Source organism: Candidatus Glassbacteria bacterium (genome assembly GCA_019456185.1).
Lineage (GTDB): Bacteria > Gemmatimonadota > Glassbacteria > GWA2-58-10 > GWA2-58-10 > JAJRTS01.
The window spans coordinates 1-47,060 of record VRUH01000029.1 but is presented as its reverse complement, the minus strand read 5'-3'; the positions used below and the strand labels follow the sequence as shown (position 1 = coordinate 47,060).

The window sequence follows — 47,060 nt, the reverse complement described above, 5'->3', positions numbered from 1 at the left end:
TTCGAAAAACTTAAATTACTGAAACCCAATCAACCTCAATTAGCTCTGTCCCTCAAATTTTAACCGGACAGTACTGATCGGGAATATCTAATTCAGAGGATAAAATGAAATCATTTCAACCAGCTTATCTTCCGTTAAAAGATCTTAACTGGTTACCTTTGATCAAGTTAATCGGCAAGGCAAATGCCGAAATTGCCAGATATGATGGTATTATTCAAGGGATTGTAAATACAGATATTTTGTTATCGCCATTACAAACCCAGGAGGCCGTTCTTTCATCAAAAATTGAAGGCACGCAGGCGACATTTGAGGAAGTTTTGGAATACGAAGCTGACCCTGAAAGAGTTCAGGATAAGAAGGAAGATATCAATGAGGTATTAAATTACAGGGTTGCAATGCAGGATGCAGTTAGGAGCTTAAGGACAAAGCCATTATCGTTGAATTTAATAAAAAGGATACATTCTGCGTTACTGCAGAATGTAAGGGGACATTATAAAGCACGTGGGAAATTAAGAACGATACAAAATTGGATTGGAAATCCTGGGTGTAAAATTGAAGATGCCAGTTACGTTCCACCGGAGCCACAAGCAGTTTTACCACTGATGGATAATTTAGAAAAATACATTCATCAGGATGAGATGGATGCATTGGTTCAACTGGCTATTTTACATGCTCAATTCGAATTGATACATCCTTTCCTGGATGGCAACGGGAGGGCAGGAAGAATTTTGATACCTTTGTTTTTATTTCAAAAGAGTATATTAAGCACACCAATGTTTTATTTAAGTTATTATTTGGAAGCAAATAGAAAAGAATATTATTTCCGGCTGCAAAATATTTCTCGTGAACGAGACTGGGAGGGGTGGATTGCTTTTTTCCTTGGAGCGATTATAGAACAGGCCCATGAAAACAAAAATAAAGCCATGCAGATTGTAGGACTGTACAATGATATGAAAGATCGTATATCACAAGCTACACGGTCTCAGTTTGCCATACAGACGTTAGATGCATTATTTGAAAGGCCTATCTTCCAGACCACTGGATTTGCAATCAGATCGCAAATCCAGAAACAGAGCGCCCTGCGTATATTGAATGCTTTGAAAAAAGAAAAAATTCTTGTTACCGTGAGGGAAAGCCGTGGCAGGCAAGCTGAGATACTGATGTTTAAAGATTTAATCGAGTTGGTTCAAATGTAGCTAGAAATTTTGTGATTCATGAGTGTTGCACAATTCTAGTTGTGTATCATCTATGTGGCAATGTGTTACACAAGCTAGTTTGTTTATCACAGATGTTACACTAGCAGCACACCACAGGTGGCTAGCTCCTACCCCCACCCACGTTCCCGTGCCTCATCAAGTATCGCTTTGGTGGCGCTGAGGCCCACCCGCGTAACGCCCAGCTCCAGAACTTTGAGCAACTGGTCCAGCGTGCGCACGCCCCCGGCGGCCTTGAGCCGGACTCCCGGCGCGCTGTGCTTGCGCATCAACTTCAGGTCGTGTTCCGTGGCCCCGCGGTAGGAGTAGGAGCCGTCGGGCTGCCTGGCAAACCCGTAGCCGGTGGAGGTTTTGACAAACGCAGCTCCAACACGGCTGCAAATCTCGCAGAGCCTGATCTTGAACGAGTCACGGGTCAGATAATCGTTCTCGAAAATCAGCTTGAGCAGCGCGCCGTTGGCAGCGGCCGCCTCGTTGAGCGCCCCGATCTCATCGGCCACGTACTCCCAGTCCCCGCCCAGTACCTTGCCGATATTGACCACCGCATCCAGCTCGGTCGCACCGTCGTCGATCGCCACGGTCGCCTCGTGGACCTTGACCGAAATCCGGCTGTTGCCGTGGGGAAAGCCCACCACCGCGCCGGGGGCCACCCCCGAGCCGGCCAGGATCCCGGCGGCCATCGCCACCGCATAGGGCTTGATACTCACCGCGGCCAGGCGGTTGTCGCGGGCGAACTCGCAGCCCTCGCGCAGCTCCCTGTCGGTCAGGGTGGGGTGCAGCAGCGAGTGGTCTATCGCTTTTGCTAAATCGCTCAGTTTGTTTGCCATTATTTTTCCCTCCCTGTTCAGTCCACTCGGAAACTGGCCCGGACTTCCTCGCTCTCGGTGTAGCCGATCCTGATCGCCCTGGCGCGGATAATGGCGGACGAGGTCAGCCGGAGGGGGCCGGAGTAAAGGTTCCAGTGCACGTCCTCGCCCTCCTCGCTGGTCCAGGCAATCGAGGCGCCGTCGGTGGGGCTGGCCATGCCGACCAGCACGGCCCGGCGAAGACTGCCTCCGTCGGGAACGATCCTCGGCGGCCGGGTAACCGGCTGGACACGCCCGGGCCAGAAGCGCTCAATCAACTGGTCCTCGGTGATAAAGCCGACATCATCGATCTCCTCGATCCACTCGTCCATCGCAGCCTGCATCCTGGCGAGCACCCCGGCGCAGGCCGGGTCGTAGGCCAGGTTGTCGATCTCGTGGGGGTCCTTGTCGCAGTCGTAGAGCTCGTGGACGGGCTTAGTGTCGGCGAAAAACAGTTTCTGCGGACCCACCAGTTTGCCCTCGGCCGCCAGCCGCCGCCACTCCTGCATAGTGGGCATCAAGTCCATGTACTCGATCCGCTGGGCGTAGGGTTTCTCCGGGTGGTAGTTGCGGATATACTTGAAGCGCTTGTCGCGCACGGCGCGGATCATGTCGTAGGTCTCGTCCATCCGGTCACGGAAAGCGAACACGTAATCGCGTGGGCCGGCTTTCTGTCCGCCCAGGAACGCCTGTCCCTGCATATGCGCCGGGATTTCGACCCCGGCCATGCTCAGCGCGGTGGGGCCGAAATCGATCGAGCAGACCAGCTCATCACTTTCGGTGCCGGGCTCGACCATGCCGGGCCAGCGGACTATCAGGGGAATCTGGATCCCGGAATCGTAGACCCAGCGCTTACCGCGGGGCAGGCCGCGGCCGTGGTCGCTCCAGAAGATGACTATCGTGCTGCCGGCCAGACCGTCGCGCTCCAGACGGTCCAGGACCTCGCCCACCTGGCTGTCCATGGTTTCGATATTGTCCAGGTAACGGGCCATGTCACGGCGGACCAGCGGCGTGTCCGGGTAATAGGGGGGCAGTTCGACCGTAGCCGGGTCTTTGACCGGGTCCTTTTCCAACGGGACGCGGATCTGGCTTTCGTGGGTAATCGTGAAGTTGATGACGCTGAAAAACGGCTGGCCCTCGGCTCTCCCGGCCCAGTCATCGTGACGGTTGCCCTGGCGGTCCCAGGCGGTGAGAGGCGGGGCGAACTGGTAGTCGGTTTTGGAGTTGTTGGTGCAGAAATAGCCGGCGGCGCGAAGATACTCGGTGAAGCAGTGGACGTAGGGCGGCGGCACACACTGGTATTCCTTGACACTGGTGCGCATGTGGCTGCTGCCGATACTGTTGGGGTACATGGCCGTGATTATCCCGGAGCGGTTGGGGGCACAGACAGGCGCAACCGTATAAGCATTGGTGTATTTCAGGCCCTGGGCGGCCAGCCGGTCGATAATGGGGGTGCGGATATTTTCGTAACCGTAGCAGCCGAGTTCGCGGCTCATATCCTCGCAGCTGATCCAGAGGATATTAGGCCGGTCCCTGCCGCCAGCGGCCGCGCGGATGATATCTGGCAGAGCGATCGCGGCCAGCGCCGCTGTCGAGAGGCCCATGAATTCTCTGCGTTTGATCTTGCCGGACACAGTGTCCCCCTGGTGATGATGGGCAGGAAAAGTAACTTTTATGGTCTGGAAGAAGCCCGCGGGCGGGCTTTGCTAAAGTTAGGGCAAACCTTCGTAAGATTCAACGCAAAATGGTAACGCAGCCGAATTCTTGCTGTGGCGTGAAATTCGGCTTATGATTTACTAAACGATTGTGTGATTGGATAGATACGACCGGGAGGAAAGTTATGCGGCGAAGAGAATTTGCGGCGTTAGCCGGCGCGGGAGTAGCGGCTCTGGCGGCAAGCCATGCAAGCGCTGAAATGAAGCAGTCCGGTTTGCGTGCCGGCCGCGCCAGAGTGGATATTACGCCCGAGGCCGGATGCTGGCTTTCGGGGTGGGCGTCACGGACCAAGCCCGCCGATGGTATGGAGGACCCGCTGTACGCCCGCGCGCTGGTTCTGGAATCCGGAGATATCAAAGTGGCGCTGCTGGCTACAGACCTGATCGGCGTACCGGGGGACGTGGTTGCCAGAGTGAGGGGGAGGGTGCGAGAAAGCTGCGGAATTGCCCCGGACTGCCTGATGATCACCGCGACGCATACCCATTTCGGGCCGGCGGTGCGGGAGTATGAGTTTGACGGGGGCGGGAATCCGGACTACGTAAGAAAACTCGAGGTTGCGCTGGCCGAATGCGTGGAGCGAGCGTCTACGGGCACTCAACCCGCAAGACTGGGCGCGGACAGCGGGTCGCTTCCGGAGCAGATCTACAACCGCCGTCCCCTGGACAGCGACGGCAAGGCGGTAATGACCTGGCGCCTGCCGCCGAACTCCAGCGGACTGATATTCGGTCCGGTGGACCCGGAAGTGGGAGTGGTCAGAGTCGAGGACCTGGACAGCAACCTGCTGGGCTCGGTGGTCAACTACGCCTGCCATCCGGTGGCGGGCGGGAGCTACGATCCGTGGTTCTATCATATTTCGGCGGATTACCCGGGAATCAGCTCAGGGATTGTCGAGTCTGGTGAGGGTGGAGTGTGCCTGTTCACCCTGGGGACGTCGGGCAATATCAATCCCCGCGAGCGGGGCCGCCTGTGCCGCGGGCGTGTGGGACGCGCCCTGGGCGGAGAATCGCTGAGAGTGCTGCAGCGGATCGAGACCAGCGAGAAGGCGGCCCTGGCGGCAACAAGCAGGCAAGTAACCCTATCGCTGAAAAGGGAGCACGATAAGGACGCCAACCACCGTCCCCCGCCAGGCCAGTCCGCCATTACCGTCGAGGTTCAGGGTATCCGTCTTGGAGACTGTATACTTATCGGCCTGCCGGGCGAGGTGCTGGTAGAGCTGGGCCTGGAAATCAAAAGGCGCTCAGGGGTGGACAAATTGTTCGTGGTCAGCCTGGCCAACGATACGATCGGTTATATCTGCCACCGGGAGTCGTACGAGGAAGGGGGTTACGAGCCGGGCCGCGGAAGCCAGTTGGCCCCCGGAACCGGCGAACTGGTAGTCGCGACAGCGCTGGAGGTTGCAGGCGAGCTTCAAGGAGCGTAAAGAGAACAACAATAAGGACTTTCTGATTTATCATAGGCGGGAAAACGGGCGGGGCGGCATATTTATTGCTTTTCCCTCCCTGCCCCAAACTCCCTCCGTCCGCCGGTTTTGCAATAAATATGCCGCCCCGCCTTTCAACCCGGTCATTGAATATAATATTTCAGTTGACAGTCTAACTGATTGTCTGGTAAGATCGGAACGATATCAGGGGTTTGCCGGTAACCCTTGACTTTCAGTCATAAAACCGGCGCGCGTGGAAGGGGCTGATCCTTACCGAGGGTTGGCCCCTTTCTCTTTTGTAAGAGGTAAAGTTGCTCCCTCGGCCTGCCGATAGCAATTGCGTAAGTCACTAAAAAAGAGCACGTTAAGTTTCAGCTTGAAAAAAAGCGGATTTTCTGGTAAAATCGGCTCACTCATCAGAAAGAGAACAATTTCAGGGGGAAAATCAACAGGAGGTACTCCCGTGAAAACAGATAGTTTGAAGCCGTTCCAGTTTGCCCGTTGCCCGCGCTGCCAGGCGGTGGTTAAGTACGAGGCCGGCTCAAAGCATACTTCCTGTATCAAGTGCGGGGTGAAAATCCAACTGAAAGGATAAAGGTTGACGGGAAAGCAGGCAGATTTTCAAGGGCCGTTCCATAGGAGCGGCCTTTTTCTTTGCTGGGAAATATGTTTACGCAGTGTTAAACTTAGCGTTAAATTAACACGTGATCTGGCGTTAACCTCAGCAGGCAGAAAAATACCGATCCAGGCAGGTGCCCTGTTTACAGGTATTATCCGCTCAGGAAACATAGCGGCACGGCCTTTGCTTATTATCGCTGAAAACAAGGGAACCAACTTGTGACGTATTAACCGATCAAGGAGAAACGAGCATGCCGATCTACGAGTACCAGTGCAAGTCGTGCGGGAAGCAGATCGAGGTCCTGCAGTCTTCAACAGAGACAGAGAAGCATAAATGCCCGGGGTGCGGCAAGGGGATGGAGCGGATGATGAGCGCCCACGGAGTCGGCAAGAGCAGCGCTCCGCCGCCCACGTGCGGCGACGGTTCCTGCGCATCGGGCTCCTGTCCGTATAACTGACGGTGAGTTGATTGGTGACCGGCGTCCTGGCCGGTCTGGGATTAGCCGGGGTGGGAGTTAAAGTGCTGATGCCCCGTCTGATGATTGTCACCCGGCCGAGCAGGCTGGGAGCCGCAGGCTATGGCGATCAGGCTGGTGGCGAAATCGGCGCCCGGCACGATCGGCCAGGCCCCGGGGTGTTCTTTGAGGTACCGTCCGCCGTTAAGAGTGGCGAACTCGCTGAATACTTTTGCTCCTTCCGGGCCGGCCTTTTCGATCAGCCCATCATTTATCCCGTAGCTGCCGACAAACACCGCGTTGACTCCATGTTCGGCCAGAGTATGCCCGGCCTGCCAGAAACTGTTCACCCCGGCCGCCGGCCCCCGGATTTCTATTTCGGCGGCGGTCAGGGTGACTGAGTATATAAATAAATACAATATCGAACCGGGAACGCATTTCCCTTTCATTAAGCTGTACCTATATAAAATAATACACTTAATTATCCCGTTCAAATTCCAGCGCTCCGATATCGGGCGCGCCGCTTGAGTAATTGTCGTTGACTCCCCTGATAAGAACTCCGGCATCGATCAGCGGACTGCCCGGCTGAAGGCTGAAATCGCCGTCGTGAGGATCATTCTGCAGCGGATAGTTACCGATCTGATCGTCCAGATAACCTTTCCATGGGATTTGCCCCAGTCCGGGAGTGGAGGAGAACAGCGGGTTGGCGTAGACCCCGTGGGTTTCCTGTCCCGTGCTTGCGGCGAACTGGTCGATAGATCGGTAAAGTTCACCCTCCCACTGGAAAGATCCCTGCCTGCTGCCATCGACAAGCCAGTAAGCGTTATAGTCCAGGAAGTTGCCGTCCGCACCGTTGCGCACAGCCCTGACGTTACCGATAATAGCGTTGTTGGCGAAATGTTTGTTCGTGCACGGCACGCCGCTGTATTGCTCCGCGGTCAGCCCGATCATAGCAATGCCGTTACCGGAATTAAGCCCGTAGCCGGAATTGTGCCAGACATACGCCGGTCCGTAGCTAGTGCAGCCACCCACGTTTAATTTGAACATCATGCTCATGTAGGTGGCTTCGTTACGGGTGACATACACCGGTCCCCTTTCGATCGGAGCCAGACTGACGGCAGTGAGGGCGTTGCGGATCACATTACCGTGGACGCGCATGTTAACCCCGCCCCCGTCGAGTTCGAGAGCATCGTCGCCGAGGTTATATATAACGTTATACATAATGTCGGTGTCGCGGTGGAGACGGAGATCATCGGGCCGTTTCCAGCTAAGTGGCACTATGCCATCAAAAAATCCGTCGATCTCATTGTAGCAGAAACTGTTGCCCCAACCTGCGTAGCTGCACATGATTCCCTGCCGCGGATAGCCGCTGGCCTTGACAGAGGACCAGGGAATTTCGGTCAGGCCCGGTTCCCGTATGGTGCAGCGCCAGACCGCGTTGCCGCTCGTTTCGACATCCTTCAGCAGCACACCCCAGGGCACATTGTGGAGCTCGCAGTCGATCAGCACGTTGCCAGTTGCGCCGCGCTTGAACGCCACCGCCGCCTCGCCGTAATAGGCAATCTCAAAACCCTGGACAATGACGTACCGGCTGCCCTCGAAAAGAATTCCATAACGACCGCCCGCAATCCGGTAAGCGTGCCGCCATGGTTGATCGACCAGGCCGGTGCGGACATACAGCACTCTCGCGGTAGTGTCGCAGTAGAATGCACGTGGTGCGTTCAAGCTGTCATCGACCAGGGCAGCCAGGCTTTTATAGTAGAACATTCGCTTGCCGTCCTGGGCGACATAGCCGTAGCCGAGACCGTCACCCGCAACCGAGGCGACCTCCGGCCAGTCGAACGGAAGCTGCGCAGCGTAAATTTGTCCCTCGTGATGCCGCCAGCCATGGTGGTCCTTTGGGAGTTCAATCGAGCTGTCAAGCACGGGCCGTTCTCCATCAGCGGCCCGGAATACTATCGGAGCATCAGGAGAGCCGGCAATCCCCGCGAACAGGCTGCCTTCACGGTACACTCCCCCCCGGACAACAACAATATCGCCCGGACGGGCGCTGTCGGCGGCAGCGGCAAGAGTGCGGAAAGGTTTCCTCCTGCCGCCACGGTTAGTGTCTCTCCCGTTTGGTGAGACGTAATAAGTCCTGCCGCCCGATGGCTGCAAATTCATGCGAAGCGTGGCGGCTGTTCCTTCAAGTACACCCTTGCTGTCATGGGCCGGGTCGCGGAACTCAACTTTGAGTATAATACTGTCGCCCGGTTCCAAAGGATAGACACTGCTCCAGGCCAGGCCGAGTTTGTGGTTAAACGTAAGGTCAATGCCATTGCGCCACGCTCCATCGGGTGACTTGCGCCAGTAGACTCTTCCCTCAGAATTGCAGTTGGCGTCTCCGCTGAACGGAATCTCGATACCTACCGCGTGCCAGGTGGGAGTCAGCCGAAGTTCGCCGGGCATAATGGCATCCGGATATTTTTCAGTGATAACATCCCGTTGAGATTTGCCCGGGGTATTTGGGGAAGTGTTCTGGCGCTGGCAAGCCTGCGGGATTACTAAAAGTATCAGTATGGTTGTAAGAACTCGCATCTGGACCTCTCCGGCAAAAAAAGAAATCGGTCACAAAGACCGGATTGGGTAGAAAAATTATAGCAGGAGAGAAGACAGGGAAATATCGTTAGTTATTATAGTATAAAAAGTAATATAGTGATCATGCAGGTGGTGTCCATAGATCGGTACTGAGATATTTCAATCCGGAGTCACAAACAAGGATTGCAACCGTCCCACCTCGGCAGGGTCCCTGGAGAAGCTGCACCGCAGCGGCCAGGTTGGCCCCCGAGCTGAAACCGCCGAAAATACCTTCCTCGGCGGCCAGCTTCCTCGCCCAGTGGATAGCAGCCTTATCTTCAACCTGAACGAACCCGTCGGCTTCAATACCCTCGAGCATTCGCAAGTCAGTCATCGCATAACCGCCACCCTGGATTTTGTGCTCGCCGCATTCCACTGGCCTGCCGGCGAGGACTGCAACGCTTTCAGGTTCAACAAGAAAACACATTATCTCCGGATTATGCTCCCGGAGCGCCTTCGCGATCCCGGCAAAGCTGCCACCGGTTCCGGCGAAATCGCAGAACGCCGTCACCATGCCGCCGCTTTGGCGGATAATTTCCGGACCGGTATGAAGATAATGTGCCTTGCGGTTTGCTTCCAGATTGAACTGATCAGCCCGGAAAGCATTGCGCTCGCGAACAATGCGTTGAGTCTCATCCTCAACTTTCTTCAACGACTCGCCGGAGACCTGACCGATCACAGCTCCCTCTGAAAGCTCGACCAGAACAACCTCGGCTCCCAAGGCAGCCATCATTCCCGCACGCTCCTTACTGTTCCCCCGGCTCATTACCGCAACGAACGGGTATCCCTTGACCGCGCAGACAATCGCCAGGCCGGTTCCGGTATTGCCACTGGTCAATTCCACAACTGTCTGGCCGGGTCGCAGGGCTCCGCTTCGTTCGGCATCCTCGACCATCTGCAGGGCTATCCGGTCTTTCTTGCTGAGTCCGGGGCTGAAATACTCGAGCTTGGCCAGAATTCTGCCATCCAGTCCGGACCCGACCCGCGAGAGTTCCACCAGCGGAGTTTCGTGGAAAGCGTCCAGCACAGATTCGCAGGGCTTGCTCTGCTTAAGAGCCATAATAAGGATTTTCTGGTTAAGGGTAGTGGCCGGGCCGGCATGGTTATTGCTAAAACACCACCGGCGGAATTTCTGTCCACGGGAATCTCGCAATAACCATGCCGGCCCGGCCCGCTAGAAGGTCAAAAGTCCTCTTGGTACCTAATCTTTTATACTAAACATGGATTGTAATTTTCCGATCAGTTCAGTGTACCTCTCCGGGATGAAACTTCCGGGGTGATGCACTCCCGGATGCGGGATTATCTCTTTAGGACCGGAGAGGTTGTTGTACATCGCATAAACTGTGGTGGGCGGGCAGGCCTCGTCAAGCAGGCTGACACCGACAACGGTCGGGCAGGTAATCCTGGCTGCGGCCAGGGCTCCATCGAAACAGGCGGCGGTTGTACGTGTCGCGGAGCTGTTGGAACGGCGCAGAAGGTGGGGCCAGCCGGTAGGGCGGCCGTGGAGGATTCCGAACTGGTCGCACATGGCCGGGACATGAAGAACCAGTGCGTCAACCCGCTTGTCAATCGACGTCACCAGCAGGCTCAAGCCTCCGCCCTGGCTGCCCCCGGCGACAGCGATCCGGGTAGTGTCGATATCGTGACGGCTGTGGAGGTAATCGATTGCCCGTACTCCGCTCAGAACTACCCGGCGATAGTAGTAGCGGTACTTGTCATCAACACCGGCTAGCGGTGCGTAACCAAGTTGGCGGCGATCGTGGTAATCCTGGTAGACCTCGTCTGGCAGACCCAGCGGAACGCCGTGAATATTGATTGCGAGTACAATGATGCCGGCCTCGGCATATCCCTGTTGGAACGGGGTGTAGAACTCCCTTACGCCGCCCGGCGCACCGGGGATATAGACCAGCCCGGGGAACGGGCCCTCGCCCGGCGGTACGCTCAGCCAGCCGTAAATTCTAGATCCCTCGATATTAGCCAGGCTGACCTGGTAGCGGCGCACGCCATTGCTGTCCCGCCCGGAGAGATAATTTACCCGGGGATCGGGGTCCACCCGCAGCAGCTCGGCCAGGCCATGGTCCCAGAACCGCGCGAAATCATCGGGAAGGCGGCCGGTGGGACGGATATGCAGCGGATCGAACCCGACCGCCTCGGCGGCTCTCAGCGAATCGGCGCCGGAGCGAAGAGTCAGGTCGAGACGGAGGAATCCGGGTTGAGTCATAGGGCAGGCAAGTTCCACTTCACCGGCTTTGACTGCCCTGCTGCCGCTCTCGTAGACCTCGGCCTTACCGTGGCTGAACGAGTACTCCAGCTCCATTTCTCCGCTACCGCCGATCTCGACCGCAAAGCGCGCCGTGTCGCCCAGGCTGTAAAAATGCGTGCTCGCGGCAGGGCTGACAGCCAGCCGCATGCCGTTTTCGCCGGCAGCCTGCGGTGTTGGAAACGGCGATTGGCCGAGAACGAGCGAAGCGGCCAACAGGAGTGTCTGGAGCATAAAATGCCCTCCGCGGGATAGGAGGAAACTCGAAACAAAGTCCTCCCGGCTATAATAAACTTGTTACCTTCCCTTAACAAGTGGCTGCCCGTTCAGTTCCGGCGGTGGATTTCGACAGCGGTCACCTCGCCGACCGCATCGATTACCCGCTGGAAATGTTTCATCTCCTCGGAGCTTACCTTGCCGACAACTTCCTGCTCGAACCGGTCCACGATTTTACGAACATCCCCGGCCTTGGTCCTGCCGCTGGCGGTCAACTCCACCAGCCAGGAGCGGCGGTCCTCCGCATAGGTGTAACGTTTAAGCAGTTTGGCCTCCTCCAAGCGGTCCAGCATCGAGGTCATTGTCGAGCGTTTGAAGCCGAACACGCGCAAGAGTTCGCCGATCGAGGATGGCTCGTAGCTGAGCAGGTAGGTCAGCAGGTGACCCTCGTTGTTCGAGACTCCGTGCGAGCCGACTTCATGCTCCAGATAGAGGTGGATCTGTCTCGTCGCGCGGTGAATCGGCGAAAGGATCCTCAGCTTTCGAATGGCCACCTTGTGCTCCCCGTTACTTGATCGCGGCTTCTTTGCCCAACACACGGCGGCCCAGCCCTAGCTGGCCGGTGTGGTAGCCCTCATGGTAAAATAACAGGAAAATGTGAGCGGCGACAGTGGGCTCATCGAATTTAACCGGGAAATTCGGCACTTCAAATTCTTTGTCCAACTCCTCTTCGCTAATCCCCTGCAGCCGCTGAATGATTTCATTCCCAGTTTGCTGAAGCCCATCGAGCAACCGGTCCATCGGCACGCAGTCGTCACCGGGCTGAAGCTGTTTTGAGCCGCGCTGGTAGGGAGCGCATTCCTCTTCGCTCAAAAATCCCCGGCCTCCCAAAAGCTTGAGAATGCTGTTGCGGCTGGCCAGGATATGTCCTGCGACCCAGTTGATACAGTTGCCGCCCTCGGCCGGAGGACTGACACTGTCCTCGTGGTTGATTCCCCCCAGGTTGGACATCGTTACGTGCTGGCTGGCGCCAAAACCAGCGACCAATGTCGATTTAGACATCTCATTCTCCTTAGCCGTGTAATGATACGATATCGGAAAGTACGATATCATCATATATTGCAGGCAGCCTGTTTGTCAACAGCAGCAAACGTACTTTTTTTTCTTTGAATACGGTTGCCAAGCGATGACGGGGCTCGTATAATGGATTTCAAAGCTGTCAGCTCTATTAATAATTCAAGCGAGGAGGACCCCATGCGCCTGAAGCGGGCAACCATTTTCTCTCCACTGCTTAGCCTGGCATTTCTTATCACTTCGGCCGGAACAGTGGCCGCCCAGCAGGATTTTCCCTCTGCACGTTTCATCTCCGGACCCACGCGCTCGATTGTGTCGGCGCCCAACGGGATTGTGGCCACCAGCCAGCCGCTGGCGGTGCAGGTGGGACTGGAGATTCTCAAGCGCGGCGGCAACGCGATCGATGCGGCGGTGGCGGCCAACGCGATGATCGGGCTCAGTGAGCCGCAGAGCTGCGGGATCGGCGGCGACCTGTTCGTGATCTACTGGGACAACGCCACGCAGAAACTCTACGGCCTCAATGCCAGCGGACGGTCGCCATACGAAATCAGCATGGAGAAAGTGAGACAGGCCGGGTTCGAGATACTGCCGACCCACCACCCCTACTCATGGTCCGTGCCGGGCTGTGTGGATGGCTGGGCGATGCTCCTGGAGCGGTTCGGCACGATGAGCCTCAAGGAACTGCTTGAACCATCGATCCGTTACGCCGAGCAGGGAGTCCCCCTTCGCGGCTGGGTACACCCGGACACCACCTACACCCGCCACGCGGAGTTCCGGGAGCGGTTCATGCGCGACGGGCAGCCGTACGCCAACGGAGATATGTTCCGCAATCCGGCCCTGGCGGCTACCTACCGGCTGATCGCCGAGGGCGGCCGCGATGCGTTCTACAAGGGTGAGATCGCCCGCCGGATTGTCGAGTTCAGCAGGCGCAAGGGCGGGCTGTTTTCGATGAAAGATTTCGCCGACCACCGCGGCGAATGGGTGGAGCCGGTGAGCACGAACTACCGGGGCTACGATGTCTGGGAGCTGCCGCCCAACGGCCAGGGAATCGCTACGCTGCAAATCCTGAATATCCTCGAGGGCTACGATATCGCCTCGCTCGGCCACAACAGCGCCGACTACATCCACCTGTTTGTCGAAGCCAAAAAACTGGCATTTGCCGACCGCGCCCGGTTCTACACCGACATGGATTTCCACGAGGTGCCGGTGAAGGGGTTGATCAGCGATGAGTACGCGGCCGAGCGCCGCAAGCTGATCGACCCGCGGAAAGCCTCTGTCGACGACCCGTACGGCGAGCCGCCCCGCCACGGCGACACGATCTACATGACTGTCGCCGACAAGGACCACAACATGATCAGTTTCATCCAGAGCGTCTACTGGGGTTTCGGTTCCGGGTATATTCCGGGTGACCTGGGTTTCGCCCTGCAGAACCGGGGTGCGCTGTTCGCCATGGAAGACGACCACCCCAACAGGCTGGAACCGCACAAACGGCCGTTCCACACGATTATCCCCTCCTTCGTCACCAGGGACGGCAAGCCGTGGCTGTCTTTCGGAGTGATGGGCGGCGACATGCAGCCCCAGGGGCAGGTCCAGGTGCTGGTCAACATCATCGATTTCGGCATGGATATCCAGCAGGCGGGTGACGCGCCCCGGGTGCGGCACTCGGGCAGCAGCCAGCCCACCGGGGCCAGAATGGTCAAGGGCGGCCTGCTGGCGGCCGAACTCGGTATCGATCCTGCGGTGGTGCGCGAACTCCAGAGCCGCGGGCATAATATTCATCCCGCCGGCTACCTGAATTTCTTCGGCGGCTACCAGGCGATCATGCTCGATGAGGAGAGCGGGATGTACCACGGCGCCAGCGATCCACGGCGGGCGGGCTGCGCTTTCGGGTATTAAAGTTTGTGTAGTATGGTCGGCCGGAGGAACGGCATTTCGGTTAACGGGTTGTTCGCGGAGGCCGGTCCGGCGGGGTGAGCCCTCGCTTTTGCCGGCAAAAATTTCAGGAAGTGACAGGCTCGAGTTTGAGCTGTTCGATTGAGTGGCAGATCGCTTTGAGGTCGTCGAGAAATGGGCCGAGGTCGGTCTTGACCAGCTTTTCCGCCCGGCTCTGGTAGTATTCCAGCGCTTCGAGCAGGTTGCTCTTGAACTCGGCGAAATAGGATTTCGGCTGGCTGGACAAGTTCAGGGCGAAGCGTTCCAGTTCCTTGCGCAGGTAATCGACATACAGCCGCAGCTCCTGGACGAACATGTGGGGGCGGCCCGGGCTGAAAAGCTGTTCTCCGCGGCCGTAGATGTGGTCCAGCATCTTTTCCAGGGTCGTAACTTTCGAGAAGTAGGCGATATTCGGGCCGCAGCAGATCGCCGGCGTGGCGTCGCTCTCGATCCCGTTCTTGAGCTTGATACTGCCCGAGAGGTCGTGGCAGATACAACTCTTGGACAGGACGTCGTCAAGCATGACCGGTAGTTGTTCGCTGGTGGCGTCGTTACTGTGGATACTCTTCAGTTTGGCTTTCTGATAGGTTCGCGACGCGATGCAGATCGGCAGATCGGTGAACTCGGTGTTGGTAACCGCGTATCCTTTGGGGCAGGCGCTGCCGGGTTTGTCCTCGGCGATCCGCTGCAGACGGGCCGCCTCGCTGTCCGAGGTGCGCAAATTCCAGAACGGGATCCCCAGCGGCGAACTTTTACTCAGGAAAACATCGTCCTCAGTGGCGTCGCAGATTCTCTGCAGGTGCACCGGATCGAGGCTCGTGACTTCCGGTACGAGCAGGAACGGCGTTCCCCATCCGGTTGCGTTCAATTCGTAGTGCTCAAGCATCAGATCGAATTCATCCTTGGTCCCGATCCCGCCCTGGGCGGTAAACTTGACCGGCGGGCAGCTGTCGTAAACCGGCCGTCCGCAACCAGCCAGGGCCTTGTTGTAAACCTTGAACAGGTTTGCCACCATCTCGTTCCTGTGCCGCTTGAACTGTTCCAGGATCGGGCCCATCATGTTGCCATTGGTGGGGAACGCGTGGCCGCCGCAATTCAATCCCGATTCCATCCTGAACTCCGACACCCAGATTCCGCGGCGGGCCAGGAACTTGCCCTGGATTCCAGCGGAGCGGAAATCGCTGACCTTCAGGACGACTTTTTTCCTCAGATTGCCGCCGTTGTCCGGGAAAAAATCGTCAAAACTGGTGAGATAGGTGCAGAGCCGCTGGTTGAGACCGGCTGAAAACACGATAGAGGAATTCAAGTCGCTGTTGGCGAACCCGCGCAGGGCCGCCAGGGCGTCGGCGTATTCCGGCGGCAGCGGCTTATTGCCCCGGTAGTTGGTCCGGTTGACCTTGGTCATGATGTTGGCGTCGATAGCGCCGGGTGCCACTATCTCGCGCAGCCTGTCCTGCAGACCCGTTTTCTTATCCGGGTCCTTCTCGGCCAGCATGCTGTGGTACAGCCGCTTGGAGTCGTTTTCGGGCAGCAGTTCGAAATAACGGGTTATCCGGCTGCCGGAGGTAAACGGCTCGGCTTTCAATTCCGCCACCTGCTTCTGCACCCGGGCGTTGACCATGTTCAGGAACGCGGTAATGCGATTGGCCCGCGGGTCGCTGTCCTCGTCGGTGATCGGCTCGTAGGGTTCGCCGGCCTGGTTGGTAAGATGTTTTCGTATCTGCTCCAGCAGGACGTCGTCCACCAGGGAGATGACCGACGTAATTCCGTACTGCGCCACCCGCATGGGCGTTTCGGTAGAAAAGCCCGTGCCCATCACCGGGATGTAAAATAAATGCATGTCGTTGGACTGAACGGTCATTGTTCGCTGCTTTCTTCCCGGGCCGGTGTCAGATGCAGAAAGCTTTTCCGGCTCCGCGGGTGATACGGAGTGCAGTCGGGACCAAAATAAAACGTCAGGGCGGGGTTTTCTTAATTTCAGGCGATCAAGCGTGAAAAGCCGAAAGCCCCGCGATATCTAACGCATCAGATTAATCATTTTGTCCCGCAGTTGCAAGGGTTATATTAATCCGGCCTGTAACGCGAGAAGCGCCGGTCAGGGCGGGGGATTCCGCGGAATCGATGGTTGGAGAGAAATTTTATGGCTGAACCAGGATTGGACCGCGTTCCCCGGGGACGAGTTGTGTCGATTGACGCGCTGCGCGGGTTCGACATGTTCTGGATTATCGGCGGCGATATTTTCTTCCGCACCCTCGACGACACGTTCGACACTCCGCTGACCGCGTTCCTGCATCGCCAGGTGGAGCACACCGACTGGCACGGGTTCACGTTCTACGACCTGATATTCCCGCTGTTCCTGTTCATTGTCGGGGTGAGCATGACCTACTCGACCGGCAAGCGGCTGCAGCGCGGCGACAACCGTCGAGAACTCTACGGTCACGTTTTCAGGCGCTTCCTGATCCTGCTGGCGATGGGCTATATTTACAACGGCCTGCTCGATTTCCAGTTCGGCCAGCTGCGCCACGCCGGCGTGCTGCTCAGGATCGCCTACTGCTACCTGTTCACCTCGCTGATCATGTTCAACGCCGGCGTCCGGACCCAGGCGGTTATCACTGCCGCGCTGCTGCTGCTCTACTGGGCGCTGATGGCGCTGGTGCCGGTGCCGGGTCACGGGGCCGGGGTGCTGACTCCCGCGGGCAACCTGGCCGGCTATGTCGACCGCCTGCTGCTGCCCGGCAAGTGGAACGACTACGGCGGCGGCGATTACCTGGGCATCCTGAGCTATCTCTCAGCGACCGGCTCGACCATGCTCGGCGTACTGGCCGGCCACTGGCTGCGCTCGGGACGGTCCGACGGCGTGCTGGTGCGGGGCCTCGTGGTCGGCGGAGCGGCGGCGCTGTTTGTTGCGTTGCTTTGGGATTTGGCCTTCCCGATCAACAAACCCCTCTGGACCAGCTCGTACGCGCTCTATGCCGGGGGCTGGAGCTGCGTCCTGCTGGCAGCGTTCTACTGGGTAATCGACATGAAAGGCTATCAGCGCTGGGCGTTCGGCTTCGTGGTGATCGGACTCAACCCGCTGACCATCTACCTGGCCCAGCGGCTGTTCGATTTCGGTGTGATCGCGGACATTTTCGTCCACGGGTTCATCGCCGGGCTGGGGCCGTACCAGCCGCTGTTCTACGTGGCCTGCGTGTTCGCGGTCAAGTGGCTGTTCCTCTATTTCCTCTACCGCAAGAGGATTTTCCTCAAGGCGTGAGACATTGATTACATGAGGAAAGAAAAGAAACGATTATTTTCTATCTAATTCAAGAAATACGGACAAAGGAACTGAATCCTTAAAACCACGCCTTTTTTTGTTAGTTATAAGAAGCTGCGTTACTGCGTGAATTGTAAAACCTACAAGTGGTATTGCTGGTGTTATGGTTCCCGAAACTAGCGGTGAAAATGCAGCAACTGCTGCACCACTACCCAACCATTTAATCAATTCTTGATCAATTTTATCCCATTCAGCTTTTGCATGCTTATATTCATCTTGAATCTCATCTGCAAAATCTCTAGCTAAATTGTGCGATTTTTCGGGATCTGTTGAACCACCAATTTCAGTCCAGATCTTTCTTAATAAATTCCTGAATTGCTCGAGTCTACCTTGCTCCCGTATACGGCAAGCAAATTGGTTATCTACATTATCTAAAAATTTAAACTGCAATTCTTGGAATGATTTTGTTAATGGGCTCCAATGTTTTGAAACTGTATCCTCTGGCGAATGATGAATAGTAGATAATATTTCTTTCCACCTAAAAGGTACATCTGTAAAAAGATACGAGCCGGTCAATTGGGCAACATAAAAGCCCATTTCCAGATTCAGCCCAGTACTCAGAGTGGTTAGTTGTCCATCCTCTGATTCAATTAACACATCGTGCAATGGAGCAAATGGATCGTTTTTTTTCATATTTTCTGCGTACCTTAATGCATCATCAATTTCTGAATCTGTGATTTGTGGATTATATTTACGCAACATTGAAACAAACTGTTTTTTGGGTAAGTTGTACATCATATTTCTAGTATCTATTTCTGCCAATGATAGAAAATAATCCTTATCTTCCTTGGTCAATTTCAGTTTTTCATTGGTCCATCTTTGCATCGCTAAGTCCCACATTTGGGTTCTAAGTGTAGGATTTAAATCACCTGGATCAGGTATCATTAGAACAATATCGTTATCTATCCAATCATATAGCTGCATGAAAAGAGCGACATTTTTAATAGTCTGTAGTTTGTGCTGTGAAGGGGCTGTGATAGGATTGTAATCAGGTTGCATAGCCCAGGGATTTAAGAATGGGTTTACTACAATGATTTCATCCGTATATAAAGAATAACGTTTTATGTTTTGTATTAAAACTCTTGGATCATGTAGTCCGACATAAAGCGCTCTTAAATTGTTAGAAGGATTCGGTAGTAGATCGTTTAAATCTGTATCGGAAGGCCAAAACTTAGCAATGTTACAATAGAATGCTTTTATTTGATCATCACTTATATCGCGTCTAAATTCATCCCATGTTTTACCTTTATTTATTTTAAAAATATCACCAATTGCTTCATAAGTTAGTATAGCCCTTTCTTTTAGTGTCTTTGATACATTATGTCTAGATGCTCTGCGTAATGCATCGTGCAGATAATTATTAAAATTTCCGGTTACATTCGCATCAGCATGCGCGAACGCCGCGGCTGTCAAATTTCCACAGCATTGACTATACAATTTACCACTACCGCAAGCGCATCTCATATAATTGCCCGCTGTCATTTTAAAACCTAAGCATTTAATATATAAACAACTGTGTAGCAACCTCGGTCAATATATTAGCGTTTACTTCAACTCCTTGATCATCAGGTTCTTGAACGCCACCTTGCTGCCCTGGCCCCAGCTCTCGCCGGCGTGGACCTGGATACCCACGTGGCCGCTGTCGGGGAAGGCGGGCTGGTTGTCGTAGTAGAGGTCCTGGTAGTCGTTGATCTTGTCCCCGTTGACCCAGACCCGGATCCGCGGCGGGTTGTTCTCGATCCGCACCAGCACCTTGTTGTACTCGTGGGGGTTCCAGTGGCTCAGGCCCAGCGGGCAGTGCTGGAAATAACCGCCCCCGCCGCCGGGGAACGGACCGTAGACCGCGCCGATCTCGCCGGTGGGACGGTAGTCGATCGTGATCTGGTAGTGACGGCGATCGGGGAGAATGCGCAGGAAAAAGCCGGTGTCCAGCGGCCAGGTGGTGTATACTTCGCCGTACAGTTCGTAGTTTTTGTAGATCCTGTCGGTCACCAGCAGTCCTCCGCCGGCGCTCTCGCCCTGCCCGCCGACAATAGACCCGTCCTCAACCGTCCACATTCCGCCGGCGTTAGGTCTTAACGGCCGCCAGCCGTCGAGAGTTTGCCCATCGAATATGGACACGAAACCGCTGAGGTCGTAGGGCTGGTCCTCGGCGGCGGGCAGAGCAGCCGGGTTGGCCAGCAGGACGACAGCGAAAATCGGGGCGAACAGACGGGCGGTTTTCATCGCGTACCTCCGGTGACAGGTTCAGGCTCGGTATTCAGGGCGGAAGCTCAAGTTTAGAGGGGCGTTGAAAAAAAGACTTCAACACCCTAAAGTGAAATGTATCGCTGCTTTGGCTGTCAAGGGCAAGGCAAGCCGTTTCGGCTCTAACATACTAAATAATCAATTGGTTATCAGCATTGACGTCTGAATAATCTTTGCTAACTCAGTGTGCTTCGAAACGACCCTTGACAGCCTTTTTATCCTGAATTCATTATTTTTCAACACGCGTTTAGAGACCGGGTTATTTCAGTTCGATATGCCGCCGTGCGCCGGGTTTTCCGTCCAGCGTAAGCACTCCCGAGGGCAGCCGGATCTCCACTGTCCCGGCCGAGGCGCCCAGCAGCTTCACCGCGGCCGACGGTGCGCCCTGGTCGGCGATATCGAGCACCTGGACGAACGTATAGGAACCGTCGGCCCGCCGCCCGGCGCCGACCTCGATCCGTCCGGCGCCCAGGCTGGCATTCTCGGCGTCGCGCGGCGGGTATACGGCATCGGCGACAGTGAAAGCCGGGACCGTTTCGATAACCGCGTCGGCCGGGGCCAGTACGTACCCCACCACCCGCGCCCCCCCGTCGGCAACCGTAAAGCTGCGCCCGCCCACAGAGGGTTCGACCGTGTAGTGCCACAGTACCCGCGGCTGCAGTTCCCGGTCGGCCAGGGCCACGTTGTCGATAACCACCAGGAACCGCTCGCGGTCCCAGGCCAGTTCGCGCACCACCCGCCGGGCGCGTCCATCCGGATAAGCGGCGGTGAAATCGGCGGCGAGGTAGGTCAGGTTGTCGTACTCGGCATAGGCGGTCACGTTCCCGTACTCGCGCCGGGCGTCATCGCGGTAATGGCCGATCGTGTGCATGCCCTGGTTGCTGTAGAACCGCTGCGAGCCGGCATCCTCCGGGTCATCCGGGTCGGAAATCAGGATCGTATTGTGGGCGATCGAGTTGTGGAAGTAGTTGCGGTAGTGGTCGCTGGTGGTGCCGCCGGCGTAGCTCCCGCCCTCGATCAGCAGCGGGGCGCGGCGGAACACCTCCATGTGGCCGGCGTCGAAATGGCCGTGGTTGTCGAAATAGTCTCCGCACTTGAAGAAGATAAACGTGTCGTCCTCATCCCAGCCGGTGCGCCAGAAAGCCATCCCCGCGCCACGGGGGCCGAACAGCTCCCGAGGCGGCAGCATCTCGCGGGGCGAACCCTCGCACTCGGCGTCCCAGTAGAGCAGTACCTGGTACTCGTTGCCCATCTCCGTGCCGATCCGGTTGCGGGTGCCGCCGGCGTGACGCTCCAGCAGGTAGTTCAGGTAACCCGCGCCCACCGGCTCGTCGTAGTAGTGGGCCCGCTCGCTGACAACTCGGAAGCTGAACCGCTCGGTGCCGCGGAAGAAATTATCGCCGTAGCGCACCATCAGCCCGTCGGGCTGCTCGCCGTAGATCACGAACAGCGCCTCGCGCCAGGCCCAGTCTCCCTGTTGTTCGCGGATAGTACGCCACAGGTTTTCTCCGGTGGCGGTGTACCAGGCGGCGATAAAGTGCCCCACCAGCCACATCGTGTACTTGCGGCCGTAGGCCATGCTGTTGTGCACCGCGCCGTCCTGGACCTGACGGGCGGGGAACAGGTCGTTGCGGTACTTACCGTAGGCCCAGGAGATGAACTCGTCCGCCTCGGGGTGGTGGCCGGCCAGCGCCAGCCCGGCCACGCCCGCTCCGGTGGGATAGCCGTACATCCTGGTGTGGAAGATATGCGCTCCCTGGCCGTCGTACATCTCGATACAGCGCCGGGCGCCGCGGGCCAGGTTGGCGATCACCGCCTGCTTGTCGTCCTCGCCGAAGGCGGGGTTGTTGTAGAGCCAGTCGAAAGCCATCGCATCCCACATCAGCTCCAGACCCGCATCGGTGGTGTTCCCGTAACCCTTGCGCTCCTTGAGCAGACGGATGCATTCGCGCGCGGCCTCGCTGTCGCCGGTAACAAGCGCCTTGAGCGCCCAGCCTTGGGGACCGCGGCGGGTCAGGTCGTCCATGAAGGGCCTGTAACGGGGATCGGCCGCCCGCTCTTTGAGCGTGGCGGTGGTGATACTGCGCTCCCCCCAGGCGCTGTCGCGGAAAAACAGCCGGGGGTGCGAGTCGAACACCTCCGCGGCTCCCGCTGTCTGCAGGAGAAGGAGAAGCGGGCAAACCAGCAGTAGTGCTCTACGGTACGGCATGGCTGGGACTCCTTTGGCTGGTAGTGGGCAACGGCCGGGGAGACAAGCGCCGGCAACCGGCCCTTGTATGCGAATCTTACAGCCTGCGTTCCCGCCAGTCAAGAGAGCGGCTGAGCGGAATCGCTTGACTTTTCGCTTCTGAGCGCTTTAACTGGGCGGCGGAAGCTGTTACGAACCGGGAGTGCTGAATGACGGACAACGGAGCCGGAAAGCAACTGCAGCGTATCGGGTGGGTGGCCGCCGCCAGCCTGGTTGTATCCAATATGGTCGGCTCGGGCATTTTCACCACCAGCGGGTTCCTGCTACAAAACCTGCGTTCGCCGTGGCTGCTGCTGGTAATCTGGGCGGTTGGCGGGGCGCTGGCCGTGGCCGGCACCCTGTGCTACGCCGAACTCGGGGCCAGCCTGCCCCAAGTGGGCGGCGATTATATCTACCTGCGCAAAGCCTACGGGCCGCTGTGGGCGTTTTTCACCGGCTGGATGGCTTTTTTCGCGGGAATCGGCGCGCCGATCGGGCTGGCCGCGCTGACCTGCATGGAATACCTCTCGACTTTCGTGCCGGTCCTGACTGTCCAGGGCCACGAGCCGCTGATCGGCATCTGGGGCCTGACCATTACGGTATCGGCCGGGCAGGTCGCGGCCGCGGGCCTGATCTGGCTGCTGACCGGGGTGCACTGGCTGGGAATCCGGACGGGGGGCAGGTGGCAGAGCGCGATCACCATGCTCAATGTCGGCTTGATCGCCGGATTTATCCTGGCCGCGCTGATCGCCGGGGGAGGGGACTGGAGCAATCTCAACCGGCTCGTTCCGCCGGAAAGCTCGGCGTCCGGCTCGACAGGGGCGATGTTCGCGATAAGCCTGATCTGGGTGATGTTCGCTTATTCGGGGTTCAACGCGGCGGCCTACGTGGCGGGTGAAATCGACAACCCGTCGCGCAACCTCCCGCGCGGCCTGATTACCGGAGTGGTTACGGTAACCGTGATGTACCTGGGGCTGAACCTGGTCTATATCCTGGCGGCGGAGCCGGGCGAGCTGGCGGGCAAGCTCGACGTGGCCCGGGTCGCGGCGGCCGGTTTGTTCGGCAGGAGGGCGGAGATGCTGGTCAGCGTGGTGATAGTTACCTGCGCGATCGCGGCCACCAGCGCGATGATCTGCGTGGGACCGCGGATCTACAGCCAGATGGCCCGTGACGGAGTTTTTTTCGCCGCCGCCGCCCGGATCCACCCGCAACGCGGCACTCCGGGAGGGGCACTGCTGCTGCAGGCGATCTGGGCCAGCACCCTGATTTTTTTCGGTAGTTTCGACCAGTTACTGACCTTTACCGGTTTCCTGCTCAGCCTGTTCAGCGCGCTGAGCGTGGCCTCGGTGATTGTCCTGCGCCGTCGTTTCCCCGATCTTCCCCGGCCCTACAAGGCCTGGGGTTATCCGGTAACCCCGCTGCTCTACGTGGCGGTGTCGCTGTGGATGATGGTCTGGTCGTTATTTTCCAGGCCCGGCGAGAGCCTGATCGGCCTGGGGATCGTGGGCGCGGGGCTGCCGGTTTACTATTTCTGGCGCCGGCGCTCCGGCGCAGCGCCGTCCACCGGCGAACCTACCGATACAGCGCCCCCTTGATAAACTCAGCCAGGTCTTTCTTGAGCATCTCCAGCGACGGCATGTGGACGTACATCATATGGCCCGCCTCGTAGTAGCCCATGCTCACGTTGTCCCGCAGCGATTTATCCAGGCCCAGATGGCTGAACGTATACTCGGTGGCGTAATACGGGGTGGCCAGGTCGTAGTAACCGTTGGCCGCGAACACTTTGAGGTACGGGTTGCGGGTCATCGCCAGGCGCAGGGTCTCGCCGAAATTGAGGTACCTGTTCTCCCAGTCGCCGTAGTTCCATGGGTAGACGCGGCCGGTGAGGATTTCGTATGGCAGGTCGCTTTCATATTTGAGTTCGGTGCGGACGTAGTGGTTGAGCGTGGCGGTGAACGGACCCTGGGCCGCGGCGTAGCTGGCGTCGTAGTCCGGGTGCGAGCCGGTCATCCGCCGGTCGATACCGGTGAAGCGGCTGTCGAAGCGCCCGACTGTCAGGCCGCGCTCGCGCAGCAGCTCCTTGCCGAACTCCCGCATCGAAACCCGCAGCTCCGAGCGTTCGATAAACTGCTCGCTCAGTCCGGTGTAGCGGGCAAGCTGCCGCACGATTTCCGAGCGTTCGTCCTCCGGCAGCTTATTTCCCCTGAGCAGGGCCACGCTGTAGCGGCCCTCGGTGAACGTCTCGACTTCATCGAGCAGTTCGCTCAGCGAACTCCAGCGGGACTTGTCGAGGGCGTCGTGGTACCAGGCGGTAGCGGCGTAACTGGGCAGGAACAGGACATAGGGCAGGTCGTTGCCCAGGGTGAACCGCAGGGTCTGGAAATCCAGGACTGCGCTGACCAGGATTATCCCGTTGAGGTACATGCCGAGTTCACCCTGAAGGTGTTCGCTGAGGCCCGCCGCCCGGGTGGTGCCGTAGCTCTCGCCGATCAGGAATTTGGGCGAGGCCCAGCGGTTGTTGCGGGTGGTGTAGCGACGGATAAACTCGCCCACCGAGCGGATATCCTCGCGCACGCCGTGGAACTCCGACTTGTCAGTCTCGGGGGCCGGGCGGCTGAACCCGGTGCTGACCGGATCGATAAACACCAGGTCGCAGCGGTCGAGCAGCGAGTACTGGTTGTCCACCAGGGCGAACGGCGGGGCCGGCAGTGAACCGTCCTCCTCCAGCGCCACCCGGCGGGGTCCGAGCACGCCCAGGTGCAGCCAGACCGAGCTGGACCCCGGTCCTCCGTTGAAACAGAACGCCAGTGGACGGCGCGCCGGGTCCTGGACGCCATCGCGCGTGTAGGAGATATAAAAGACACTCGCCTTGGGGTCGCCGAACTCCTCGCTCAGCAGCATCGTGCCGGCCGTGGCGGTGTAGCTGACAGCTTTGCCGCCGATTGTCACCCGTCCGCTGGTGACAGAGCTGGTTTCCTCCAGTTTCGATTCGTCATTATTTGTCTCGCCTTTTTCATCCTGCGCCAGTCCGGCGGTGGTAACGGCCATGATAGTCAGCAACGCGGCCAGAGCGGGACGGTAGATGAAGATATGCATTTCGCGTTCTCCTTGAATGAGGCTGAAAATTATTATCACGCTGTTCAATGCTAATTCACTGGAGGCCCGCTGGCAAGCGCTCAGACTGTTCGGGCAGAAAAAACCGCCCGGGAAGTATCCCGAGCGGTCTGTGAGGAGGAATCTCAAGCGTAAACCGGCAGTTCCGGCTTAATGTTCTCACCACGTGTGGATATGAATAAAAGGTTGTGAATATTAACAAGTGCGTGCCGGGCAAAGACTCGATAATAAGAAGCAATGTCAGATATGCCATGCTTTATAGTGTTGATATTCAACGAGTTGCAAAGAGCAGGCTCGATTGCCAAATTTTGGCATGATGGTTGCAATTATTTATAGTTTCGTTTCGGCAACCGATCCGCTAACTGGCAAAGCGTTGGTCGGGACACCGAGTCTGTAAGTTAGATTTTCATAAATCTGCCGGGGAGGATTACAGAAATGCGAATGTTGAGAACTTTTTTAATCGCATTGTTGCCGGTTACGGCCATCGGGTTGGCCTGCAGCAGCGATGAAGGCGCAAACAACCTGACCGGTCCGGTTCCGGGCCAGTCGACCAGCACGGCGCGGGTTCTGCTCACAGACGCGCCCGCGACGTTTGACTCCGTACTGATAACCTTCAGCGAGGTAAGCATCAAGAGCGACAGCGGCTGGGCCGTTCTCAGCAGCGAAACCCAGACTCACGACTTGCTGAGCCTCACCGGCGGAGTGACAACCGTCCTGGGTGAAACCGAACTCGAGGCGGGATCCTACGGACAGATCAGGCTGACGATCACCGATGCGGTGGTTGTGATCGACGGTATGCGGCACACGCTGACCGTACCGGGCGGGGCAACGAGCGGTCTGAAAATCGGTAACGGGTTCGTGGTCGAGGAAGGTTTAGATATCGACCTCGTGCTCGATTTCGATGCCGCGCGCTCGGTCGTTGTGGCCGGTAACAGCGGCAGGTTCCTGCTTAAACCGGTGATCCGTCTGGTCCAGGAAGGCGAAAGCGGCAGGATCGAAGGCGAGGTCGTAGTTCCGGTAGACAGCACAGTCGAGGGCTGGACAGCCTATGCTTTCGCCGGCAGCGACACCGTTTCCTCGAGCCTCCTTAAATTCAAGGAGGTGGACGGGCAGCTCCAGGGAGAGTTCAAGCTGAGTTTCCTGCCTGAGGGCAGCTACACTGTGGTCTTAACCGACAGCACCGGCGCCGAGGTCCATTCATACGGTTCCGTTTCGGTTTCTGCGGAGATGACAACCAAACTTGAAACCCAGTATCTCTTGGGCGCTGTAAGCGGCGGATTGGTTGGCAACGATGCAGAGAACAGCACCATTATCCGTCAGCTTGCGGCGGCGAGGCCGTGGAACCACCTGGCGCTGAGAGCATGCTGACCGATTGCAGCGCTTAAGCGGCAATCAAAAGGCCTCCGGGTTTCCCGGAGGCCTTTTGTTAATCCGAGCGGGTTTCCTGCCTTCCCCGCTGGGAGCCTCCGGGACAGATTACGGGACACGGTTCGGGTCGCGGCCCCTGTGGCCGGCGTCCCTGCTGACAGCTATCTTGCCCAGGCTGTACCACCCGTCAGCGCCGCGGCCCTCGATTGCGAACCTGATGTTCGGCTCGCGGGTACGGGGGTCGAGAATAGCGATAGCGAAATCATAGGTTCCCTCCGGCATGTCCGCGGGAAGGTAGACCTCGCTGTCGTAGACAATGTCGCCGGGCAGCCATTCACGGATGTCCGCATCGGTGAGCAGGATTTCGCTGTGCGCGGAGTTTTTCAGCCGGATCGCGAACGGGAACGGATGGTAGCAGGGGGCCACGCCCTTGTTTTCCCACCAGGTGGCGAACGCGATCTGGCCGTGGGGCCGGATCGCCGAGGGGAACGTGAACTTGCGCAGCACGAACCGATAGCCCATCTTTTTCAGCCACTCATCCACCAGGGGCTGCCACTCTTTGGGCACGGGGGAGCTCTTGGCGTTGAAACTGGAGATATGCCATTTCAGCGCCTGGTCGAAAACGTATTTCACAACTTCCTCGTCGTACTGCTGCCTGTTTTTCCAACTGCGGAACGTGCCGCAGATTTCCAGGCTGACCGGGGCTTTCTTCCAGGCGTCTTTCATCCCGCTGGTGACAATCTGCTGGGGGTAGATATCCAGCATGTGGCACCAGTCGCCGCGGTCCTCGCGCCAGAATCCCATGTCGCCCAGGCAGTCGAGCCGCCAGCCGAGGTGGCGCATGCGGGGGCCCTCGCCGTTGTTGCGCCCGCCGGGCCAGTAGGCGGCGATCGGCAGGCCCCGCACCATCAGCCCCGGATCGGGAGCGTCGCCGTTGAGCGGCTGGAAGATCAGGTGCGATTTCTTGAACCCGTCGAGGTAGCAATACACCAGCTGCCGCCAGATATGAGGGTCGACCTCGTGGCTGCCGGAACCCTCGCCCCAGAAACCGACCAGCGAGACATCCACCGCCTCCAGGTCCGGGTGGCCGTCGTAACGCGCGCCCAGCGCCCGGATCAGCCCGCCGAAATGTTCGAGGTAGAGCGGGTTCTCGGGGTGTGTGCGCCACTTGCGGGGCAGCTCCGGCTCTTCTCCAACCAGCTCACGGTACCAGTCCGGCACGTCCTTGTCATCGCCGCCGCCGTAGGGCGCGATCCGCAGGATGACGGTCTGGCCGCGCGCGGCGGCGGTTTCGAACACTCTGTCGAACTGGGCGAAATCGATACTGTCGGGCGCGGGATGGATATAGCGCCAGTAGACCCGCCAGTAAACCAGCGAGGTGGCCGGGTGGTCCTCGTTGGTCAGGTCGCCGTCGAAATCCTGGTAGACAATCGGGAAGCCCTCGGTCCAGCGGCTGCCGGCGTTGAGCGTGTCTCCGTTGAAGCGCTGGAAGGTCATGAAGCCGATCCCCGGGTTGACCAGCACGTCGTCGATCTCCCTGGGACGGACCAGCACAGTTTCCTGGCCGGTAAGCCAGGTGGCGGCGATCAGCAGACAAAAAGTGGTGAAAGAAATGAGCTTGCGCATGGGCGGACTCCGGCTGAAGGAACGGTTGAACGGGTTCGGCGTGGAGTGGAGAAGATGGCGAATCTTAGCCCGCAGCAGTCGGGAAGTCAACCGTTTCTTTCCAGCGGAAAGAAAAACGGTCGTCCATCTCCACTATCAATAATCTTAGCAGACAATGCGTAATAAATTCAAATAATGGCAATAAATACTTGACATATAGCAATATAATTCTTACAATAAGTAAGAAAGATATTGCATAAGGAGACTTTGCACCAAATTAACAGTAAGTCAGGAGGGTGCCATGAGACCATTACTAAAATTTGCCTGGGTTAACCTGATTATTGCTGCCATTCTAGTTATGGCCTCCGTCATCCAATTTTTCGTTAATGGCATTGTATCGATGAGTCCGGCAGTAATAGCGCTATTTGTAATTGGGCCATTAATTGTCAGGCTGAGTAAGGATAAAATTTCGTGGGATGAACGAGACGGAGAGATAGATCGGCAGGCTGCGACGGCCGGATTATGGACAGTATTTATTTATTTCACTGCGGTTGGAGTATACGTCATGCTGGATTTTGATAAAAATCCGGTTGAGCATCAAATGTTCATCAACTATTTCTGCGTAGGTTACCTGCTTTTCTTTACGGCAGCATCCTTAGCGACAATAGTGTTGTTTGGTTGGAGCAGGGAAAAACCCGGCGGAATCTTTGAAATACTCAGGGAGATGACACCACGACATAAAGAAGCAGCAATCGTCTTGCCATTTGTATTATCGATGTTGATCATTGCGCTTCTACGTTTTCCAGTAAGTGGACATACACCTGGAGATATTGCTTTGGGTATTGCATTAATGCTTATTCCCTTGGTTTCATTCTTTTTATTTCCCTTTTTAATGATTGTTCCCAGGCAGGATGAGTTTTATCAGGCAGTAAGTAACAGAGCGAGGAGAGTCAGGCTCTGGAGTGGAGCCATCACGGGTATTGCAGGCTTAATGATTATCGCCGCTCTCTATCTGTTCAAAGGGCCGGAGGCAATTCACGCTAATCTCTTCGCCGTCACAGGGTTCTGCGCCTTCAGCATGGGAATTCTGGGGTTTCTGGTCTGTCTGCTGCCCGGGTCGGCAACACCTGCGGAAAATTCCCGGTAAAGCTGTGATATATTATTCCCCGTGGGATTATGATTTACATTCAACATGTATAATCAGAATCGCAGAACCAAAGGAAACTGAATTATGAGAGGCAAACTCAATAATAATATCCGTCGCCTGCGTTTCGATAACGATGAGATGACCCAGCAGCAACTGGCCGATACTGTCGGTGTGGCGCGTCAGACCATTACAGCCCTGGAAGCCGGCAAATATACCCCCTCGTTACTGCTGGCATTCAGTATTTCCCACGCTTTCGGGGTCGGCGTGGAGGATGTTTTTCAGTATGTAATAGACTGATGGTGCAATAGTTAAGTATTTCCCGCCGGTCGCCCCGTCCCGCGCTCTTCCTCTCCAAACAGAAAAGGACCGCAGCGCACTTAAGCGCCGCGGTCCTTAAACAACCGGCCTTAATACAGCAACCCGCTAAAATCCCACCCTTACACCCATGTTCAGGTGGACTATCCCGTCGAACGCCGGGTTGTTGCTGATCCACATGTAGCCGCCGCCGGCCAGCAGGTTGAGATGCTCCTTGAGGATAATCTCGACTCCGGCCTCGGTGCGGGCGGCGAAACTGGTGTTGATCAGCCTGCCGACACCGTAGTACGAGCTGCTTTTCTGGTTGTGACGGTACAGCCCGGCGCCCGCTTGGCCGTAGAAATTGAACAGGTTGCGCCCCGCGGTCTGGAACTTTATTCCCGGCGTGAAAGACAGCCCCCAGGCCAGGTTCGGCAGCGAGTTGGAGTACGGCCCGTAGTATCCCGACCCGTAGTAGGAGGGATAAAAAAACGGCGAGTAGATTCCGGGTTCCACATAGCCATAGCCTCCCGACCTGCCGGTCCGCTGCTGCTGGTACGCGTCGGGGTACGCCTGGCTCGATGCCGGAGTGCCGGAGTAGAAATAGAACGACAGCGACACCGGCACCAGCGCCACGTGACGGTTCAGGCGGTAGTGAAGATCTCCGCTGACAATCCCGGAGGTGGCTAGGTAATCGTAGGCCGGGAGGCTGCCGGTATTCATCCCGACACCGGCCTGGAACTTGATCGACAGTGCTCCCCACTCCGAATCGTCCGCCGCTGCCGCCAGGGACGCGGCCAGCAGCAGGATTGACGTAACGCATGCCAACCTGTGCATGGTATACCTCCGCGGATTACACATACCGGCGCTTAAAATCCTGGACGGGAAACAGTCCAACTCATTATATGCGCTGAATTAAGCAAAGTCAAGCTAGGGTTGTGTCCTGAGAAGTATATGTAATAATTCGACGCTCTGGTAATGGTTCGATCAACTCAAGCTGAAATCCCCCCTGGCCCCCCTTTGGCAAAGGGGGGAAGCGGCTTCCCCCTTTCGTAAAGGGGGATCGAGGGGGATTTATAATCCGCTTTTTTTCCTACATTATTTGCAGGATACAACACTAGGGCAACAACCCCTCTTACCAGCGCAGGTTCAGGAACTCGGAAATCGTCAGCTCATCACTCACGACGGCGCCCTGCTCGCGCCAGACTTTCATCCGCACCTCGAACCGGACCTCTTTCGCCTTCTCGGCATTTGAGACAACCAGGTGCCACTGGTCGGGATAGGGCGTGTCCGGCCGTTCCCACAGGTTGCCGGGGTCGGCGCTGAATTTGTCGTGCTGGGTGAACGTGATCTTTTCCGGCGCGACAAACTCCGCCAGCAGCCGCACATCACCTCGGCGGATCAGCACCGTGCGGGCGTCCTCGTTGATCTCCATTTCTTGCGCGGCGTGCAGCAGCCAGTCGAACCGGACCGGCTCGGGCGCTGCCAGCTCGTCGACCACCACAAACTCGCGGGGCCGCTTGAAATAGACATGCCGCACAAACTTATCGAGCAGACCGTGGTAAGCCTCGGTGGCGTCGCCCGCGGCATGGGCCACGGAGCCGTCTTCAGCCGTTCCAGCCGAGAAATCGATAATCTTTCCCCGCGAGGTCCGGTCGCGGGCGCGCTGGCCCTCGCCCTCCACCAGCACCGAGTTATGGGCGCGGGTCTGCCAGGACCAGGTGGTGTGGTGGGGATGGCCGTAGTGGGGGTAGAAGCCGCTCTGGATCGCCAGCGCACGGCCGAAAGCCTGGATATAGAACGCGTTCTGGTCGGCGTAGATATGGCTCCAGGCCCCGTAAGGCGAGCTTTTGAGCAGGATAAAAGCCTCGTCGGGGTCCGAGGGGTCCTGGTGCAGGGCCGCGATCCCGACCCCGTCGAACCGGTAGCCGCGCGGGATATCGGTTGGCGCTTTCGGCTGCGGGGCGCCGGGTCCTTCGTCAAGCCAGAAGAAACTCATAATCCCGCTGGGGACGATTGTTTCGGAGACCGGCAGGTGTCCCCTGGGGTCGCTCATCTCCGCTCGCCAGCGGAAATAGGGATTGTCGAACACGGAGGCGAGCCGGTAGAGATTGATCTTGTTGGCCGGCCAGTACATCCCGATTCCCGTGTCGGCGAACGGTTGCTGGGCGGCGAACCAGGGGTCGGCGTAAATTTTGAACCAGCCGTTGTTGCGGTAGAACGGGGTGCGCAGCACGTCGAGCCCCATCCCTTTCTCCAGGCAGAACGCCGACTGGAGCATGTAGTTGAAATACATCCCCCAGTAGTTGGGGCCCTCGCTGTAGCCGCCGTCCTTTCCGCCCCAGGCCGGGTAGAAACTGGTGATCACTGGAATGAGGTAATTGAACCATTGCCTCGGCCCTTCGGCCTCGCCCCAGAGCACGGTGGCAACCTGGGTCATGTAGTTTACCAGCCGGGTCTGGTGGCTGGCGTAGGGCCGCAGGTGATACGCCCCGCGGCTGTACCACCAGCGCGTGTACGCCTGTTCCGCGCGGGTAACCAGCATGTTCCTGATTGTTTCGCGCTCGGGCTCGCTGAGCTTGTCGTAGATCCAGTCGTAGGCGCGGGCGCCGTTGAGCAGGATCGGCATCGCCACCTCGTCGTTGTACGACATGCCGCTCGTTCCCTCCGGATCCCATTGGGCCAGATGGAGCAGCCACTCTTTGGCCCGGTCCGAGTACTTGTCGTCGCCGGTAATCAGATGGCAAAAGCCGAGGAAGTCCAGCACCTGACCCATCTTGCGGGCCTGGTCGTAATATATGCGCCAGAGTTCGTAGCGGAAGTCCCTGCTTTCTGGATACGGCGGCGGCTCGGTCATCAGCGGGTGGGCCAGCAGGGTATCGGTAACGGCCTCGATCCGCGCCCACAGTTCGCGGTGGGGTTCGCTCGTGAGTATCAGGGAGCGGATGCTGTCCATTTCTTCGGGCCTGACAAACAGGCGCGGGTGAGAGCAGGGAATATTTTCCACCAGTTTTTCCAGCGGAGGAACAGTGTATTCCCAGGCCCCGTCCGGCACGATAAAAGAGCGGGAATCGCTGGGGGGCGACAGGGTGGCGTCGCCGTAGACATTGCGCCAGCGCCAGTACCAGCGTCCCGCGCCGAGTGTAAAGGAGGGCCGGTGAAGCGGGAGCCAGAGTCCGGCCACCAGGTGGGTTGGGCCGCGATGGTAGGCCACCGGCGGAGTAAACTCCGCGTGGGGCAGCAGGGCCTCGGCGGCGCCACCGATCAGGCCGCCGGCGTGCGGGAACGTACTGTCGCGCGAGAGCTCGAGCACCCAGGACACGGCTTCATCCTCGGGCAGCCAGTGGAACCCCGGGGGATCGTTGCCCACCGTGTCCCCGTCCGCGGGTCCCGGCGGCATCAGCATCGAGTCGATCCGGGCAGCGGCGTCGAGGTACTGATAACTGCCCCCGGCGCGGGTGGAGGGCCGCGGCGTGTGACCGCCGCAGGAAGTGAGGATCAGTGCAGCGAGAGCGAGAAAAGTCGTGGTTAGGGTTGCTGAAATCGTGCGGACCGGCAGCATTTAGCACCTCGCGGCCAGGGTTAGGTGACGGCTGGATGTTCTCCGGCGGCAGGGCCGGCGGCATGAGGATATTAGAAGCTGTTTCATAACCTTGAAACGGGACAACCCCCGCCTGCTTTGCAGGCACCCCCTTTGTTAAGGGGGAATTGTCCGGTCTCAGGTTTTTTCGTACGGTGGCTGGGGTTATCCGGTTTTAGTCCCCCTTAGAAAAGGGGGAAACAGGGGGTTGTGTTTTTGGGATTACCTGCCAATGGGCGAAAGTTTGAAATAAAAACTCCAGTTATGAAACAGCTTTTAATAGATGGGTGGCGGCGGACCGTGCTGTCAAGAAAAACGGGCGGGAGTGTCAATAATGGAATTCTCAAGAGGTGTTTGACAACCGGCTCCGCACCGGCGATAATTATCCAGGGGGGAACCGTACCCCGGGCAGGTCCTTTCCAACCATCTCCCGGAGGCTTTGCATGAACAAAAGAGTCCTGATCGCGATCCTGCTGGTCTATCTGTGCTGGTTCGCACTGGATTTCGTGATCCACGAGATGATTCTCGGCGACACCTACGAGGCCACGGCCCGGTTCTGGCGTCCGATGGCGGAAATGAAAAGGGGCCTGTTGCAGGTGGTAAGCATTATCGCGGCCACCTCATTCGTCCTGATCTACTCGCTGTGGTTCAAGGAGCAGAGCGCAATGGCCGGTCTGAAGTACGGCCTGCTCTTCGGTCTCGGCACCGGGGTCGGCATGGGCTACGGGATGTACTCCGTGATGCCGATCCCTTATTTCATGGCATTCACCTGGTTCATGGGCACGGTGGTCGAGGCCGGTGTGGCCGGTCTGGTTACGGGCCTGGTAGTCAGGGAACCCGCCGCCGCCGAGTCTGTGGCCAGCCCGTCACCGCCGCCGGTTGATACCTCGGGTGAGGGATAACGGAATAACAATAGCTCGACATTTTAACAAAGGCCGCGGCTGATCTTGGCAGCCGCGGCCTTTTCTTATTTTCGGCAGGCGAAAGGGTTCAACTGCCAGGCGGCGGGCTATTGCGGTTCCAGATCTCGCGTGCGATTTTCCACGACCCGTCGGGCTGTTGCTGGCAGATCGCGATGATCTTCCCGTGCTCCTCGGCCGCCTCTCCGCCAGCCTTGGGACTGATCCTCAGGATGTACTCGCTTGCGTGGAACGCCCAGCCATCAGCCACCACGATCTCTTCGGTCCCTTCGACCGGCCAGGTCCCCTCGACCGAGAACTGCTCGAAGAGACCGCGGTAGAAATCCTCGAGCGCCTGGCTGCCTCTGAAGCCCTGCGCGTCCGGGGGCATCGACACGTAGTCGTCGGTACGCAAGGCAACCAGTGCGGCAACATCTTCGGTTTCAACTCCCGCGGACCACGCCTGTGTGAGAGCCTGGATCGCCGCGACATCAGCCTCGGTCCGCTCCGCGGCCGGCTGGCAAGCGGAGAGAGTGAGCGCCACGAACAGGAGAATAACCATACTTGGTAGGACTCTCATCGGAAGCCTCCCTGGATGAGGTTCGGGGACCTGCATGATACACCTGAGCCCCCGGTCAAATGGGGGGCCGGCCACGAGTACTAGATTCCTTGCACGTTTCCGCTTTTATGGCCTGCCAACGGCCTGCGGTTCAGCTGCCGCCGACCTCTACGCAAAGAACTTCTGAAAAGAAAAAGAGCGTCAAGAACAGACAAAACTGCAGGAAAAACAACAGAGCAAAGGCGGTCACGGTGGAACCGCTGGTTAGCCGAAAAACTATTTATTATCAAAACTACCAATCCAAGCCCAGTTCAGTTGAACCGAGTCAGATGGTAATTTTACCATTATGCCATCGTCCATCAGCGCCTTTAAGCAAATCTGCTCTACCCAATGTTTGACTATTCCGATAAAGCAACCGTATTCTTTTTCATCCAAACCAGGTCGCATCTTTTTAAACAGTTTCTTAACTTCCGTCTGTGAATCGACATAAACTTCTTCCATTATTTCACTACCTATGGCATCGAATTTTTCGAGCAGCTTATCGATGTCATCCTGATAAAATACCGGAAATGCAATTGTATAATTTGTCCCCTCTTTCGATATCCATTTTGCCTTGATAAGGGTCTTGATAATCTTTTTGACATTCCTGCATGGCTCCTTCGACACCTCACAAAGGCCATCAATATTATCCGATCCTTTACTCATTAAATGCCGGACTAAAGTCCATTGCTCCTTTTTTAACCAAGTTAACTTTGGACGAAGATCGGCTCTAGTACAATACCAGACTCCGAATCCATCATTCTCATAAATTCCCCTGCTGTTAGCGAAAACAAATTCTTCCTTGCCTCCTTCAATGCAATGAATCCAATACCTGCCCCCTCCAGGTCTTACAGGAGCTGTTTTGCTATAGGGAAGCCCATACCTACGAGAACCTCGCTCCATTACAGCCATATCAGTACCCCAAGATCCCAAAATAAGATGCGACATGGATGTCCAATTAAAACCCTGCCGTTCAAAGCTGCACCTGTCAAATACATCTCTTATATTATCCAATTCCTTTCTAATAATTTCTAATTCCTTTGCTGCAAGTTTCTCCGCAAGACGTCTTACATCATGTTTCTCTTCTTTATCAAGAAAGATAAAGTTGGCCACATATTTCCCTTCTTTTACTTTAACTATTTCCAGTTCCCTGCATTCCTCCAATTTCCTTTTGACTAAATCCTCGTCCAGCCCTGTTATTGTAGATACGGCAAGGGGATCTTTGGGGGTTTTCCTTATCTCAAACAGCATTTTTCCTACCAATGGATCGTCGGTCAAACGAAATGGATTAAAGCGTCCTGGAGAAACTCCTCCATTTAAGTAAAAATTAAATGGGCTGGAATCTTCTATTTTTGAAGATCCATTTCTGTTGCATGATATTTGGACAATAACTAAAAGCATCAGGCTCAAAACCAGGATTCTCTTTTTCATTAGTCATTCCTTTCTATTGCTGGTTTTTATCGGCTAACTAGGGTTTATACAGAACTATGATAAAAACCTTTACATGACAAATACAGCTATGTAATACCTCACAATAAGTCTAAAGTAAAACACATAAAATGATAAATAACAATCCGTTGCAACATTAAGCAAAAAAAGCTGTGGAATTTTATACAGTCTGTATAAAACCCCAAATAAACATCGTCGACTATAAGCTGTCTGTTTAAACCATGAAATTAAAGCCTGAGACTGCTGTGTCGAGACCGACCGCTAGACCTTCACCCGCCGGGTGACCCATCTTTTACCTCTTAAAGGATTCCAGCCAACTCGCTGTAATCTCTCAGGTAAAACACCCGGCCGCGGCCGTGTTTGATTCCCCGGGCTTCAGTCGCGGCGGTTTCAAGATTGCCAGCCAGCCCGGGAAATGTCTGCTCGATCCAGTTGGCGTTTTCCTGCTCGAAAAACAGCAGCGTCCCGCCGTTTTCAACATACTCCGCAAGTTTGCCCGGGTAGGCGGCAATGTTGGCCGTGTTGCACTCCAGCGCGCCCCGCTCCACAACCACGGCGCGGAACCGGTCGAGTCCGGGTGCGCAGTACAGGTCGGGCACCTGGAAGAACGCTGCTCCGGCGAGGTTCAGCGTCTGTCCGGCCAGGCTGCCGGCCTGTTTCAGATTTCCGATCACGGCCACATCCGGCGGGGCCACGCGCCAGATTGCTTCCTCGGCCATCAGGTATGGTCCGATTACGTGGAGGTCGTTGTCGCGGCGGTGGGCCGTCAGCCAGCGGTCAAGGTCCAGGCGGGGCATCGTGCCCTGGCAGGCGTCGGAAATATACGGGTAGTCCCGGTGTCCCATCCCGATCCGCTGCTGGAGACCGTTGTAGCCGCGGCGGGCGCAGTCGAGGTAGGGCTCCTCCGGCAGCACGCCCGCCTCGACCAGCCGGCAGATCGAGTAGACGAACATGCTCGTGCCCGTGGTCTCGAACCACATGCCGGGGTAGTCCCGGCGGTCCACCACCAGCGCCCACAGGCCAGTCTCGGGGTCCTGGGCGTGGATCAGGCCGGTGAAAAATTGTCTGACGATATCTTCCAGCCGCTCCCACAGGGGATGGTTCCTGTCCAGCCGGGTCATCAGCTCGGTGAACGCCAGCGCCACCCAGCCGTCGGCCCGGTTCCACTTGCTGTCGTTAAGTCCCGAGGGCCGCTCGGGCGAGGTGAAATACGCCTGGTGGTCCATGTCGATCGCCATGAAAAACAGGCTGTCGGCCGGGTCCTGGAAGTACTCGGCGAACCGCACCATCTGCACCGCGGCCTCGTCCAGCAGGGCCTGCTCGCCGCTGTCCTCCCAGGCGACTCCGCGCAACTGGCACTTGAAATAGGTGAAATCCACAATCGCGCGGCGGCCGCCCCAGCCGTGGGGACTCCACAGCAGCTCCCGCGGCAGGGCGTGGTCGACAGCCAGGCTCTGCCGCCAGACCTCGCGGGCCATGCGGACGTAGGTGCTGTCGCCGGTGATCCGGAATATCCTCCACGCCGGGGCCATCAGCGAGTAGAGGTCCACGAAATTGTGGTCCGGCGTCATGTCGTCTTTGAACGGCCGGTTGTCCCAGCGCTCGATCAGCCGTTTGCGGAAGAACCCCTGGAGATATTCCAGCAGCTCCGGGTCGCCGCTACGCTCGTAGACATCCAGCATGCCGCTGAGTACCAGCGCGGTGCGGTAGTTCGGCCCTACCCGTCCGGGGTCGGGGTAGTAGCGGTGCATGAACGCATCCACCAGCAGATCGTTCCAGCGGCGCTCTTCGGCGGGGCCGGCCACCACCCGGCCGGCGGCATGGTCGGCACGGCCGTCGGCCGAAACAACCCTGGCGGTTACCTGGAAGGTTCCGGCTGACGCGTAGGCATGCTCCACCTCGATTCCCTCGGCAGTCCCGCCGTCGCCGAAATCCCAACTGCAGCCGGCCGCCCGCCCGCCGTTTTCAAACTCGGCTCTGAACCGGACTTCGGCGCCCGCCGGTCCGTGGGAGGGTTCGACGCGGATCGAGGCGACCGGCAGGGATGCTCCGGCGGCCCGCTGTTTCATGTACTCCACCACGTTTTCAAACAGCAGCACGCCGCCCTCGAGCGGATGGGGCACAATCGAGGCGTTCCCGGCGTGGTACAGGTCGATCAGCGGCTGGCAGACCAGCACGTGGCCGTCGCCAACCGCGGACTCGAATATGCTGCCGACATCGTTGGGCGGGTTGTCGAGCTTGTAGTCGAATGTCGGGTGTTCGCCGTTTTTGGCCAGCAGGACGGTCCATTCGGGCGCGGTATAGGTTACCCGCGACGGTTCCTCCAGCCCGGCCAGGTAGCGCAGCCTGTGCGGGCGGTTGAATATCGGGTGGGTGGTGTCCGCGATCTGCTCGGAGTAGTCGATATTGCCCCAGCCGGAGGGGTCCTCGGCGGCGAAGCGGATTTCGTGGGGCAGAAAATCAGCGGAATAATTTTTGTCGCTGATCCCGAAGGCGAGCAGGCAGCCGCCGTCACGCACCCAGGCTGTCAGGATGTGGTTACTGCTAGCCGTACCGGCGGCGTCCACGGCGAACGCTCCGCGCGGCAGGATCAGCAACTCGATACCGGCCAGTGATTCCGCGGTAATCAGCTCAACCACCCGGAACGGCTCGCCCATCCGCTCCAGGGCCTGGTCCAGCCGCTGCCATTGTCCGTGAGTGCCGGCGATCCCGACTCGCACCTCGCCGTGGCCGCCGGATTTTGCGCAGGAAGAGAAAAGGACGGCGGCCAGGAGTACTGCCGCGGCGGGAAAGGCGGAAAGTGTTTTCATCGCGATTAGCTCCGGTGAGGATCTGGGCAGGTGGCGGCGCTCGCCACTCGGCTCCGGGACAAATCCGCACAATGAGTTTCATTTCAGCTGTTTCAGCACTATAATAGCTCAGGGCCGCTCTCCAAAGAAAAATCCGGTGCAACGTCTGTTTCAGCAGGGGTGGCGCAGCTGAGATTTTCCGCTGAAAAAATCATCGCTCTCTGGCTGACGGCCGCTGTTTTCGTTGCCGCCTGCGCCAGTCATACGGTGAGCTCAGCTCCTCCTCCGGGCGCGGGGCCTGTCGAGAACCCGGCCGGGACCGAGGCGGAGTTTGTCGGTGTTCCGATTATCGGCGACTACGACGTCGACGGCGACCTGGATTTCGTCCTGCGGGCCGACAGCGGCGAATACGTGTACAAAATCAGGGTGCACGAGGATATGCGGATGGGCAACAGCAGCCTGGTCAGCGACCTGCGAAGCTGGATCAACGAGATTGTCGACCTGGAACCGGTGCGGGTGGCCGGCTCCTACACCCCCGAGTACAGGGGGGACAATTTCGAGTACGGCGCACTGGCATTGCGGGAGATTTCCTTTCTGGACAGCCTGTCAACTTTCGAGCCGCCTTATCGCACCGATCCCTCCAGGCTTTCCCACTATTTAATGGCGATAGGCGTGGGCGTTGTGTTCTTTTTTTCCGGCGGCAGGTAGCGGCAGCCGGAGCCGACTCTTCAGCTCCCGCCCCGCCAGAGCGCCTCATCCGGCCACTTGACCGCTCGCCGCTCATCGTCTATAGTTGAAGCCGAAATTCACTTCGAGTAATTAGGCGGGGAACCTGAAGATAAAGAGGGTGCGATGAGCGCAGAGAACGGGCATGTGGAATACGTGAAAATCGGCGGGATGGCGGGAAACATGTTCCCCAGGGCGGATACAGCCGGGGAGCGGAAGAAATTCGAGTTGAGCGGCGGGCTGGTTGATACCTACCGGGAACGGGGATTTGTCGGGCCGGTGCGGGTGTTCGACCAGGAGCAGGTGGAGGTCCTGCTGGAGAGCTTGGAAAAGATGGTGTCGCCGGGGTTCCCGAGGGTGGATGAACTGATTGCCAAGGACCATAGCGCCGGCCTGACTTTCGACCGCTTCATGACCTATTTCCAGGGGGCCTGGATGGTCGACGAGGGTTTCCACGACGCCGTGTTCAACCCCGGGATAACCGTGCCGGCCTCCCAGTTGATGGATACCCCCCGCGTCCGGTTCTGGCACGATCAGATGTTCTACAAACCAGCCAACCACGGCGGCGTGGTGGCCTGGCACCAGGATTATTCCTACTGGACCTGCACCGAGCCGATGGGCCACCTGACCGTCTTTATCGCCCTGGACGAGACCACTCTGGAGAACGGTTGCCTGCACCTGGTGCCCGGCTCCCACAGATGGCCGCTGCTGCCGATGACCCGGTTGTTCGGCGGGGACGATTGCATGGAGCGGATCAAGGAGGCGCTGAGCCCCGAACAGCTCGATCAGTTCAAGCCGGAGCCGCTGCCGCTCGAAGCCGGCGAGGCCAGCTTCCACCATCCCCTCACGGTCCACGGCTCCTACTCCAACCGCACGGACAAACCACGTCGCGCCCTGGTGCTGAATTACATGCTGCCCGACACGCGCTCGGCCAGCGACGAGGCCCTGATGCCCGGCAGCGAGCCTGTGCCCAAAGGGGAAATCGTCGGCGGCGACTGGTTCCCGATCGTGATCGAGCGCTGAGGGAGCGATTTTACTCGAAAGAATTCCCCCCGAAGACTTACTTCGGGGTGTCGTAAACAATCAAGAAACTTTATCACCAACGGAGCGAAGCGAAGTTGGCGTGATACCCCGCAGCAACCGGGGAGATAGTTCAAACTGTTTGCAATTCGTCGTATCTCTTGAGCGATACAACCAGCGAGACGGAACCATGCCCGGCAAAAGCGTAAACACGAAAACAGAGCAAAGAGTCAGGGACCTGGAGAAGCGGGTGCGCGGACTGAAACGGGAGCTGGCCGGGCGCGAGCCGGAGCTCGAGTCGCTGACGCATCAGGTCCAGCTGGCCTACGCAATTCTGGACAACGTACCCTCGTTTGCCACGGTCAAGGACAGCGAGGGCCGTTATCTGCTGGTCAATAAGGAGGCGCAGAGAATTATCGGCAAGAGCAGCGCGGAAATAATCGGCAGGACGCCGTTCGAGCTCTACTCCGAAGCGATCGCCCGCAAAATCCATGAGGACGATCTGACCGTGCTCAGGAAAGGGGTGACATTAACCACCGAGGAAAATCTGCCCGACGAAGCCGGCAGACAGTATTTCACAACCAAGGTGCCCTTGTTCGACGAAGCCGGGAAGACGAAGGGCCTGATCGGCCTGGCGGTTGACATATCCGAGCTGAAACGGGCCCAGGAAATGCTAGCTCGGCGGGAAGCGCATCTTAGCGCCATATTCAACAATGCGGCCGCAGGCATGGCGGTGGGTACCCCGGAGGGAAAGCATATCAGGGTGAACAGCCGGATGCTGACCATGTTCGGCTACGAGGATGAGGGGGAATTCCTGAAACTGAGCATCCTGGATCTTTCTCACCCTGATTTCAGGAAGGAATACAGTGGGGTCCTCGAAAGATTGTCAAACAGGGAAATAAATTTCTACAAAACAGAAAAGGTTTTTCTTCGCAGGGACGGCGGAACTTTCTGGGGCGAGATTTACCTGTCCCCGATCCCGGTTTCACCCGATGAGGAGGAACTGTTTCTTACGATGATTGTTGATATCGGCGAACGCAAAAGGGCGGAGAAAGCTCTGCGCGAAAGCGAGGAGCGATTCAGGAAACTGGCCGAAATGCTGCCTGAATCGATCCTGGAGACCGACATCGGGGGACGAATCACCTTTGCCAACCGCAGCGCAATCAATCAGCTGGGTTTCACTCGGCAGGAGCTGGCAAACGGTCTGAAAATAACCGATTTCTTTGCCTCGGAAGATGTCGAGGCTGCAACCCGCAACATAACGGACATCATGCGGGGCGAAAACGTGGGACTCAAGCAGTTTACGATCAGGAGGGTTGACGGCAGCACTTTCCCCGCCCTGGTCCACGCAACGGCGATTCTGGAAAGGGATATCCCGGTAGGGCTGCGCGGATTCTTTATCGATATCACCGAGAGGTTTCAACTGGAGGAGGAACGCCGCCGCTCCTCGAACCTCGAGGCGGTCGGATTGCTGGCCGGGGGGATCGCCCACGACTTCAACAACATTCTGGCCTCGATCGTGGGTTATGTCAACATGGCCCAGATTGCCGGCGAAAAGGGAGAGGAACTCAACAGCTTTCTGGACTCGGCGGAATCTGTGGCGATGCGGGCCAAGAACCTGACCCAGCAGTTGCTCACGTTTGCCAAGGGCGGCGTGCCGGTAAAAGCGGTCGTTTCGCTCCCTCAGTTGATCGGCAATTCGGCCGGGATTTCCCTGATCGGCTCCAATGTCCGCGGCGAATTCAACATCGACGACGACCTGTGGCCAGCTGAGATCGACGAGGGCCAGATCAGCCAGGTGCTGAATAACCTGATAATCAACGCCAAGCAGGCCATGCCGGATGGCGGCGTTATCCGGATCGCGGCCAAAAACCTGATAGTCAAAAAGAGCAGCGCGCTGCTGCCGCTCAAAAAAGGACGCTATCTCAAGATCTCGGTCGAGGACAGCGGGACCGGCATACCCAAGGAGCAGAGAAACAAGATTTTCGAGCCGTATTTTACGACCAAGACCGAGGGCAGCGGTCTGGGTCTTACCACCAGTTATTCAATCATCAGGAAGCACGACGGGTTTATCGATGTGGAATCCGAACCGGGACAGGGCGCGACTTTTCATCTCTACCTGCCGGCTGCAGTTGACAAGTCTGTCCCGCCGCCGGAAGAAATTGAAGAAAAAACCTATGCCAGCGGCCGGGTGCTGCTGATGGATGACGAGCGGGACCTGGTGAAGGCGATAACCGGTATCCTGGAGTTTTTCGGCAGTGATGTCGAGCATGCGCGCGACGGCCGGGAGGCGCTGGCCAAATACAAATCCGGCATCCGGTCCGGGCGGCCGTTCGACGTGGTGGTGATGGACCTGACCATTCCCGGCGGCATGGGCGGCAGGGAGACTATCGGTAAACTGCTCGAAATAGACCCGCAGGCCAAAGTGATCGTTTCCAGCGGTTACTCGGAGGACGCGGTTATGGCTGATTACAGGGATTACGGTTTCTCTTACGCGATTACAAAACCGTACGGTTACAAGGAACTGATGGAAGCGATCAGCATGGTGCTGCTGGGGAGAGGGTAAGTATTTTTTCACACCGGGCACTCGATCCATCCGCCCGCGGAAAAGCCGCGACTCGTCTCGAAGAAAAAGGGCCTTTTATCTTGAGGCTCTTTCTTTTATATTTATAATGAGAAGCAGAATCATTGCTTGTTGCCGGCTGGCCATTCGTGACCAGGGAGGTCCGCCGGTAAAACATGAACCAGGAGTGGCCGGGTCGGCCGGCACGGCTGTTTTAATAATAAACAGGGGGTTGAGCATGGACGACAGGAAAATCATCGCGGTAGTTGGGGCCACCGGCTCTCAGGGAGGAGGTCTGGTAAGGGCAATTCTGGGCGACAGCGGCGGGGAATTCGCCGTTCGCGCACTGACCAGGAACACCGGCTCGGATCGCGCACGGGAACTTGAAAGTCTCGGCGCGGAACTGGCCGAAGTAGATATCGATGATCAGGGGAGCGTGGCGCGGGCTCTCGAAGGTGCCTGGGGAGTATTCTGCGTCACCTTCTTCTGGGACCACTTCTCTCCAAACAAGGAGCGCGCACATGCCGCCCACATGGCCGGGGCGGCCAAACAAGCCGGAGTAAACCACGTAATCTGGTCCACCCTGGAGGATACGCGAAAATGGGTTCCGCTTGACGACGACAGGATGCCGACCTTGATGGAAAAGTACAAGGTGCCTCATTTCGATGCCAAGGGCGAGGCCGACACTTTGTTTTCGGAGTCGGGGCTGCCGGTGACATTCCTGCTGACTTCGTTCTACTGGGATAACTTGATCCATTTCGGCATGGGGCCAAAACCCGGGCCGGACGGCAGCCTGGCGATCACGTTCCCGATGGGGGACAAAAAGCTGCCGGGGATCGCCTCTGAAGATATCGGCAAATGCGCCTACGGGATCTTCAAACGGGGCAGCGAGTATGCAGGCAAGACCGTCGGGATCGCCGGTGAGCATCTGACCGGCGGCCAGATGGCCGAATCACTGAGCCGGGCGCTTGGTAAACCTGTGCGCTACAACGACGTGCCGCCCGAGGTTTACCGTGGGTTCGGTTTTCCCGGGGCCGAGGACCTGGGTAACATGTTCCAGTTCAAGCGCGACTTCGAGCAGTATTTCTGCGGCGCCCGCGACCCCCGGTTCGCACGCTCACTCAACCCGGAACTCAAAACATTCGACCGCTGGCTTGAACTGAACCTCGAGCAGATCCCGTTGGAATGAGGCGGTATCGGCGGCTCACAGCTCGCTCATCGCATCCCAGTACATCAACTCCAGGCCCTGCAGCAGCCTGGCCGCCCGCCGGATAGTCCGCGGGGCCACGCCCCGCTCCAGCCCGGCGGCCACAACCTCCAGGGCGTCTGTCTCGAAAGACGGAGGGGTATTGGCGAACATCTCGAAAAAGGCCAGGGATGATTTTTCAAACCCGTAACGCTCTTCCAGCGCCTTCGCCATCCGTCCGCAGTTGGCGCCCCAGGCCGCGAAATTGACCAGGAACGCCGCCGCCAGTTCCGCGGCCGAGCCGTAAACGCCCAGCCAGGCCACGAAATGGGCGTAGGCCACTCCCGGCGGGCTGGGTTCGTAGTCGGCCAGTCGGCTCTCGTCCATCCCCAGCGCCCCGGCAAAAGCCAGACAGAAATCGTAGGCGGCCGACTCGCCCTGGAACAGGTCGGCAAGGTACTTCCTGCCGGGCAGCGGACCGTGGCGGGCCAGCAGCATGGCTACGCTGCGCATGTCGCTGCCGATGATATGGTACTGGTGGCCGGCGAATCCCCGCAACGCCTCGCGCGAGACGCCGCCATCCTCCAGCGCGGCCAGATACCGATGGTTCTTTATCCTGCCGTCCAGCTCCTTCAGCTCGTTCCTGATCCCATCTATCAGCTCCCGTGCATTATCCTGAGCCATTGTCTCCTCCCTCCCTGTTGATCTAACCGCAACCGCCCGTGAATCATCAGTTTTCGGGCCGCCGCCGGCGATTGACCTTCACCGCAAAACTCGCAGTTAACCTCTTCGATGTCAAATGAAAAACCATAACTCAGGTTATACCATTTACTTGCATTATCCCTGTTCCGGGTTTAACAATTAATCGATCTCCCCGTAAAATTTCGGCACCCATCACATCCACTGCAGAGGTTAAAAATGAAGCGGTCAGCTACTGCACTAATCGCGCGGATTTTATTTCTAGCGGCCCTGGCCGCAGCCTTTATGACCGATCCCGCCGCCGCGCAGAGCTACAAAATTTCCACCGGGCATGCCGAGGCGATTCTCGACCTCGAAACGATGAGTGTCGATGTGCGGCACCTCGAAGCCGGCGTGAACTGGCGCATGAGCCGCAACGGGGCGGGGGAGTTTGTCTATGAACTGGATGGCGAGCTCCGCGAGGTCTCGCTGGCCGAGTCGAAAAACAAGAAAGTCAACCGGCTGGGACCGGGCGCGCTCCAGGTCCTGCTCGTTGATTTCCGGCTGGAGCTGCTGATCTATTTCGAGGAGCCCGGCGGTGAACTGGTATTCAGGCTGGCGCCGCTGGAGGAGGACCACGGTTTCAAGATCAAGGGAGTCATCTACCCGCGGCCGTTCGAGGTGCCGATCCGCTCCGACAGCTACTCGTTTTTCGGGATCAGCCAGGGCGTGCTGATTCCAGGCGACTGGCAGGAGCATGAGGACCTGCTCAACCCGATCCAGCTCGATGACCGGCAGCGCTTCGAGTTGTTCGGCGAGTTGATGGACCGGCCCTCGCACTGGTGGGACCACCAGGAATGGGACCAGGCCGGGTTGATCTACGCCGAGCGGATGGCCTGTTTCGGCGCGCACCAGCCGGGTTCCGGGTTCCTGGGCTATATCGATGACGGCTGCCGGATGGACAATTTCATGCACGTCCGCCACAATCCGGGGCAGCACACCGATTACAAGATCTACTGGCGGTCCTCGATGGGCAGCCTGAGCTACCCGCGGATTATCCGCTACCATTTCGAGAAGGACGCCGGCTACGCCGAACTGGCCCGCCATTACCGCGCGTATTACGGGAAGCTGGGTTATCTCAAGACCCTGGCCGAAAAGAACGAGGCCAACGGCGATGTTGAAAAGCTGCTGGGCGCGGTCAACCTGCGGGCCAGGGTCAGCCGCAAGGACCACCGGACTTTCGCTTTCGAAATCTACAACACCTTCACCGAGATCGGCCGTCAGGTGGAGGAATTCCGCGAGGTGACCGGGGCCGGACGGGCGTCGGTGTCGTTCACCGGCTGGCAGCGCTACGGCCACGACCAGGAGTACCCGGACATTATTCCGCCCAACATGTACGCCGGCGGCCCCTACGGGATCGACTCGCTGGCCCGCAAGGTGAAAGCGATGGGTTACGTGTTCGGGCTGGCCACCGACAACTACTGCGACATCACGCTCGACTCCCCCTCGTTCCGCGAGGAGGTGACTCTCAAGGACAGCCGGGGCCGCTACGTGCGGCGCAGCACCTGGGGCGCGGGAGTCAACTCGCTGATCTGTCCCCGCTGGGCGATCCGGTTCCTGCGCCGCAACTGGGAGGTGGGCCGCACCGACTACCCGTTCGTGCGCGGGCTGCTCGACACGGCCCGTCCCCAGCACTACCTACTGGGCAATTATGTCTGCAACTGGGAGTGCTACGACCCGGTCCACCCGCTGACCCGCAACGAGAACCGCGCCGCCCTGGCCGGGATTTTCGACTATTTCAGCCGGCAGAAAGTGCTGCTCACTATCGAGCACCACAACGACTGGGTTGTGCCCTGGGTGGTCAGCGTCCGGACCCGGGAGGCCCATG

35 protein-coding genes are annotated in these 47,060 nt (G+C 57.8%); 15 read left to right on the top strand and 20 right to left on the bottom strand.

The genetic code is table 11. The features are described 5' to 3' along the window. Window positions 1-104: 104 nt before the first annotated feature. Window positions 105-1,196: a Fic family protein gene (locus tag FVQ81_11360; GenBank protein MBW7997144.1), complete on the top strand. Its 1,092-nt coding sequence runs from the start codon at window positions 105-107 to the stop codon at window positions 1,194-1,196. A 128-nt stretch (window positions 1,197-1,324) separates the two neighbouring features. Here FVQ81_11360 and deoC read toward each other — a convergent pair whose 3' ends face one another. Together deoC and FVQ81_11350 are read right to left on the bottom strand one after the other, a co-directional pair. After that, a complete protein-coding gene (deoC, locus tag FVQ81_11355; GenBank protein ID MBW7997143.1) occupies window positions 1,325-2,041 on the bottom strand; it encodes a deoxyribose-phosphate aldolase in 717 nt (238 codons plus the stop codon). A 17-nt stretch (window positions 2,042-2,058) separates the two neighbouring features. Continuing rightward, window positions 2,059-3,663 carry a sulfatase gene (locus FVQ81_11350; protein MBW7997142.1) on the bottom strand — a complete coding sequence of 535 codons (1,605 nt, stop codon included), beginning with the start codon at window positions 3,661-3,663 and terminating at the stop codon, window positions 2,059-2,061. 236 nt (window positions 3,664-3,899) lie between these two features. Between FVQ81_11350 and FVQ81_11345 the strand changes: the two genes are divergently transcribed. Next, window positions 3,900-5,195 carry a hypothetical protein gene (locus FVQ81_11345; GenBank protein ID MBW7997141.1) on the top strand — a complete coding sequence of 432 codons (1,296 nt, stop codon included), beginning with the start codon at window positions 3,900-3,902 and terminating at the stop codon, window positions 5,193-5,195. A gap of 869 nt (window positions 5,196-6,064) precedes the next feature. After that, complete coding sequence (locus FVQ81_11340) at window positions 6,065-6,271, top strand: zinc ribbon domain-containing protein (GenBank protein MBW7997140.1); 207 nt, start codon at window positions 6,065-6,067, stop codon at window positions 6,269-6,271. A 41-nt stretch (window positions 6,272-6,312) separates the two neighbouring features. Here the strand turns inward: FVQ81_11340 and FVQ81_11335 are convergent, their stop codons facing one another. The 6 genes from FVQ81_11335 to FVQ81_11310 form a co-directional block, all read right to left on the bottom strand. Then, window positions 6,313-6,687, bottom strand: a complete 375-nt coding sequence (locus FVQ81_11335; GenBank protein ID MBW7997139.1) for a hypothetical protein — start codon at window positions 6,685-6,687, stop codon at window positions 6,313-6,315. A 58-nt stretch (window positions 6,688-6,745) separates the two neighbouring features. After that, on the bottom strand, window positions 6,746-8,845 hold the full coding sequence (locus FVQ81_11330) for a hypothetical protein (protein ID MBW7997138.1): 2,100 nt from the start codon (window positions 8,843-8,845) through the stop codon (window positions 6,746-6,748). A gap of 121 nt (window positions 8,846-8,966) precedes the next feature. After that, on the bottom strand, window positions 8,967-9,944 hold the full coding sequence (locus FVQ81_11325) for a cysteine synthase family protein (protein MBW7997137.1): 978 nt from the start codon (window positions 9,942-9,944) through the stop codon (window positions 8,967-8,969). A gap of 141 nt (window positions 9,945-10,085) precedes the next feature. Further along, the gene (locus tag FVQ81_11320) at window positions 10,086-11,378 is read right to left on the bottom strand and encodes a prolyl oligopeptidase family serine peptidase (GenBank protein ID MBW7997136.1); all 1,293 of its coding nucleotides are present in this window, start codon (window positions 11,376-11,378) and stop codon (window positions 10,086-10,088) included. Between the two features lie 92 nt (window positions 11,379-11,470). Next, window positions 11,471-11,959, bottom strand: coding sequence for a MarR family transcriptional regulator (locus FVQ81_11315; protein ID MBW7997135.1), 489 nt, complete (start codon window positions 11,957-11,959; stop codon window positions 11,471-11,473). Continuing rightward, a complete protein-coding gene (locus tag FVQ81_11310) occupies window positions 11,928-12,476 on the bottom strand; it encodes a DinB family protein (protein ID MBW7997134.1) in 549 nt (182 codons plus the stop codon). Before FVQ81_11310 ends, FVQ81_11315 begins: the two co-directional genes overlap by 32 nt. Before the next feature lie 138 nt (window positions 12,477-12,614). On the opposite strand from FVQ81_11310, the gene ggt reads away from it, so the two are divergent. Continuing rightward, complete coding sequence (gene ggt / locus FVQ81_11305) at window positions 12,615-14,330, top strand: gamma-glutamyltransferase (protein MBW7997133.1); 1,716 nt, start codon at window positions 12,615-12,617, stop codon at window positions 14,328-14,330. Between the two features lie 103 nt (window positions 14,331-14,433). On the opposite strand, the gene FVQ81_11300 is transcribed toward ggt, so the two are convergent. Further along, the gene (locus FVQ81_11300; protein ID MBW7997132.1) at window positions 14,434-16,227 is read right to left on the bottom strand and encodes a hypothetical protein; all 1,794 of its coding nucleotides are present in this window, start codon (window positions 16,225-16,227) and stop codon (window positions 14,434-14,436) included. Window positions 16,228-16,506: 279 nt separating this feature from the next. Between FVQ81_11300 and FVQ81_11295 the strand changes: the two genes are divergently transcribed. Beyond that, entirely contained in the window at window positions 16,507-17,622 is a 1,116-nt protein-coding gene (locus tag FVQ81_11295) for a DUF5009 domain-containing protein (GenBank protein MBW7997131.1), read from the top strand. A 33-nt stretch (window positions 17,623-17,655) separates the two neighbouring features. On the opposite strand, the gene FVQ81_11290 is transcribed toward FVQ81_11295, so the two are convergent. The 3 genes from FVQ81_11290 to FVQ81_11280 form a co-directional block, all read right to left on the bottom strand. After that, window positions 17,656-19,164, bottom strand: a complete 1,509-nt coding sequence (locus FVQ81_11290) for an SEC-C domain-containing protein (protein MBW7997130.1) — start codon at window positions 19,162-19,164, stop codon at window positions 17,656-17,658. A gap of 63 nt (window positions 19,165-19,227) precedes the next feature. Beyond that, the gene (locus FVQ81_11285; protein MBW7997129.1) at window positions 19,228-19,908 is read right to left on the bottom strand and encodes a DUF1080 domain-containing protein; all 681 of its coding nucleotides are present in this window, start codon (window positions 19,906-19,908) and stop codon (window positions 19,228-19,230) included. Between the two features lie 280 nt (window positions 19,909-20,188). Next, entirely contained in the window at window positions 20,189-22,138 is a 1,950-nt protein-coding gene (locus FVQ81_11280) for a hypothetical protein (GenBank protein MBW7997128.1), read from the bottom strand. 188 nt (window positions 22,139-22,326) lie between these two features. Between FVQ81_11280 and FVQ81_11275 the strand changes: the two genes are divergently transcribed. Beyond that, window positions 22,327-23,751, top strand: a complete 1,425-nt coding sequence (locus FVQ81_11275; protein ID MBW7997127.1) for an amino acid permease — start codon at window positions 22,327-22,329, stop codon at window positions 23,749-23,751. Here FVQ81_11275 and FVQ81_11270 read toward each other — a convergent pair. Next, window positions 23,729-25,204 (bottom strand): peptidase S10, encoded by a 1,476-nt coding sequence (locus FVQ81_11270; GenBank protein MBW7997126.1) that lies wholly within the window; start codon window positions 25,202-25,204, stop codon window positions 23,729-23,731. The genes FVQ81_11275 and FVQ81_11270 overlap by 23 nt on opposite strands. Window positions 25,205-25,705: 501 nt before the next feature. On the opposite strand from FVQ81_11270, the gene FVQ81_11265 reads away from it, so the two are divergent. Further along, window positions 25,706-26,638: a DUF4382 domain-containing protein gene (locus FVQ81_11265; protein MBW7997125.1), complete on the top strand. Its 933-nt coding sequence runs from the start codon at window positions 25,706-25,708 to the stop codon at window positions 26,636-26,638. A 108-nt stretch (window positions 26,639-26,746) separates the two neighbouring features. On the opposite strand, the gene FVQ81_11260 is transcribed toward FVQ81_11265, so the two are convergent. Further along, the gene (locus tag FVQ81_11260; protein ID MBW7997124.1) at window positions 26,747-28,264 is read right to left on the bottom strand and encodes a DUF4832 domain-containing protein; all 1,518 of its coding nucleotides are present in this window, start codon (window positions 28,262-28,264) and stop codon (window positions 26,747-26,749) included. Between the two features lie 280 nt (window positions 28,265-28,544). Between FVQ81_11260 and FVQ81_11255 the strand changes: the two genes are divergently transcribed. Then, a complete protein-coding gene (locus FVQ81_11255; protein ID MBW7997123.1) occupies window positions 28,545-29,390 on the top strand; it encodes a DUF2178 domain-containing protein in 846 nt (281 codons plus the stop codon). Between the two features lie 84 nt (window positions 29,391-29,474). Next, entirely contained in the window at window positions 29,475-29,687 is a 213-nt protein-coding gene (locus tag FVQ81_11250; GenBank protein ID MBW7997122.1) for a helix-turn-helix transcriptional regulator, read from the top strand. Between the two features lie 126 nt (window positions 29,688-29,813). On the opposite strand, the gene FVQ81_11245 is transcribed toward FVQ81_11250, so the two are convergent. Both FVQ81_11245 and FVQ81_11240 read right to left on the bottom strand, forming a co-directional pair. Beyond that, on the bottom strand, window positions 29,814-30,545 hold the full coding sequence (locus tag FVQ81_11245; GenBank protein MBW7997121.1) for an outer membrane beta-barrel protein: 732 nt from the start codon (window positions 30,543-30,545) through the stop codon (window positions 29,814-29,816). Window positions 30,546-30,819: 274 nt separating this feature from the next. Then, window positions 30,820-33,246 carry a DUF4962 domain-containing protein gene (locus FVQ81_11240; GenBank protein MBW7997120.1) on the bottom strand — a complete coding sequence of 809 codons (2,427 nt, stop codon included), beginning with the start codon at window positions 33,244-33,246 and terminating at the stop codon, window positions 30,820-30,822. Window positions 33,247-33,707: 461 nt separating this feature from the next. Here FVQ81_11240 and FVQ81_11235 point away from each other — a divergent pair, with 461 nt between their 5' ends. Next, a complete protein-coding gene (locus tag FVQ81_11235; GenBank protein MBW7997119.1) occupies window positions 33,708-34,166 on the top strand; it encodes a hypothetical protein in 459 nt (152 codons plus the stop codon). Window positions 34,167-34,254: 88 nt separating this feature from the next. Here the strand turns inward: FVQ81_11235 and FVQ81_11230 are convergent, their stop codons facing one another. The 3 genes from FVQ81_11230 to FVQ81_11220 form a co-directional block, all read right to left on the bottom strand. Next, window positions 34,255-34,743: a hypothetical protein gene (locus FVQ81_11230; protein MBW7997118.1), complete on the bottom strand. Its 489-nt coding sequence runs from the start codon at window positions 34,741-34,743 to the stop codon at window positions 34,255-34,257. Window positions 34,744-34,998: 255 nt separating this feature from the next. Then, on the bottom strand, window positions 34,999-36,192 hold the full coding sequence (locus FVQ81_11225; protein ID MBW7997117.1) for a hypothetical protein: 1,194 nt from the start codon (window positions 36,190-36,192) through the stop codon (window positions 34,999-35,001). A 317-nt stretch (window positions 36,193-36,509) separates the two neighbouring features. Further along, window positions 36,510-39,020 (bottom strand): PKD domain-containing protein, encoded by a 2,511-nt coding sequence (locus FVQ81_11220; protein MBW7997116.1) that lies wholly within the window; start codon window positions 39,018-39,020, stop codon window positions 36,510-36,512. A gap of 159 nt (window positions 39,021-39,179) precedes the next feature. On the opposite strand from FVQ81_11220, the gene FVQ81_11215 reads away from it, so the two are divergent. From FVQ81_11215 to FVQ81_11200, 4 genes are all read left to right on the top strand, one after another. Continuing rightward, on the top strand, window positions 39,180-39,707 hold the full coding sequence (locus tag FVQ81_11215) for a hypothetical protein (protein ID MBW7997115.1): 528 nt from the start codon (window positions 39,180-39,182) through the stop codon (window positions 39,705-39,707). Between the two features lie 144 nt (window positions 39,708-39,851). Continuing rightward, the gene (locus tag FVQ81_11210; GenBank protein MBW7997114.1) at window positions 39,852-40,748 is read left to right on the top strand and encodes a phytanoyl-CoA dioxygenase family protein; all 897 of its coding nucleotides are present in this window, start codon (window positions 39,852-39,854) and stop codon (window positions 40,746-40,748) included. A 187-nt stretch (window positions 40,749-40,935) separates the two neighbouring features. Beyond that, window positions 40,936-43,311: a PAS domain S-box protein gene (locus FVQ81_11205; GenBank protein ID MBW7997113.1), complete on the top strand. Its 2,376-nt coding sequence runs from the start codon at window positions 40,936-40,938 to the stop codon at window positions 43,309-43,311. A 235-nt stretch (window positions 43,312-43,546) separates the two neighbouring features. Next, window positions 43,547-44,497 carry an NmrA/HSCARG family protein gene (locus FVQ81_11200; protein ID MBW7997112.1) on the top strand — a complete coding sequence of 317 codons (951 nt, stop codon included), beginning with the start codon at window positions 43,547-43,549 and terminating at the stop codon, window positions 44,495-44,497. 15 nt (window positions 44,498-44,512) lie between these two features. Here FVQ81_11200 and FVQ81_11195 read toward each other — a convergent pair whose 3' ends face one another. Then, window positions 44,513-45,178: a hypothetical protein gene (locus tag FVQ81_11195; GenBank protein MBW7997111.1), complete on the bottom strand. Its 666-nt coding sequence runs from the start codon at window positions 45,176-45,178 to the stop codon at window positions 44,513-44,515. 300 nt (window positions 45,179-45,478) lie between these two features. On the opposite strand from FVQ81_11195, the gene FVQ81_11190 reads away from it, so the two are divergent. Beyond that, window positions 45,479-47,060: hypothetical protein (locus tag FVQ81_11190; protein MBW7997110.1), on the top strand; the 1,582-nt coding region annotated here is incomplete at its 3' end.

Coding starts and splice junctions, on each gene's coding strand:
- FVQ81_11360 (MBW7997144.1), top strand. CDS start 105: ATGAAATCATTTCAACCAGCTTATCTTCCGTTAAAAGATCTTAACTGG.
- FVQ81_11275 (MBW7997127.1), top strand. CDS start 22,327: ATGACGGACAACGGAGCCGGAAAGCAACTGCAGCGTATCGGGTGGGTG.
- FVQ81_11345 (MBW7997141.1), top strand. CDS start 3,900: ATGCGGCGAAGAGAATTTGCGGCGTTAGCCGGCGCGGGAGTAGCGGCT.
- deoC (MBW7997143.1), bottom strand. CDS start 2,041: ATGGCAAACAAACTGAGCGATTTAGCAAAAGCGATAGACCACTCGCTG.
- FVQ81_11230 (MBW7997118.1), bottom strand. CDS start 34,743: ATGAGAGTCCTACCAAGTATGGTTATTCTCCTGTTCGTGGCGCTCACT.
- FVQ81_11300 (MBW7997132.1), bottom strand. CDS start 16,227: ATGACCGTTCAGTCCAACGACATGCATTTATTTTACATCCCGGTGATG.
- FVQ81_11250 (MBW7997122.1), top strand. CDS start 29,475: ATGAGAGGCAAACTCAATAATAATATCCGTCGCCTGCGTTTCGATAAC.
- FVQ81_11340 (MBW7997140.1), top strand. CDS start 6,065: ATGCCGATCTACGAGTACCAGTGCAAGTCGTGCGGGAAGCAGATCGAG.
- FVQ81_11265 (MBW7997125.1), top strand. CDS start 25,706: ATGCGAATGTTGAGAACTTTTTTAATCGCATTGTTGCCGGTTACGGCC.
- FVQ81_11330 (MBW7997138.1), bottom strand. CDS start 8,845: ATGCGAGTTCTTACAACCATACTGATACTTTTAGTAATCCCGCAGGCT.
- FVQ81_11325 (MBW7997137.1), bottom strand. CDS start 9,944: ATGGCTCTTAAGCAGAGCAAGCCCTGCGAATCTGTGCTGGACGCTTTC.
- FVQ81_11295 (MBW7997131.1), top strand. CDS start 16,507: ATGGCTGAACCAGGATTGGACCGCGTTCCCCGGGGACGAGTTGTGTCG.
- FVQ81_11225 (MBW7997117.1), bottom strand. CDS start 36,192: ATGAAAAAGAGAATCCTGGTTTTGAGCCTGATGCTTTTAGTTATTGTC.
- FVQ81_11240 (MBW7997120.1), bottom strand. CDS start 33,246: ATGCTGCCGGTCCGCACGATTTCAGCAACCCTAACCACGACTTTTCTC.
- FVQ81_11220 (MBW7997116.1), bottom strand. CDS start 39,020: ATGAAAACACTTTCCGCCTTTCCCGCCGCGGCAGTACTCCTGGCCGCC.
- ggt (MBW7997133.1), top strand. CDS start 12,615: ATGCGCCTGAAGCGGGCAACCATTTTCTCTCCACTGCTTAGCCTGGCA.
- FVQ81_11255 (MBW7997123.1), top strand. CDS start 28,545: ATGAGACCATTACTAAAATTTGCCTGGGTTAACCTGATTATTGCTGCC.
- FVQ81_11260 (MBW7997124.1), bottom strand. CDS start 28,264: ATGCGCAAGCTCATTTCTTTCACCACTTTTTGTCTGCTGATCGCCGCC.
- FVQ81_11235 (MBW7997119.1), top strand. CDS start 33,708: ATGAACAAAAGAGTCCTGATCGCGATCCTGCTGGTCTATCTGTGCTGG.
- FVQ81_11320 (MBW7997136.1), bottom strand. CDS start 11,378: ATGCTCCAGACACTCCTGTTGGCCGCTTCGCTCGTTCTCGGCCAATCG.
- FVQ81_11195 (MBW7997111.1), bottom strand. CDS start 45,178: ATGGCTCAGGATAATGCACGGGAGCTGATAGATGGGATCAGGAACGAG.
- FVQ81_11280 (MBW7997128.1), bottom strand. CDS start 22,138: ATGCCGTACCGTAGAGCACTACTGCTGGTTTGCCCGCTTCTCCTTCTC.
- FVQ81_11270 (MBW7997126.1), bottom strand. CDS start 25,204: ATGGCCGTTACCACCGCCGGACTGGCGCAGGATGAAAAAGGCGAGACA.
- FVQ81_11245 (MBW7997121.1), bottom strand. CDS start 30,545: ATGTGTAATCCGCGGAGGTATACCATGCACAGGTTGGCATGCGTTACG.
- FVQ81_11350 (MBW7997142.1), bottom strand. CDS start 3,663: ATGGGCCTCTCGACAGCGGCGCTGGCCGCGATCGCTCTGCCAGATATC.
- FVQ81_11290 (MBW7997130.1), bottom strand. CDS start 19,164: ATGACAGCGGGCAATTATATGAGATGCGCTTGCGGTAGTGGTAAATTG.
- FVQ81_11205 (MBW7997113.1), top strand. CDS start 40,936: ATGCCCGGCAAAAGCGTAAACACGAAAACAGAGCAAAGAGTCAGGGAC.
- FVQ81_11310 (MBW7997134.1), bottom strand. CDS start 12,476: ATGATGATATCGTACTTTCCGATATCGTATCATTACACGGCTAAGGAG.
- FVQ81_11285 (MBW7997129.1), bottom strand. CDS start 19,908: ATGAAAACCGCCCGTCTGTTCGCCCCGATTTTCGCTGTCGTCCTGCTG.
- FVQ81_11210 (MBW7997114.1), top strand. CDS start 39,852: ATGAGCGCAGAGAACGGGCATGTGGAATACGTGAAAATCGGCGGGATG.
- FVQ81_11200 (MBW7997112.1), top strand. CDS start 43,547: ATGGACGACAGGAAAATCATCGCGGTAGTTGGGGCCACCGGCTCTCAG.